The organism is Aeromonas sp. (assembly GCF_050633025.1).
Classification (GTDB): domain Bacteria; phylum Pseudomonadota; class Gammaproteobacteria; order Enterobacterales; family Aeromonadaceae; genus Aeromonas.
In genome coordinates, this window is record NZ_JBODRQ010000006.1 from 1 (window position 1) to 56,690 (window position 56,690).

Below are 56,690 nucleotides of genomic sequence, written 5' to 3' on the forward strand. Positions count from 1 at the left end.
GCCGGAAGGCACCCTGCTGCTGATCGACATGGATAATCTCAAGCAGCTCAATGACTGCTGTGGCCATTTGGCGGGTGATCAGGCCCTGCGCCTTATCGCAGATGGCATACGCCAGCATTTCGGTCAGGGGGGGATTGCCGCCCGCTTCGGAGGGGATGAGTTTGTACTGCTCACTACTCTGGCACCGACCACGCTGCAACAGGCTATGACTGGTCTGGCGACCATGCTGGCCAGCGCCTCCCCCCCTATCTCGTGCAGCATGGGGATGGCCCCTTATCGCGGCGACTTTGCCGCCGCGTTTGCCAGAGCCGATGCCGACATGTATCAACACAAGCGGCACCACAAAGAGCTGCGTGTGACACAGATGTCAACTATCGAAGAAAACATCAATCACTAGCTGTCCGGAAGAGTGGCTTTGCCAACACGAGTGCAGCAGTGCGGAAAAAAATGGGGCATGACTGGCATGCCCCGCCACCATTCAATGCTTATTTACAGCTGGCGGCCATTGCACAGGAAGATGAAGAGATCTTAGCCAATAAATCTCTGTTATCGGTATTTATCCATGACCACGGCCCGCGGGAGTATTGCACGGTTTTGTGAGCCGCTTCACGGCTAGCCGCCCCGGCTGCGGCTAGCGCAGCAGCAGACTGTTCATCAGGGCCCGCAGTTTGAGTGGTTTGACCGGTTTGCTGATGTAGCCATACCCCCGCTCGCGGATCTGCGCCTGCAGCTCGCTCTTGCGATCGGCACTGATGATGATGCCTCCCAGCTCGTCGCCACACTCTCGTTGCAGGGCAGCGAGCGCCTCCAACCCGGTCTTGCCGTCGTCGAGGTGATAATCGGAGAGCACCAGTCTCGGCACAAACCCTTGTGCCACCAGCGCCTCGGCTTCGGCCAGATCGACGGCGCAGCGCACCTCGCAGCCCCAACGGCCGAGCAGGGTGTTCATGGCGGTCAGAATGTCCCGCTCATTGTCGATGCAGAGCACGGCGACTCCTTCCAGCTGGCTGTCGCGCGCCACCGGCGCCGCCAGCTGATGGGCCGTGACCGGCCGGGTAGCCAGATTGAGGGTCACAGCAAAAACCGATCCCTTGCCCGGCCAGCTCTGCAATGTGAGCTGATGACCGAGCACCAGCGAGATGCCGCGGGCGATGGCGAGCCCCAGACCCAGCCCCTGCTCCTTGGCAGTGCGGGAGTGATCGAGGCGGGAGAACTCATCGAAGATAGCCTCCTGCTTGTCTTGCGGAATGCCGGGGCCGTTGTCCCACACCTCAATGCGGATCTTGCTGCCCGACCTGCGGCAGCCAAGCAGCACCCGACCTCCGGGGTTGTAGCGAAACGCATTGGTAAGAAAGTTCTGCAGCACCCGACGCAGCAGCCGCACATCGCTGTGTACCGCAAGCTTGCTCTCCACCACCGAGAAGTGGATCCCTCCCGCCTGCGCCAGCACGCCAAACTCCGCCTTGAGGTTGTCGAGCAGATCGCGCAGGGCAAAGTCGAGTTTCTTGGCCTTGAACTTGCCCGCTTCGAGCCGCGAGATATCGAGCAGATCGGTGATGAGATCCTCGGTCGCCCCCAGTGCATCGTCGATATGGCGGGCGATGCGGGCCTGCTCGCCAGCATCGGGCAACATTTCCAGCAGGGAGGAGGTAAACAGCTTGGCGGCATTAAGGGGCTGGGTCAGATCGTGGCTGACCGCAGCCAGAAAACGGCTCTTGGATTGATTGGCCCGCTCCACCTGCTGGTTGACCAGCAGAAGCTGACGGTTGAGCTCGGAGAGCTCGCAGGTACGCTCGGCGACCCGCGCCTCCAGATGTTCGTTGGCTTCGCGCAGCACCCGCTCCGCATCGCGAAACGGCGTGATGTCGGTAAAGGTCATGACGAAACCGCCGGCGGGCATGGGGTTGCCCTGCATCTCGATCACCCGTCCATCCGGGCGCTCCCGCGCCGAGATATGGGCGCTTCCCCGCTTCATAAAGGCGACCCGCCGTGCCACATGATCCTCGATATCGCCGGGGCCACAGAGCCCCTGCTGGGCGTTGTAGCGGATGATCTCTTCAATAGGGCGCCCAGCCTGAATAAGCCCGGGCGGATAGTGGAACAGCTCGATGTAACGGCGGTTCCAGGCCACCAGCCTAAGCTCCCTGTCCACCACCGAGATCCCCTGCCCGATATGCTCGATCGCCCCCTGCAGCAGGCCGCGGTTGAAGCGAAACACGTCGGAGGCCTCATCGACTATGGTGGCGATCTCCTCGAGCTGCATGTTGCGCCCCTGCAGGGCAGAGGCAAGCACCAACCGCGCCGAGGAGGTACCAAACATCCCCGCCAGCAGCCGCTCGGTGTGGGCAATCAGTTCGGCCGAAGCCTGCATCTGGGGCGCCAGGGTGCCGCCCCGCTCACCGGCGAAACGACCAAAGGCGCGTTTGACCCGGCTTGAACCGACGAAGCGGGCCGCCAGCATCTCCAGCTCCTTGACCGAGACCCGCGCCTGATAGAGGGCGGCGGTATCGCGGCTCGGCTTGCCGACAAAGTTGGCGGCCTGCAGCCGCTCGCTCACCGCAGGGCGCGACAGCAGGGAACCGGCCACATAGCCGAGCAGGTTGAAGAGCAGGCTCAGGAAGATGCACCAGGCCCCGAGACTCAGCTCGCGAAATGCGGGCCAGTCCGGCGGCGCAAGCAGCTCGGCCAAGGGCGAGCCCGCCAGCAGCCCGATCTCCACCAGCAGGGTCACAAACCAGAGGCTCACCCCGAGGCTCAACCCAAGATAGACCCCCTTGCGATTGCCGTGACGCCAGTAGAGACCGAGCAGCAGGGCCGGCGCAAACTGGGCCACCGCGCCAAAGGAGAGATAGCCGATGCGCGACAGACTGGTGAGATCGCCAAGCCAAAGGTAGAGCCCCCAGGCCGCCAGCAAGATCAGCAGGATGGCGCCACGACGCACCTGCAGCAGCAGCCGCACCAGCCGCTCGTCGCGCCCCTGCCGCCAGAAGCTGCGCAACAGCACCGGCAGCACCAGATCGTTGCTCACCATGATCGCCAGTGCGATGGTGCAGACGATCACCATGCCGGTGGCCGCCGAGGTGCCGCCGAGAAACGCCAGCATCGCCATGCCATCGAAACCGAGGGCCATCGGCAGACTGATCACATAGGTGTCGGAGGCCATGTCAGCCCCCACCCACTGTTTGCCCGCCAGTGCCAGCGGCCAGATAAAGAGCCCCATCACGAACAGGTAGAGCGGGAAGATCCAGCGCGCCCAGTGCAGATCCTGCCCCTGATTGTTCTCCACCACAGTCACATGAAACTGGCGCGGCAGGCAGATAACGGCGCACATCGCCAGCACCGTGTAGATGGCAAGCTCCAGCAGGTTGCCTGGGCTCACCGCCACCACCTGCGCAAAAAAGTCGCGGGTCACCTGTTCGTGAGCCTCGCCCGGTTGGCTCAGGATCAGCCAGAGGGCGAAGCCCCCCACCGCGATAAAAGCCAGCAATTTGACCACCGACTCGAAAGCGATGGCCACCACCATCCCCCTGTGGTGCTCGGTGGCATCGAGGTGGCGAGTACCGAACAGAATGCTGAACAGCGCCAGCAGCAGGGTGACCCCGAGCGCCAGCTCGCTGGTATTGCTGGTCGGGCTGATGCCGCCGCTGTTGACCATCAGCAGATCCAGCCCGGTGACGATGGCTTTGAGCTGCAACACCAGATAGGGGAGGATCCCCATGATGGCGATGAGGGCGATCACCATGGCGAGCCGCTGGGATTTGCCGTAACGGGCGGCGATAAAGTCGGCGATGGAGGTGATGTGCTCGCGCTTGGCCACCAGAATAAGGCGGGCCAGCAGCCGCCAGCCAAACAGAAAGACCAGCATGGGGCCAAGGTAGATGGGCACCGGCGACCAGGGGGATTCACTCGCCTGCCCCACGGTACCGAAGAAGGTCCAGGAGGTGCAGTAGACTGCCAGCGACAGGCTATAGAGCAGCGGTTGCCCCTTCATGCGATGCCGCTTGTGCTTGTCTGCCACGAAGGCGATCAGAAACAGCAGCCCCAGATAGGTGAGCGACAATCCGATCAGCAGCCATCCCTGGTGCATCGATAACTCCTTGTCCATATTGAGTTTTTGTATACAACCTCGCCAGTCTAGAGAGGCAGCAGCCAAAAGTCATGCATCAAGAGGCGCACTCCCTGCCCCCTTGAGCAGTTCAATCCCTGCTCACGCGGTAACGGTTGAGTGTCGCAGCCGCAGGAAGAACACCGGCAATACCACCAGTACCATCAGGAAGAAGATGCCGCCGCCGAGAGGCTCGAACAGCACGCCACAAATCGCCATCAGAGCCGCCACCGTCATGCCGAGGCCAAGGGCTGCATAGAGCGCCTGAGTCGGGATCAACTGCTCGGCAGGTAGCTGGCGAGTCATGAAACGCACTGCCCCGAGATGACTCATACCGAACGTCACCGAGTGGAGCAGCTGCCCCAGCACCAGTACCCACAGTTCGGTCGAAGCCCCCAGCAATACCCAGCGCACCACACAACCGATGGCTCCAGCGATAAAAAGACTCTGGGCGCCAAAGCGCTGCAAGAAACGCTTGTCAGCGGCGAACATACAGATCTCCGCTACCACCCCGAGCGCCCAGAGATAGCCGATGATGGTGCCGCTATATCCTTGCGCCTTCCAGTAGATAGCGCTGAAACCGTAATAGGCTGCATGGCTTCCCTGGAGTAACGCCGTCAGCAGCAGGAAACGGCGCACCGGCGCGCTGCGCAGAGTCGCCAGCAAGGATGCCTTGGCCCGCTCGCCCTGACTATCCTGTGGCACCGGATAGAGCGGCAACCAGCTGAGCAGCAGCATCAGCACCAGTCCCGCCACCATGGTGTGCAAAATCCACTCACTACCGAAATTGCCCACCAGCGCCCCCACCAAGGTCGAAGCGACGATAAAGGCAAACGAACCGCACAGCCGCACCTTGCCGTAATCGAGGTGAGCCTGCACCACCATGCGGGTCGCCAGCGCCTCACCCACCGGCATCAGGGTCGGATAGATAAAGTTCGCCAGCAGGGTCAAGCCCACCAGCCACCAAAGGTTATGACTGAGGTAGAAGCCGAGAAACGCCAGCAGACTGAGCAGGGAGAGCAATCGGGTAACTGGCAGCAGATGCCCTGCCCCCTTGATCTGCCCCATCACCATCAGGTTGCCGGCAAAGCGGATCGCCATCCCAGCCCCCAGCAAGAGACCAATCATCTCGGCGCTGACGCCCACCCCCTCCAGCCAGAGCGACCAGAACGGCAAGTAAGCGCCGTAGACAAAATAGAAGGCGCCGAAAAAGAGCGCTAACCAGGAGAACGCGGGCATAGATCCTCTGCAACCGGATGACGGGAGCAGAATGATAACCCATCCGCCCCCGCAGATCCCGATGGAAACCCCGCGAAGAAAACGAAAAAACTTCAATAAAATTGAACTATTACCGAAGAGGCGGGGTCTACCTGGTAACACCTCCTCCTGGTTAGTGTTGCAATCCTTCCACCCGCCCACGGCGGGTTTCTTTTTTACCGAAGGTGGTCAACGATGTGTGGCATCGAGCCAGGATGCTAACCGCAGGCGATGAAGAGGGGAGCACATATCACCGGATATATCTCCTGCGATTGATCACGGTGAGTGGAGACCCGATCTGGCATCTCCATTTTGCGACAGAGTCGAGAGTTTATTGCGGTCGGATCATTATGATCGAGTAAAGATTCAATAGCACCCCTATCAGTAGAGGAGACTGCATTATGCCATCGATCAAAACTCTGCTTTGTCCTGTCGACTTCTCTCAAATGTCCAAAGCGGTTCTCGACTATGCCGTCTTCATGGCACAAAGCCATGAAGCCCGGTTAAAGCTGGTTCACGTTGTCGATCAACTGCACGGTTTTGACAGCTATAAGATCCTGCACATGACGGCTGTTGAAATTACTCACGAAATGGAGCGTCAGGCCAGATCCCAGCTCAAAGAGCTGGTTGCAACACTGCCGATCCCTGCAACATTTGACATCCGTTTTGGCCGCGCGGCCGATGAAATCGTCATTCAGGCCAACCATGATGAAGCGGACCTCATCGTGATGGGGAGTCATGGCCGCTCCGGTATCACCCACCTGCTGGTGGGCAGCGTTGCGGAATCTGTTGTGCGTCATGCTCCCTGTCCGGTACTGGTCGTGCGCAAATAACATTGAGTGAAACGGTTATTTCAACAAGCGTTCTGCATTCAACAAGAGGGTCAGCGATTGCTGCCCCTCGTTTTTATCCGTGAGCGTAAATCACACTCCCCCCCTTGATGGTGTCTATGATGGCTCTGGCCTGCTCCTTCGGCAGCGCAGGGCAACCCCAGCTGCGGCCCAGCTTGTCAAACTTGCGCAAATGTTTGGGGCTCGCATAGTCAGCCCCATGCACTACGATGGCGCGCTTGCGGGCATTGCTGTTCAGGCCCGGAGTCAGACCATCCAGTCGCAATGAGTAACCATGCTTGCCAAGATAGGTTTCTGCAGTGCGATAGACGCCGAGGGAACTTTGCCGGGAGTTGAGCTGGTTGGAAAAGCGTTTTGCGGCCAGTTCACCTGAGTTGCGGCCATGACTGACCCAAGTGTGATAGAGCAGCTTGTGGCGTTTCATATCGATGACAAACAGCCTGCGCTGGGTGGATGGCTTGCTGTAATCGATGATGGTGAGGATCGCTTTGCGCTTGTGGCGCACGGTTTGATAACTGTTGAAAGCCTGACGAAAGGTCTGCTTATCCAGCTTGCCAGCCAGACCCAGCTGACGATAGAGGCTCTGATCCCAGCTGGCATCTGCCGTGCTGCTCCAGATGAGCGATATCAACAGCAGTGGCAACAGCAGCCACATCAGCCAGTGTTTGTATCGGGCGTATCCTTTCATCCGTGAATTACCTCGCTATTCCCGGCCGTTCAGGCGTTCGCAGATACTCCATTATCCGCTCAATAGTTATATGCAAGGTACTGAAAAGTCGCAATAAAAAACCGGCCGCAGAGCGGCCGGAAGTAATTCAAACAGTAGACATTGGTATCACAGGGTATAACTGACTTCCAATTACTTAGAAGTTGTACTGCAGAGCCACACCGACTACATCGTCGGTGTTCTGGCCCAGCTTGCTGGTAGAGTTACCAACGGAATCCAGCAGGTTGACCTTGTAGTCAACGTAGGCGTTGAAGTTGTCGGTGAAGTTGTACCAGGCACCAATAGATACGTACTCGGTCAGGGTGTCATCGAATTTGACATTGGTGTCATTCTTCACGTCAGTGCGCAGGTAAGCCAGAGAAGGCTTGAACTTGCCGATGGTGTACTGGGCTACCGCTTCGTAACCATCGTGCTTCTCGGCGTAGCCGTTCTTGACGAAGATGTGATCTTCACCGTGAGCATAGGTGGCAGCCAGGTAGAGGTCACCGACAGCATATTTGGCACCGAAGCCCATCAATTTGGCATCGCTGTCAGCGCCGAAAGAGGCGAATTTAACCTGGTCTGCAGTTTTGCCAGCCTGGTTATAAGCAGCAGACAGACCCAAGCCCATAGCGAAATCGTAGGATGCCGCTACGGCAAAACCTTCTTTGGAACCTTTCTTCCAAGAGGTCAGTGAACGATCTGAATTTTGGGCAGTATTGTTACCAGTGAACTGGGCACCCAGGGTCAGACCGTTGTAGGTGTACAGGTACTGGGCCAGACCGTTGGTACGGCCGGTACCGAATACTTCGGTGCCTTTGCCCAGGCCGTCACCGCCCCACTCGGGCAGTACGTCGGTGTAGTCGTTCACGATGCGGAACAGACCATCCTGACGACCGTAGCTGAATGCGCCGAAACGGTCGTGCTTGATGCCGGCATAGGCATAACGCAGTTCGTCGTTATCAGAACCGGAAGTCGGCAGGTTGTACTCGGCAAAGCCGAACGCCTTCATCTCGGGAGCAATCTTGGTCTCGCCGCGCATGTTTACACGGAAGTAGCTCTGGTCACCTTCGGAACCGTTGTCGTCAGTGCCGTAGTAAGTGCCTTGTGCGCGACCGCCGATATCCAGCTTGGTGTCGTTCTGGTTGTAAACGGTAGCCGCATGGGCGCCACTCGCCAGCAGCAGGCTGGAGATGGCAATAGTCAGTGCAGACTTCTTCATATGCTTTATTCCTCTGATGTAAACACTTGGACCTGTTCCGGTCTTTGTTAGTTTGATCGGGATTGAACCGATGAGGACCAAGGTAGAGCTGTTAACCTTGACTGGAGCTGAATCAGAGGTGAGTTATCTGGTGATGGCTTTTTGGCAGCCATTCGGCAGGTAATCAATGTCTTTTTTTTGTTAAAATTCAAAATATTAAAATCATAACAAGAAACGTGATAGTGGCAGTGTCTGCGAAAATCACTGCCACCTTGAACGTTATCAGAGCGGTTTTTGCCACAGGGTCAGCAGCAGATCCTGTTCCAGTTCATCGGGCCCCTGGTGAGTGAACGCGTGGCGCTGCTCACCGGTAGCTCGCCAGCCGAGGCGGCTGGTTTCCAGAATAAAATTGCGTAGTCCCTGATCAAGCGTCAGAGTAAATTGTGCACGTTGCTGCGCAATCTTGGTCAGGCCAGCGAGGGTGGGCCAGCTGAGCGGGTGCTCCATGCTGATCGGGTTGAGGCTGACCCTCAGTTGCCACTGATGGCGCGGGCCCGGCTGCAGATAGAGCAGATAGCCACCGGGCGCCAACCAGCTGACCAACTGCTCGGTCTTGACCTTGAGATCGTTGACCAGCAGCACCTGCACCGAGCCCGGCTGCAGCGGCGCACGCGCGGGATCGGCAATGACAAACTGACCGTCCGGCTGCGCTTTGTTGGCGGCAAAGATGGTGTTCTTGGCGATATCAATACCAGCAAACTGCCAGCCAGGCAGACGTTCTGCCAACGCGCGGCAGTAGTAGCCTTCACCACAGCCCAGATGGATCAGCTCTAGCGGGGCAAGGGGAGCGAGCAGGGAGGCCATGACCTCAACCAGCGGCCGTTGGTGGCCAGCTTCCAGGAAATGGTGCTTGGCGCGCATCAGGGCGCGGCTGTCACTGTCCTTGGGGTTCTTCTTACCGGGGATGAGATCCAGGTAACCTTCCGGTGCCGGATCGAAGTGATGCTTGTTGTCGCAATAGCGCCCCTTGGAGACTTCATGCAGATGAAGCGGGCTGCGACAACGGGGACATTGAAGGTGCATAGCGACTCTCTTGGCGAATGCTGAAACAATGAAGGACGTTCGGGATTATAGGGAAACGGATCAAAAAAGGCTGCCGTAGCAGCCTTTTTCATCCAACGGCCCCAGTCAGGCCTGCGGACTGATCATCAGCGAGTACCAAATACCACTATAGTCTTGCCGTGTGCAGAGATGAGCTCCTGCTCTTCCAGCATCTTGAGGATGCGGCCCACGGTTTCACGGGAGCAGCCAACGATCTGGCCGATCTCCTGACGGGTGATCTTGATCTGCATGCCATCCGGGTGGGTCATGGCATCCGGTTGTTTGGCCAGGTTGAGCAAGGTCTGGGCTATCCGGCCGGTCACATCCAGGAAGGCAAGGTTGCCCACTTTCTGGCTGGTGTGCTGCAGGCGCTTGGCCATCTGGCCAGAGAGACGCATCAGAATGTCCGGGTTGACCTGGATCAGCTGGCGGAACTTTTTGTAAGAGATTTCGGCGACTTCACAGGAGCCTTTGGCGCGAACCCAGGCGGTGCGCTCGGGATTCTCATTCTCTTCGAACATACCCATCTCGCCGAGGAAATCCCCCTGGTTGAGATAGGAGAGGATCATCTCTTTGCCCTCATCGTCCTTGATCAAAACGGCCACAGTGCCCTTGACGATGTAGTAGAGGGTCTCCGCTTTTTCACCCGCATGGATCAGGGTGCTCTTGGCGGGATACTTATGAATGTGGCAGTGCGACAAGAACCATTCCAGGGTGGGATCGCTTTGCGGTTTGCCAATGACCATGAGAATTCCTCTGTAGTGTCTTTTTATGGACTTGTGCGTCCGGGCAAGCTGCCAATCTTGCCATTCCTTGTATTGGTCGCAGTAGGATAAGAGCCTTTGTTTGTGCTGACAAGGCTTTGCGGACTTTTGACAGAACCCTTTAGTAATGCCTGCTGCGCCGCTTTGGTTATTCTAGGAAAGATAGAGGTCGGATATGTTGATTTTGATCTATTAACCTCCCAATCATCTTGTCCCTGTGGTTACCCGACCGGATGAGCAGATGCCGAAGCTATGATGGCTGGGGTATGCTAGGAACATCATGAGCACAGGCTTAACCAAAGAGGATGCTAGATGAAAGCCAAGGTCAGCTGGGTGGAAGGAATGAAGTTTGTGGGTGAGAGCGAATCCGGTCACAAGGTGATCCTGGATGGTGCCAACCCCGGTGAGGGGGCCAGCCCGATGGAGATGATCCTGCTGGCGGTCGGTGGCTGCAGCTCCATTGATGTCGTCTCCATTCTAGAGAAAGCGCGCCAACCGGTCACTGCGTGTCATGTCGATGTCAGTGGCGAACGGGTCGATAGCGTGCCCCGGGTTTTCGAGAAGATTAATTTGCACTTCGTGGTGACAGGCAAGGGATTGGCAGAGAAACAGGTGGCCAGAGCGGTCGATCTGTCGATGGAAAAATACTGTTCTGTTTCCCTGATGTTGGAAAAAGCGGTACAAATTACCCATAGTTATCAAATTGTTGAAGCTTGATAACTGACGATTGTTTCGTTGGTATCCTGACATACGGCCACGTAAGGCCACTGCACAAGGCCATGACATAAAGCCATTACATAAGGAAAGTGCAATGAAAAAATTGATCGCTCTGCTTCCCCTTTTTGGTCTGGCAGCGTGCAGCAGCCCGCAACCTACCCAGTATCAATACAGCCAATACCAGTGCGGCGAAGAGATGCTGGCCGTTACCTATGATGCTCAGGCTGACATGGTGCAGTTCCCCTATGCCGGGGTTTACCACAAGCTGGCGCGCGTTGAGTCTGAATCTGGCGCCAAATATTCTGACAGCGTCACCACCTTCTGGAATCAGGACAAACAGGCTCTCCTCACCCAGAAAGGGGTGACGCTGCTGACCTGTACGCTCAAATAAAGGCGCTACTTAGCCAGGGTGTACGGTGTCCCCCCAAACCGGGTCAGGGCCAGATTGGCTAAAGACCGAGAGACCACAAAAAACGGCTTGCCAAGAGGCAAGCCGTTTTTCCATCCATTATCACTAAACAGGCGTTAGTTGGTTGGGACGCTCTGCAGCAATTCGGCTGCGAGCTGCTGGCTAAGCGCCTGACGTTGGCTGTCTGCAATGCTCACGTCGCTGGTCAGCTGGATGATGCTGCTCCAGACCGCTTTCTGGGTTTTGCGATCGAGCAGCACGATGGCCAGCGACCCTTTGCGCTGGTTGGCCGAGGCATATACCCCGGGCGTCATGCCAAGACGTGCGAAAATCTCGCCGTCACTCATATCCTTGCCGCCCGCGACGCCGATGGCGACCCAGAGATCCGCCTCGTCGAGCGGCGCACTCTGCCACCCCTTGCCATTGAGCTCCCGGCTTACCGCCTGCTGCATCGGCTCCAGCCACCCTTCCGCCAACTCACCGGCAAATTGATACTGTTCGGCCAGGGCGTAGCGCGGGGTTGCACCATAGGTCCAGTTGCCCATCGGGCGAACCAGCATGGTGCCGGACTCCAGCGTGGGGGCCGCCGGCCCGCTGCTGCAACCGCCAAGCAGGGCGAGCAGTGCCACAGAGAGATAAGCAAGCCGCATCGTGAACTCCTTTGAATCAGGTTATTTTGCCGGTTTCGATCAATTGCTGGATAAGCGGGCGCAGGATCAGCTCCATCGCAAAGCCCATTTTGCCACCCGGCACCACTATGGTGTTCATCCGCGACATGAATGAGCCATCGATCATCGACAGCAGGTAGGGGAAATCCACCTGCTTGATGCCGCGAAACCGGATCACCAGCATACTCTCGTCCAGGCTCGGGATCACCTTGGCACTGAAAGGGTTGGAGGTATCCACCGTCGGTACTCGCTGGAAGTTGATGTGGGTGCGGGAAAACTGGGGGGTGATGAAGTTGATGTAGTCATCCATGGAGCGAACGATGGAGTCGGTCACCGCCTCACGGGAGTGGCCTCGCTCCGAGGTGTCGCGAATGAGTTTCTGGATCCACTCCAGATTGACGATGGGCACTACGCCTATCAGAAAGTCCACGTGGCGAGCCACATTGTGATCTTCGGTGACCACGCCGCCGTGCAACCCCTCATAGAAGAGCAGGTCGGTATCGTTCGGCAGATGCTGCCAGGGGGTGAAGGTGCCGGGCATCTGGTTGAAGGGCACCGCTTCATCAAAGCTGTGCAGATAGCGGCGGTACTGTCCGGTGCCATCCTGGCCATAGCCCTGAAAGAAACTCTCCAGCAAGCCGAAGTCATTGGCCTCGGGGCCGAAATAGCTGATATGGCGTCCCTGTTCACGCGCCTTGCGGATTGCTACATCCATTTCCGGCCGGGTGTAGCGGTGAAAACTGTCACCTTCCACCACAGCCGCGGTATATCCCAGTTGATGGAACATGGAGCGAAAGGCGTTGGTGGAGGTGGAGGTGCCGGCACCGGACGAACCGGTAACGGCAATAATGGGGTGCTTGGCCGACATGGGATTCTCTCTTCCTTGGAAATGCCGTTATAAGATCCGGATGTGGGTTTGATCAAGACGGTTCACTGAAGCGGTCTTTCACCACGATATTCACCGATTCGTGCAGTTCGCTATAAACGATGACTGCCTTGTCTTGCTGTAATTGTGCTCTCACTGCGTCCACTTTATCGCCAAGCGGTACGTCCTGCTCCCCATACTCGGTTCCTTCCTGCAACACAAAGTGTTCGATCAGGTTGGTCAGGGTCTCGCCATCCAGTTCTTGCCAGGGAATGATCATTTAAAGGTCTCACAGCAAAAGAGGTACTCGTCACGCTATTGTTGTGTTGAATCCTGCGAATGCAATCACTTTTTACCTTCCCACCGGCGTTCGAGAGATGGCGGCAGAAACGCCGCGTTAACTCGTTACACTATGTCAGGCGACGTAGCCGTAAATGGCCATAAAGTGACAAACGCTGCCACCCAGCACAAAGAGATGCCAGATGGCGTGGTTATAGGGGATCTGCTTGGCCACATAGAAGATGACCCCGAGGCTGTAGATAAGGCCGCCAAGCCCGAGCAGCAGCAGCCCCTCACCGGCCAGATGAATGTAGAGCTGGTAGATGACCACCAATGACAACCAGCCCAGCATCAGATAGGTAAAGAGCGACAACTTCTTGAAGGTGTTGATAAATACCAGCTTGAACACCACGCCAGCCAGCGCCAGGGCCCAGATCACCACCATCAAGCCCTTCGCCAGCGGCGTGTCGAGCGCCACCAGCAGGAAGGGAGTGTAAGTACCGGCGATCAGCAGATAGATGGCGCAGTGATCAAACACCTTGCACCAACGTCTGGCCCGCCCTGACCCCATGCTGTGATAGAGGGTCGAGGCGAGATAGAGCAGCACCAGACTGCCGCCATAAAGGCTGTAGCTCACCAGCGCTTGCGTGCCCTGCCCCCATCCCTTGATGAGCAACAGCACCAGCCCGACAATCCCCAGCAACAATCCCGCACCGTGACTCAGCCGGTTTGCCAGCTCCTCCCGGGGGGAGTAATCCATCACACCACTCATAACATCGACTCCACAATAACTGTGGCTCACTCTACCCAGCGCCATTTCGGAGTACAAGTGTTCGCTTAAAAAATGGAGTGGCTGTCACCCGCCCCCCTTTGGTGTATGCTCTGCCGCCGATGCCCGAGACAAGCGGCATAGACACCTACCCCGGTGACCTGGTCTGGAGAACCTGATGAAGTTGACTGAGCTGTTTGCACAAGCGGATCCCGCCTTTGGCGAGGCGATGAGCACCTTGCTGGAGAGCTTCCACCACTCCGACGACAGTCAGGCCCCCTACCAGCGCGACCTGTTCACCCACCAGCTCGACCAGTCCCGCATGCCCGCCAGCGGCAGCTCGACCGAGGCCTATCTCGCCCGGCTGGCTACTCTGGTACCCGGCGCCTCGCACCTCACCTCGCCACGCTACATGGGCCATATGACGGCGCCCCTGCCGGCCTATACCGCCGAGCTCTCCCGTCTGGTGGTGATGCTCAACCAGAATCCGATGAAGATGGAGTCCTCCCGCCTGCTCAGCTTTCTGGAGCGGGAGGTGCTGGCCAAGCTGCACCGCCTTATCTATGGCATGGACGATGCCTTCTACGGCGAACAGATGCATGCCAAGGATGCCGCCCTCGGCGTCATGACCAGCGGCGGGACCATCGCCAACGTCACGGCGCTGTGGCTGGCCCGCAACCGCGCCTGCGGCGACAACCTGTTTGCCCTCTATGAGCAGGGCTATCGCGGCGCTGTCATTCTCGGTTCACGCCTGATGCACTACTCCTTCGACAAGGGGATGGACCTGCTGGGGCTGGGCGCCCGCAGCGTCTGGCGCCTCGAGACCGACGAGCAGAACCGGCTCAGTCTGGCTGCGCTGGAACAGGCGCTACTCCAGTGCAAAGAGCAGAAATTGAAAGTGCTGGCGCTGGTCGGCGTAGCCGGTAGTACCGACTTTGGCTCCATCGACCCCCTGCCGGAACTGGCGGCCATCGCCGAGCGCGAGCAGATCCACTTCCACGTGGATGCCGCCTGGGGTGGCCCAACCCTCTTCTCTCCCCGCTATCAAAACCTGCTGGCCGGGATCGAGCGGGCCGATACCGTCACTCTGGATGGTCACAAACAGCTGCTGGTGCCGCTCGGTACCGGCATGCTGCTCTGCCGCCAACCGGACCTGATGATGACGGTCAAGCGGGAGGCCCCCTACGCCATTCGTGCCACCTCGTTCGATCAGGGTCGCTTTACCCTGGAGGGCACCCGCCCGGCCAACGCCCTCTATCTGGATGCCGCCTTCCAGCTGTTCGGCCAGCAAGGCTATGCCGAGCTTATCGAGGCCAACTACGACCGTGCCCGGCTGATGGCAGAGCTCATCGAAAGCGACCCCGCCTTCGAGCTGATGTCGGCTCCGGTGATGAACCTGCTCTCCTACCGCTGCATCCCGCCCCACCTGCAGGGCAAGGTGCTGGATGAAGCGGCCAATGCACAGATCAACGACTTCAACGTGGCACTGCAAAAAGCCCAGCGGGCCGAGGGGCACAGCTTTGTCTCCCGCACCCAAAGGGCGGTGGTACGCTACGGCACCCAACCGCTCACCCTGCTGCGCGCCGTGCTGCTCAACCCTCTGATTGAAGAGCGCCATATCCGCGACCTGCTGGCCGATCAGCAGCGACTGGGGATCTCCATTGCACGCCAACTGTTTGGCGACAGCGCGGAACCGGCGTAAAAATGAGCGGTCTTATTCATTTGCCGTTGTCCGCCATGCAGGTAGACTGGGCGAAATTTGCAGGCCATCTTTGAGGACTAGGCGCCAACAATGAAGCAATTTATTGAATTTATTCCACTTATCGTTTTCTTCGCGGTCTACAAGTTCTACGACATCTACATGGCGACCGGCGCACTGGTGGTGGTCACCGGTCTGCAGCTCGCCTATAGCTGGATCCGCTATCGCAAAGTCGAGAAGATGCAGCTGTTCACCTTCCTGCTGGTCGGCTTCTTCGGCGGCCTCACCGTCTTCTTCCACGATGACACCTTCATCAAGTGGAAAGTGACTGTCATCAACGTGCTGTTCGCACTGGGTCTGCTCATCAGCCGCTACGGCTTTGGCAAGAATCTGATCAAACAGATGTTGGCCAAGGAGCTGCAGGCCCCCGATGCAGTCTGGGACAAGGTCAATCTCGGCTGGGTCGGCTTCTTTACCGTCTGTGGCCTGCTCAACCTCTATGTGGCATTCAACCTGCCGCAGGAGATGTGGGTCAACTTCAAGGTGTTCGGCCTACTGGGGATGACGCTGGTCTTTACCCTGCTAAGCGGCGTCTATCTCTACCGCCACATTCCGGCTGAACACAAAGAACAGCTGAAAAAATAACCATCATCAGAAAAGGATTGTCTCATGTGGTATCTCATCTACTCCGAAGATGTCCCCGATAGCCTGCCGCTGCGCAAGCAAGTTCGCCCTGCCCATCTGGCTCGCCTGCAAGCGTTGCAGGATGAGGGTCGGCTGCTGACTGCCGGCCCCAACCCGGCCATCGATGCCGAGGATCCGGCCGATGCCGGCTTTACCGGCAGCACTGTCATCGCCGAGTTTGCCTCGCTGGCTGACGCCAAAGCTTGGGCCGATGCCGATCCCTATGTGGCAGCCGGCGTCTATGCCAAGGTCACCATCAAGCCGTTCAAAAAGGTCTTCTGACCGCAAAGCAAATCGCGAAATAAAAAAAGGCCGGACTGGAAGTTCATTCCAGTCCGGCCTTTTTGCATCCCGATATCTCGTCTATGCCTTGGCGACAAACCAGGGATTGAGGATATCGGGCTTGTTGTAGGCAAGGGGTGAGCCATCGAGCTGGGTGACGCTGCCACCCGCCCCCTCCAGCACAGCCTGCGCCGCACCGGTATCCCACTCGCAGGTGGGGGCGAGGCGCGGATAGAGCTCGGCGCCCCCCTCGGCGATGATGCAGAACTTGAGCGAACTGCCCATGGAGACCAGCTCGATCTCGCCAAAAGGAGCCAAGAAATCGAGGGTCTCCTGCGACAGGTGGTTGCGACTGCCCACCACTCGCCACGCCTCTCCTTCACGATGAGGCCGGGTCTGGATGGACTCGCGTTTGCCATCGGCGATGCGCCATGCCCCCGCGCCCTTGCCGCCATACCAGAGCGTGTCCAGCACCGGCGCATAGACCAATCCCCAGCGCGGAGCCCCCTCTTCGATCAACGCGATATTGACGGTGAACTCGCCGTTGCGGGAGACAAACTCCTTGGTGCCATCGAGGGGATCCACCAGCCAGTAGCGGGACCAGCCGTGGCGCGCTGCCATCACCTCAGACCCAGACTCCTCCGACAATACGGGAATATCCGGAGTCAGCCGCGCCAACTCCTGCACAATCACCTCATGAGCCCCCTTGTCGGCCGCGGTCAGCGGACTCTCGTCGCTCTTGTACTCCACCGCGAAGGGCTGGCTGTAGATGGCCATGATGGCCGCTCCCGCCGCGCGGGCGACAGGTTCAAGTTCGGTGATATCGGGGTGGTACAGGGGGTGATCCATAACATTCTCGTCCAGCTCACAGGGTCAACCAGTCTAACCCTTTTGACATCAACTGCTTATAGCCGATTGTGCTGGGTTATTACGGCGCGGGAATCGCCATCGTTTGAACAGGGCCAAAAACAACAAAGGACGCCGTGGCGTCCCTTGTTATTTTGGCGACCATTATCAGGCCGCCGCTCCATCCAGCGGATCAGATCCCCTGACGGGCTTCCTGCATCAGCAGGCGCATGTCGCTCACGGCTTTGGCCAGACCATCGAAGGCGGCGCGGCCGATGATGGCGTGGCCGATGTTGAGCTCATAGAGCTCGGGGATGGCGGCGATGGCCTTGACGTTGTGGTAGTGCAGGCCGTGGCCGGCATTGACCTTGAGCCCCTTGCCAGCGGCATAGGAGGCGCCGGCGGCGATGCGCTTGAACTCGGCGTTGCGTTCGGCATCCGTGGTGGCATCGGCGTAACGGCCGGTGTGGATCTCGATAAAGGGGGCGCCACTCTCGGCAGCCGCATCGATCTGGATGGGATCGGCGTCGATAAAGAGGGATACCTGGGCACCCACAGCAGAGAGGCGGGCAACGGCGTCAGTCACCTTGTCCAGCTGACCGGCCACGTCCAGACCGCCCTCGGTGGTCACCTCGGTGCGCTTCTCCGGCACCAGACAGATGAAATGAGGCTTGATGCGGCAGGCGATACCGATCATCTCTTCGGTCACCGCCATCTCCAGGTTCATTCTGGTCTGGATAGTCTGGCGCAGGATCTCCACATCGCGGTCGGTGATGTGGCGGCGATCTTCACGCAGATGTACTGTGATGCCATCGGCCCCGGCCTGTTCGGCTACGAAGGCGGCCTGTACCGGATCCGGATACTGGGTGCCACGGGCGTTGCGCAGGGTGGCGATATGGTCGATGTTCACACCCAGATAGATTTCACTCATTGAGAACTCCTTGAAAGGCTTCATCTGTTGACTGCGCGGCTACCGCGCGGATATCCGTATATCAGCTTGTAGGTTCGATTAGCGCAGCGTAATCGGACGCAGGTAACATGCTTACCGTGTCGGGTAACGCCGCAGAGCAGTTAACCCAAGCTATTCCGGCGTTTTAAAAACAGCTCCCGGCTCTTTAGCTGGCGCTTGCCCAGATAGGGTTGCAGTGCCAATCGGCTGAAACGTTTGGCCGCCTGCAGCAAGGGAGGGGTATCGAAACGTCCCTCGGCAAAGGCGAGCAGGTGGGCACCGAGAAACAGGGTACGGGGATCCGGCGCCCGCTCGCAAGCAACAAAGCCCAACTCACGCTCGAAGCCATAGAGCAAGGTTGGCTCGATGGGCGACTCGTCGTCCGCCGTGTATTCGAAATCGACCGCATAACCGAGCGCCTGCAACAGCAGGAACTCGAAGCGACGCAGCGGCAGCTCCGGCGTCTCGCCATCAGCCAGCGCCATGATGGCACGGGCATAGGCATCGAACACTTCGGGGAAGGGGGTGTGCGCTTCCAGCAGGTAGTAGACCAGCTCGTTGAGATAGAGGCCGTAGAAGAGGCGATCGCCGCCAAGACGCAGAGAGTGGTCAGGGCATTCGACCTGGGTGAGGTTCTTGAGATCGCCCTTGCCGCGCCAGGCGATGGTGAGCAGGGTAAAGGGTTGCAGCAGCCCCTTGAGAGAGGAGCGTGGCCCGCGAGAACCGCGAGCCACCAGGGTAAAGCGGCCACTATCCTGGGTAAAGACCTCGACCAGCTGGCTGGTCTCACGATAGGGCCGGCTATGGATGACGAAAGCCGGGGTCAGCAATCAGTCGTCGCCATACCCGAGGCTGCGCAGGGCGCGCTCATCATCAGCCCAGCCCGACTTGACCTTGACCCACAGCTCCAGGTGCACCTTGTTCTGGAACAACCGTTCCATATCGAGGCGCGCTTCGGTGCCTATAGTCTTGATCTTCTCCCCCTTGTTGCCGATGACCATCTTCTTCTGACCATCGCGCTCAACCAGAATGAGGCCGTGGATGTGGTAGAGGCCGCTCTCTTCCACCTTGAAGCGCTCGATCTCTACCGTCACCGAGTAGGGCAGCTCCTCACCGGTGAAGCGCATCAGCTTCTCGCGGATGATTTCGGAGGCCATAAAGCGGGAGGAGCGGTCGGTCACGTAATCTTCCGGGAAGAAGTGAACGTTCTCCGGCAACAACGGCTTGGCCCACTCGCGGATCTTCTCCACGTTGGTGCCCTTCTGGGCACTGATGGGCAGGATATGGGCGAAGTTCATCTGCTGGCCCAGCCACTCGAGGTGCGGCAGCAGATCTTCTTTCTCTTTGACGTTGTCGATCTTGTTGACCGCCAGCACCACAGGGCACTTGAGATGGCGCAGCTTGCCCAGCACCATTTCGTCATCTTTGGTCCAGTGGGTACCATCGACCATGAACACCACCATGGCCACATCACCCAGCGAACTGGTGGCGGCACGGTTCATCAGGCGGTTGATGGCCCGTTTCTCTTCAATGTGCAGACCCGGGGTATCTACATAGATGGTCTGGTAGTTCTCCTCGGTGTCGATCCCCAAAATACGGTGACGGGTGGTCTGGGGCTTCTTCGAGGTGATGCTGACCTTCTGGCCAAGCAGCTTGTTGAGCAGGGTGGACTTGCCCACATTCGGGCGGCCCACGATGGCGACAAAGCCGCAATAAGTGGTATCTGTCATGCCAGTGTTTCCAATGCCTGTTGTGTCAAAAGACCGCGCCTTTTCAAATCGGTAGTATCTGTCATGACAGTTTTTCCAAAGCTTGCTGCGCCGCGGCCTGTTCGGCCTTGCGACGGCTGGTGCCGACCCCGACGAGGGGACCATCCAGACCTTCCACATCACACTGGACGGTGAACTCCTGGTTGTGTGCCTCGCCCTTGACGTTGGTCACAGTGTAGGTCGGCAGGGATTTGCGGCTTCCCTGCAAAATTTCTTGCAGACGGGTCTTGGGATCTTTCTGCTCGATGCCCGGCTTGATCTCTTCCAGGCGGCTGGCATACCAGCTCAGCAGCAGTGTCCGCACCGTCTCAAGATTGGTATCCAGATAGACGGCACCGATCACCGCCTCGACCGTATCGGCCAGAATGGATTCACGGCGAAAACCGCCGCTCTTGAGTTCGCCGGGACCGAGGATCAAGTGATCCCCGAGGTCGAACTCCCGGCCCAGTTCGGCCAGGGTCTTCTCGCGCACCAGGGTGGCGCGCATCCGGCTGAGATCCCCTTCCGCCGCTTGCGGGAAGCGGTGGAACAGATCGTCGGCAATCACCAGACTCAAAATCGAATCACCCAGAAATTCCAGTCGTTCATTGTGACGGGAGCCGGCGCTGCGGTGAGTCAGCGCCCGGGTCAGTAGTTCCAGATCCGCAAAGACATGCCCGAGACGGGACTGCAGTCTGTTCATCTTGATATTCATTTACTTGATTCCGCCAATGCGGTTGAAGCGCACACCTGTCGGTACCCAACTTGGCAGCAGGGAGCCTTCTTCGCGCTCGAATTCAAAACTTATCCAGATAGCGACCGCCTTGCCAACCAGGTTCTGCTCGGGCACAAAGCCCCAGAAACGGCTGTCGGTACTGTTGTCGCGGTTGTCGCCCATCACGAAATATTGCCCTTCCGGTACGACCCACTCGTCGGGATAAGTGCCGGGCTGGCGATAGTAACGGCCAACCATGTCGGGCATCAGCGGATTGCGCAGGGTCTCGTGGGAGACATCGCCCAGCTGCTCGGTATAGCGGTCAAGGGGGATCCCCATCTGGGTAAATTCGCCTCTTTGTTCAAACTTGACGTCGAGCTTCTTGAAGCCCGGGCACGTTTTCCCTTCCTGCTCATCGCCGCTCTTTTCCACACAACGTGGCCGGATCATCAGCTCCTTGTTGCGGTAGATAACCCGATCACCCGGCATGCCGACAACCCGCTTGATGTAGTCAACGCGCGGTTCAAGGGGATACTTGAACACCACCACGTCGCCACGCTTGGGCTCGCCAGTCTCGAGGAACTTGGTGTTGGTCACCGGGTCCCGCAGACCATAGGCAAATTTTTCCACCAGGATGAAGTCGCCCACCAGCAGGGTGGGCATCATGGAACCTGACGGGATCTGGAACGGTTCAAAAATGAACGAACGCAGGATCAGCACAAAGGTGATGACCGGGAAGACCCCGGCGGTCTGTTCGATCCAGACCGGCACGGGGGCGACCTTGGCCAGAGTCTTCTCATCCAGGTGGGCACCGCCATGGGCTCGAGCCACGGCAATCTTGGCGGCGCGCTGCTTGGACCAAATCATCTTGTCCAGACACCAGATAACACCGGTGATCGCGCAGACCACCACCAGGATCAGGGAAAACGTGCTTGCCATCTATTAATCCTTTCCGACGTGGAGAATCGCGAGGAAGGCTTCCTGCGGCACGTCGACACGGCCGAGAGACTTCATCCGCTTCTTACCTTCTTTCTGCTTGTTCAGCAGTTTCTTCTTACGACTCACGTCACCACCGTAACACTTGGCGGTTACGTCTTTACGCAGTGCCTTGACGGTGCTGCGCGCGATGATCTGGTTGCCGATGGCCGCCTGAATGGCGATATCGAACATCTGGCGCGGGATCAGCTCACGCATCTTCTCCACCACCTGACGACCGCGATACTGGGCGTTCTCTTTGTGGGTGATGATGGCCAGGGCATCGACCCGTTCACCGTTGATCATGATGTCCAGACGGACCATGTCTGAGGTTTCGAAACGCTTGAAGCCGTAGTCCAGCGAGGCGTAACCGCGACTGGTGGATTTCAGGCGGTCGAAGAAGTCGAGCACCACTTCCGCCATCGGGATTTCATAGGTCAGTGCCACCTGCTTGCCGTGATAGACCATGTTGGTCTGCACGCCACGCTTCTCGATACAGAGGGTGATCACGTTGCCCATGTACTCCTGCGGCAGCAGGATATGACACTCGGCGATCGGCTCGCGCATCTCCTTGATGCTGGTGATGGCGGGCATCTGGGCCGGGCTGTCGATGTGGATAGTGGAACCGTCGGTCAGCTCGATCTCGTACACTACGGTCGGCGCCGTGGTGATCAGATCCAGATCGTACTCACGCTCCAGACGCTCCTGAATAATCTCCATGTGCAGCATGCCGAGGAAGCCGCAACGGAAACCGAAGCCCAGCGCAGTGGAACTCTCCGGTTCGAAGAACAGGGAGGCATCGTTCAGGGAGAGCTTGTCGAGGGCGTCACGGAACGACTCGTAGTCATCGCTGGAGATGGGGAACAGACCCGCATAAACCTGCGGCTTCACCTTCTTGAAGCCAGCCAGCGCCTTGTCGGCACCATTCTTGGCCTGAGTCAGGGTATCGCCCACCGGCGCGCCGTGGATGTCCTTGATACCGCAGACAACCCAACCTACCTCGCCACAGCCCAGCCCCTGGGTATCCACCTGCTTGGGCGTGAAGATACCGATACGATCGACACCCCACACCTGACCGGTGCTCATCACCTTGATCTTGTCGTTCTTCTTCAGGGAACCGTTCTTGATCCGCACCAAAGAGACAACGCCCAGATAGGAGTCGAACCAGGAGTCGATGATCAGCGCCTGCAGCGGGGCATCCGGGTCACCTTCCGGTGCCGGGATCTTGGCCACGATCTCTTCCAGCACCAGGTCAACACCCAGGCCGGTCTTGGCGGAGCAGCGCACCGCATCGACCGCGTCGATACCGACGATGTCTTCAATCTCCTCGGCAACCCGCTCGGGTTCTGCGGCTGGCAAGTCAATCTTGTTCAGCACCGGCACCACTTCCAGATCCATCTCCATGGCGGTGTAGCAGTTGGCCAGAGTCTGTGCCTCAACCCCCTGGCCGGCATCTACCACCAGCAGCGCCCCTTCACAGGCCGCCAAAGAGCGGGAGACCTCGTAGGAGAAATCCACGTGGCCCGGGGTGTCGATAAAGTTCAGCTGGTAGGTGTTACCGTCTTGTGCCTGGTAGTTCAGGGTCACACTCTGTGCTTTGATGGTGATGCCGCGCTCGCGCTCCAGATCCATGGAGTCAAGCACCTGAGCCTGCATCTCGCGGTCGGACAAGCCACCGCAAGTCTGGATCAGACGGTCCGACAGGGTCGATTTACCGTGGTCGATGTGCGCAATAATCGAAAAGTTACGAATGTGTTTCATCGAGCAAGAGTCACTCAAAATTGGTTTAAGGTCGGTTATGGAGGCGCGATTTTACTGGATAACCCGGCTGACGGCCATTCTTTAGTCGCCAACGCCAGTGAAATAGCGCCTGTTCAGTCAAAGGAGAATGCGGACAGGGACGACCACGCCGAGCATCTGCGGGCCGTAGCGCCCCTGATCCAGGCGGTTGGAAAAGTAACGAACCAGTAAAAAGCCCAGCACGCCCCCCAGCAGGCAGCAGAGAATGGTAATCCCCTCCCCGCCCGAGAGCAGCGGCGCCAGCCAGAGCTGCCCCAGCAAGGCGCCGGCCAACAGGCAGAAAAGCGGCAGCATATAGACCAGCGCCGCCCCGCGCAGCAGACTCTCTTGCGGGATACCGAGCCTCACTTGCTGGCCAACCCGCACCTCGGCGGTCAGCCTGACTCGCAAGCGGGGAGCTTTCAGGGGAAACGCCTTGGCCACGGTGCCGGTACCGCAGTTGGATTGCTGCTGACAACCACTGCAGGCGGAGCGACGCTCGCACTCCACCCAGGCATGATCACCCTCAATGGCCACCACGGTCGCCAGCTCTTCACTCATCTCATTCACGGCAACACCTCGTGCTCATGCAATGGCAGGATCTGAACACGACTTGCAGTCTGCGACAAGCAGGGTACCACTGTCAGCCCAGAGCACGGACTCACTGCACGGCCTCGTTGCGGGCCAGCGGCTGCACCGACTCGGCAATGCGCTTGGCGGTCTCGGCAGGCACCTCACCGACCACGGTGATCTCGACCCCCACCTCGTTGACATAGCTCACCAGCGAGGTCGCCCCCTGGCGGATCAGCTGCTGGCGCACCGCCTGCTTGGGATCGACCCGGGAGACATAGACCGAGAGATCCACCAGCCCGTCGGAGAGCATCATGTAATCCACCGGCATACTGGTGGTCACCAGCTGGTGCCGATCTTGCGACAGCACCTTGAAGCCATCGGGCAACCAGGTGATCTGCCAGTTCAACTGCTGTTGCGGCGCCGGATAGGCATCCTCCAGCGCCAGCGCCGGTGGCTGCTTGCTGTTAGCCAGGGTCACCAGCCAGGGAGCTGGCTTGTTCTGCAGCTCCAAATCGACCCCGAGCACCTGCTCCACCAGATTACCTTCCCGCTCGACCATGTCGATCCGCAGCAGCAAGTAGCTCTGCTCATCGATCCAGAGCACGAAACCATATTTGTCGGCCTCTTTAGGCACCAGCCTCACCACCTGTGCCACCACACCGGCGACCCGGCTGCGACCTGCTAGCACAGGATCATAGCTCTCCAGCACCTGCGCCAGCGGCATCTTCACCAGGGTCGACCAGATACCGGGGAAGCGGGCATCCTTCAGGGTGTAGGGATCGTGGCTGTTTTCAAAGAAGGTGTATTCGTTCTGACGCTGCAGATACTCGATCGCCTTGCCATCGAGGTAACTGAGATGGGCCACTTCCTTGCCGTTTATCACGGCATGGCTGATACGGATCGGTTCAAGACGCCCCTGACGGGCTTTGACCATGGACAACTCGAAATTCTGTTGCTGCACGGCACTCTGCATCTGCTGCAACAAGGCCTCGGCCGACTTGTCGTCGGCCGAGGCCTTGGCACTGATCAGCAGGAGAGAGGCCAGCAAAATACGGCTGGACTGGCGCACGTTGGTATCCCTGACAACTCGTTATTGTTGGATCTGTCTGTCTTGCAACAGGCGCTGCTGCAACTGGTGGTCACGCAGGAAGGCGTTGATCCGCTCCCGCTGCTCCTGCATCTGCTGTTCGGTCAGCCCCTGCTGACGGGCACGGGCGCCATCCTGTTGCGGATAGTGAACACTCACAGGTGCAGCACTGCCACCGATTGGAATGGTATTGAGCACCGGATTGGCCGGAACGCCATCCTGCCCCTGATACTGCTGCACCCCGAAGATAACGGCAGCGGCCACAGATGCCGCAATGGCATATTGACCCAACTGCTGACCGACACGGCGGAACAATGGAACCACATTGGAGTCGGTCTTGACCGGTGCAACGGCAGGTTGCAGCACGGGAGCCGTCTCGACCGGCTTGGGTGCCAGTATGGTGGGCTCATCCTCCAGCGCAGCCATAATGCTGTCACTGAGATCCAGTTGCAGATTGACCGGCAGGTCGCCCCGCATGGCATCGCCAATCAGGTGGTAACGACCCCAGGTATCTTGCAAGTCAGAGTCCAGCCCCAGCTCGTTAAGTACCTCTGCGTCACTCAGCTCACCATCCATCAAGGCAGAGATTTGCTCTTTATTTGCCATAAGTTAACCCGTCTTTCCCCAGTTAATTCTCGATCAGAGGTTGCAGCATTTTGTCGATTGCACTCCTCGCCCGGAAGATACGGGATCTGACCGTACCCACAGGACTATCCATGATTTCTGCAATCTCTTCGTAGCTCAGCCCCTCCATTTCGCGAAGGGTGATCGCTGTCCTCAGGTCTTCCGGCAATGCCTCTATGGCTGCAAACACGGTGCGTTTGATCTCGTCAGTCAGCGCCAGGTTTTCCGGGGTTGAGACCTCATGCAATGCCTCACCACCGCCATAAGAGTCCGCTTCGTCCGCCTCCACATCACTGCTGGGCGGTCTGCGCCCCTGGGAGGTCAGATAATTCTTCGCCGTATTCACGGCAATCCGGTACAACCAAGTATAAAAGGCACTCTCGCCACGGAATGTCGGCAATGCCCGGTAGGCTTTAATAAAGGCCTCTTGCGCCACATCGGGCACGTCACCGGAATTGCTGACATACCTGGCAACCAGGTTGACCACCTTGTGCTGGTATTTCTTTACCAACAGGTTGAAAGCTGCTTTATCGCCGCGCTGGACCCGTTCAACCAGCTGTTCGTCCAGTAGATTCTGGTCGCTCATCAGAGCCGTAAAACCCCCATCAGGTTATCGTTCTTCTTTTCCGGCCCTTCCTAAGCGCACAAGTTCAGACAGGAAAAATCAGAGAAAGTTCGCTTCAATTGAAAAAAATGTGATGCAGGCTGCATCCTCGCCCTCGCTTGGGCTACCATGGTGCCAGTTCTTAATCCAGGCCAATGATACTTATGAAAGCAAGTGTTGAATACCTTTGCGATGTGCTGATCATTGGCAGCGGTGCCGCTGGTTTGTCCCTCGCTTTGCGATTGGCAGACCACGCCAAAGTCCTGGTTCTGAGCAAGGGGCCCATCAGTGAAGGGGCCACTTTCTATGCGCAAGGAGGCATCGCTGCCGTGTTCGACGAGACCGACAGCATCGAATCCCACGTGAGCGATACGCTCAACGCCGGGGCCGGGTTGTGTGACCCGGCCGTGGTGGAATTCACCGCTCGCCACGCCCGCGAGTCCATCCAGTGGCTCATCCAGCAGGGGGTCCCCTTCGATCAGGAGGAGAATGCCGACGGCGAGTCCCAGTACCACCTCACCCGGGAAGGGGGCCACAGCCATCGCCGCATCTTCCATGCGGCCGACGCCACCGGCAAGGCGGTGCAACTAACCCTGATCGATCAGGTTCGTGCCCACCCCAATATCCAGCTGATGGAGCGCTTCAACGCGGTCGACCTCATCACCACCCGCAAGCTCAACCTGCCGGGCAACAAGGTGCTGGGCGCCTACGTCTGGAACCGCAACGCCGAGCAGGTCGAGGTGATCCGCGCCCGTTTCGTGGCACTGGCGACCGGCGGCGCCTCCAAGGTCTACCAGTACACCTCCAACCCGGATGTGAGCTCTGGCGATGGCATCGCCATGGCATGGCGGGCCGGTTGCCGGGTGGCGAACCTGGAGTTCAACCAGTTCCACCCCACCAGCCTGTTCCACCCCGATGATCCCAACTTCCTGCTGACCGAAGCGCTGCGTGGCGAGGGGGCCTATCTGCGCCGCCCGGACGGCAGCCGCTTTATGCCGGAGTTCGACGAGCGGGCCGAGCTGGCGCCACGGGATATCGTCGCCCGCGCCATCGATCACGAGATGAAGCGACTGGGGGCGGATTGCATGTATCTGGACATCAGCCACAAACCGGCCGATTTCATCATCAAGCACTTCCCGACCATTTATGAGCGCTGCCTCGCGGTTGGCATCGACATCACCAAGGAGCCGATGCCCATAGTGCCGGCCGCCCACTACACCTGTGGCGGCGTGATGATCGACAACAACGGCCAGACCGATATTCCCGGCCTCTACGCCATCGGTGAAGTGACCTACACAGGTCTGCACGGTGCCAACCGCATGGCCTCCAACTCTCTGCTCGAATGCGTGGTCTATGCCCATCAGGCGGGGGCCGATATTCTGGCCAAGCTGCCAATGAGCGTGGAGCCGCCGCGCCTGCCGGTGTGGGACGAGAGCAAGGTAGAAGATTCCGACGAACTGGTGGTGATCCAGCACAACTGGCACGAGCTGCGGTTGATGATGTGGGACTACGTGGGGATAGTGCGTACCAACAAACGCCTGGCCCGCGCCAAGCGCCGTATCGACCTGCTCAAGCAGGAGGTGCAGGAGTACTACGCCAACTTCCGCGTCTCCAACAACCTGCTGGAGCTGCGCAACCTGCTGCAGGTGGCCGAGCTTATCGTCAACTGCGCCCTGCAGCGCAAGGAGTCCCGCGGCCTGCACTACAACCTGGATCATCCGGATATGCTGCCGGACTCCAAACCGACCGTGCTGACTCCTGAGCGGGATTAATTCCCCTTCCTGCGAAGCATTGCAGCAATCAGTGACCCTGCCTCGGCGGGGTCACTTGTTTTCAACCGTTTTTCAGCCACAAAAAGAGTGCCGCCAGCCACATGACCGTCACTCACCACGATACATCAGCAAGCGGTCATCACTGGAAACAGGTGTCAGCGCCGGGACGGCAGAAAGTGGATGGCTCGCGCCAGCAGGCGGTAATGTTCGGGAGGAAGGGCGTCGGAGAAGAGCAACAATTGCCGTGGCGACACGGCTCCACTATCTTGCGGATCGGGACAAAGAGCCAGCCTGAGCACACCGGGCAGAATGCGGCTTTTCTTGTCGAGCTGATAGCGGCGACCTTGCCACTGCAACCACTGGCCATCCCAGACAAGCTCGAACGGGGCCTCGGCGAACGCGCGCCAGCTCAGCCAGAGCGCCACCAGCCAGACGGGCAGCAACAGCGCCCACTGCCAACCGGCGATCAGGCCCGCCACCGGCCAGAGCAGCAACAGAAAGAGGGCCACCAGCAAACATTGCTGATGGCGGGAGGGGTGAACCGTCATGATCACCCGCTCCACGGTATTACCCCTGGCGGTCGTGGCGCGCCTGATTGCGCTCCAGGATCATCGGGATCATGGCGGCAAATGCGGGATCGGCAGGGACACCATGACCCATGCACCATTTGAACAGATCCGGATCATCGCTCGCCAGCAGGCGGATAAAGGTCTGCTGATCGGCTTCGCTCAGGGAGTCGAACTCGTGTTCGAAAAAGGGCATAAAGATCACATCCAGCTCGAGCATACCGCGACGGCAGGCCCACTTCAGGCGGGATTTTTCAACTGGGCTCAACATGGCTCTCTCCTTACAAAGACCGGGGGATGGTACCAGCTGGATTTTCCGGCTGACAAACATTAGTTACGTCTTTACCATGCAGCTCACATACTTTCTCTCTGGAATACCATCGTGAGCCTGCAACCACCTGTTTTTCCTGCCGAGCCGACCCGCTTCCCCCTGACCAAGCTGGCCATCACCCGTATCAGCGGCCAGGATCGCGTCAAGTATCTGCAAGGTCAGGTCACCTGTGATGTCAACGCCCTGCAACCGGGGCAACAGACCCCGGGTGGCCACTGTGATCCCAAGGGCAAGCTGTGGAGCAATTTCCGCCTGCTCTGCCTCGACGACAGTCTGCTGCTGCTGACCAGCCCTTCAGTGCTGGAACGTCAGTTGCCGGAGCTGAAGAAATTTGCCGTCTTCTCCAGGGTCGAGATCGCCGCCGATGAGCGTCACGCTACCGGGATCGCCGGTACGGGCAGCGATGAATGGATCGCCGCGCAGTTTGGCCTTGAGCAGAGCGGTCTCATCGACGGCGGCATAGCGGTGAAGATTGAGCAGGATCGCTGGCTGCTGGTAAGCAATCAGCAAGCCGACGCCCTGCCGCAAGGTGACGAGTCACTCTGGTGGGGGCTCGAGATCAAGGCGGGCCTGCCACACATGGAAGCTGTACATCAGGGGGAGTTTATCCCGCAGATGCTTAACCTGCAGGCACTGGACGGCATCAGCTTCAACAAGGGCTGCTACATGGGGCAAGAGACGGTGGCCCGCGCCAAGTATCGCGGCGCCAACAACCGCGCCCTGTTCCTGCTGGCGGGGACTACCGGCGAGCCGGTCGCCAGCGGCGATACCCTGGAGCTGCAACTGGGTGACAACTGGCGCCGCAGCGGCATGGTGCTCAACGCCTGGCAACAGGCCGGGCAGGTGTGGCTCACCGCCGTACTGCCGAAAGATACCGAGGCTGACGCCCAATTCCGCCTCAAGCAGGACGAAGGCTCCGGCCTCACCCTGCAACCCCTGCCTTACGCCCTGACCGAGTAAGGTCGGCTAGCGAGGCACCCGCGCCAGCAGGGCCTCCTTCAGCCAGCGCCCCGCCTGCCCTAGCGGGCGGGCGCGATGCCACTGCAGTTCCAGCGCCAGCGCGTGGCTGGCGATAAAGTCCGGCTCCAGCACCACCACCTCGCCCCGCTTCAGCGGCTGATGCAGCAGAAATTCCGGGATGGCGGACCAGCCAAGACCACGCTTGACCAGCTCCAGCACCCCGAGATCCCCCTCAACCCACCACACCTGAGCCGAGATGCGAAAACGCTGACGCTCGCTCCCTTCCCGTCGGCCGGTCACCATCAGCTGGCGTGCCCCTTGCAGATCGACCTCCCGCAGAGGCTGCTTGCGGGCCAGCGGATGATCCGGTGACACCACCAGGGGCATGGTCACCTCCCCCAGCGAACGGGCGACGATCTCCCGCTGGGGATGCACCTTCTGATAACTGATGCCGAGCTGGGCCCGGCCGGTCACCAGCATCTCGGTCACATCCTCCATCAGCGGGAAGAGCAGCTCCAGCTCAACGATCGGATAGCGAGTGGCAAACTCCTCCAGCAGGGTGCCGAGCCAGGGAAGGTGGGAGTCATCATCGATGGCCAGGGTGAGGCGCGTCTCCACAACTGCCGCCAGCTCCCCGGCAATGGATTGCAACCGTTCACTCTGCTCCAGCAAGATCCCCGCCTCCTGCACCATGCGGGCCCCCGCCTCCGTCAGCTGCGGATAGCGGCCGCTGCGGTCAAACAGGGTGAGTGCCAGATCGATCTCCAGATTGGCGATGGCGCTGCTCACTACCGACTGCGCCTTGCCCAGCTTGCGGGCGGCGGCGGAAAAAGAGCCGGTTTCGGCGGCCGCCAGCAAGATCCTCAGTTGTTCCAGTGATGGCGTCATCCTATGGCCCTCCAACAAGCCCCTTGTCATCTATCTATTTTAGCGATGGATACCAACATGAATCTATCGCGAAAGTTCTATAGATTAATCGGCAATTCGTGAATGAACCTGATTGAGAGAGTGACTTATGCGTACCCGTAACGATCGACTGCGCCATGCTATCGGCTTTGAATTGATCGGCCTGTTTATCGCCGCCCCGTTGGCCAGCTGGGTTACCGGTGTCGGGCTCAACCATATGGGCCCGCTGGCACTGTTCTTCTCGGTACTAGCCACCGTCTGGAACTACATCTACAACATCGGGGTCGACAAGCTGCTGCTCAAATATCAGGGCCATACCCACAAGACCCTGTGGCAACGGGTGCTGCATACCTTCGGCTTTGAGGGCGGTCTGCTGATCGTCGCGCTGCCGGTCATGTCCTGGTGGCTGAGCGTCAGCCTGCTGGAGGCGCTGGTGCTGGATCTGGGCTTCGTCGTCTTCTATCTGATCTATGCCTTCGTCTACAACTGGGGCTATGACAAGGTGTTCCCCATCCCCCGCGAAGTACCGCACGGCATGCCACAAGAGGCGCGCTAAGGCACGAATCCGTTGGATTGGAACCGAGAAGTGAAGGCAACAAGGGAAGCCCACAGAAGAAACGACACGGCCCCATCATGGCAGACATGATGGGGCCGCAAGAGGGGTCAGCGCTGGCAGGCCGGCTGATTCAGATGTAAGGATTCAGGCCTGCCCGTCGCTCAGGCTTGGGCCTTGCTCTCTTCGCCGCTCGCGTCGGCAGCGGCAGCCTCTTCAGGCTGGGCCTGAGCGGCCTGCAGCGCTTCCAGCTCGCTCTGATAATCGCTCAGGATTTGCTGGGCAACCGCCATATCTCCCTTGTGTTTGCGCTCGAACAGATGGTGCTGCACCACGCCGTTGAGATACTCCACCGTGACGGGCCGCTCCAGGGTGGCCATCAGCTCCTCTTTCTCCAGCTCGGCATTGATGTCATCGGCGGTCGTGCGCAGCAGCCCGGCCAATTGAACCAACATGCGGCGCTCACCTTCGCGCAGCAGGCTCAACATGCGGTTTCTCTGCTGCTCATTCTGTTGGGTCATACATTTCCTTACGTCAATTGGGAACAAGCCCGCTCATTCTGCCCTCTCCCCATGACAGCGTCTATCTCATGCCCCCCACAAATTTTTGGCGCTGGCTCACAAATGGCTACAGATGCTATTTGAAGCGGCTCTGGGGTATAGTAGCCGCTGATTTTCGGGCGCTTTTTCACCTTCATCCGCGGAAAGGGATGACACGGCAGAGGCGCCTGCCCGGTTTACCCCAACGAGGTGAAGATCCGCTTTATGACCGACGCTATTGTGGTGCTCTGCACCTGCCCAGATCAAACCAGTGCCGACCTTCTCTGCGAACAGCTGCTGAACCAGCGGTTGGCCGCCTGCATCAATCAGCTGCCGGGTGTCACCTCCGTCTACCGCTGGCAGGGCAAGGTGGAACGGGCGACCGAGATCCAGCTCATCATCAAATCCCGCCAGCCGCTCTTTGCCGAACTGCAGAGGTGCATTCTGGCCCATCACCCCTATGAGGTGCCCGAGCTGCTGGCCCTGCCGGTGAGTGCTGGACTACCCGCCTATCTGGACTGGCTCAATGGAGAGACCTTATGACGTTCACCCGCTTGCTCTCTCCCCTGTTGCTGCTCTGTGCCCTGCTGATGACAGCGGTGGGCAGCGCCCCTGCCCACGCCAGCGGCGCCGATCTGCTCAGCTCGCTGGGCATTGAGGCCAATGCCAAACCCAAATTTTTGCAGGTCGATGAGGCCTTTCAGATCGAGAGCGAACAGCGTGGCGATCAGCTGCTGCTGACCCTCAACATCGCCGACGACTACTACCTCTATCGCCACAGCCTGCGCTTCAAGGGGAACAACCTCACCTTCAGCGAGCCAGCTCTGCCGGAAGGCACCGAGCACGAGGATGACTTCTTCGGCAAAACCCGGGTTTACTACCAGCAGGTGAGCATCGCGGTGCCGCTCAAAGATGTGGGCGATGGCGCCACCCTGCGGGTGCGCTATCAGGGCTGTACCGACGGCCTCTGCTATCCGCCGACCGACAAGCTGATCGATGTGGCCCCGCTGATCACAGCAACCACAGCGTCCACTGCTGAAACGGCACAAAGCGTCGCACCGGTTAGCCAGCAGGATCAGCTGGCGGCCGCCCTCGGCAATCAGGGTTTCTGGCTCAGCATCATCGCCTTCTTCGCGCTGGGGCTGGGGCTCGCCTTCACCCCCTGCGTCTTCCCCATGTACCCCATTCTGACCGGTATCATCGCCGGTGCCGGCCATCGCCTCTCAACCGGCCGCGCCTTCCTGCTCTCCCTGGTCTATGTGCAGGGGATGGCGGTCACCTACACCCTGCTGGGGCTGGTAGTGGCCTCGGCGGGCTTGAAATTCCAGGCGGCGCTACAGCACCCCTATGTGCTGATCGGCCTCTCGCTGATGTTCGTGCTGCTGGCTCTCTCCATGTTCGGGCTCTACACCCTGCAGTTGCCGAGCAGCTTGCAAACCCGACTCTCCGGCCTCTCCAACCGCCAACAGGGCGGCTCGGTGGCCGGGGTCGCCATCATGGGGATGATCTCCGGGCTGGTCTGCTCCCCCTGCACCACGGCACCGCTCTCGGGGGCGCTGATCTACGTGGCCCAGAGCGGCGATCTCTGGCTCGGCGGCGCGGCGCTCTATGCGCTCTCACTGGGAATGGGGCTACCGCTGCTGCTGCTCGGCACCTCGGGGGGCAAGTTGCTGCCCAAGGCGGGCGCCTGGATGGATGTGATCAAGCAACTGTTTGGCTTCGCCCTGCTGGCGGTGCCCATCCTGCTGCTGTCACGACTCTGGAACGATCAAGTTACTACCCTCGCCTGGCTCGGCTGGGGGCTGCTGCTGTGCGGCTATCTCTATCACCACAACCAGCACCAGCCCCACTCGGTGGCCAAAAGCGTGCGCGGCTTCGTGCTGTTGCTGGCGATGATCAGCGCCGTGGTAGTGGGCAAGGATCTGCTGCAACCGGCCCCCCCTGCTGCCGTCACGGCGGATGCCGGTCAAACGGCACCGCAGTTTATCCGCATCAAGACGCTGGATGATCTCAAGGTGCAGCTGGCCGCCGCCCGCGGCAAACCGGTGCTGCTCGACCTCTACGCCGACTGGTGCGTCGCCTGCAAGGAGTTCGAACACAAGACCTTCAGCGATCCCGCGGTGAGGGAGCGCTTCGGCCAGATGGTGCTGCTGCAGGCGGATGTCACTGCCAACGACGATGCCGATATCGAGCTGCTCAACAGCCTCAATGTGCTGGGACTGCCGACCCTCATCTTCTTCGACCGCGAGGGCAAGGAGCTGACAGGCCAGCGGGTCACCGGTTTTATGGGGCCTGCCGAGTTTCTGGGCAAGCTTGATCAGCTACGCTGACCAGCGGCGCCCCTGTCGACAGGCAGGGGCCGCCTCATACGTTACGCACTGATTTTTCTGGCGATCCCTTGTATATGACCGGCAGCATGGCAGAATTTGCCCTTCGATTGTCTCGCCCGTCCGGAGTTTTGATGAAAAAGTGGTTCATCCCCCTGCTAGCCCTCTGGCTTTATGGCTGCAGTGCAGGGCCCGGGGAAGAGGATATCCGCCAGCAGGTCACCGCCAAACTACTGGCCGAGACAGATGCCAACCTGTTCGAGATCAGCGACTTCACAATCCTCGGCAAGGAGGAGCGGATGGAGGGGGTCTATCTGGTCAAGGTGAGCTACCAGCTCCACTTCAAACAGGGGCTCGATCAGCTGCAGGTGCTGCACGACGAGGATCTGGTCTACGACCGGGTTGGCCCCTTCCAGCAGGAGATGGGGCTGATGGAGCTCGAGCGCAAATATGGCGAGTTCGAGGCGGGCCAGGTGCTGCCACAAGAGGCAGAGGTGTGGATGATGAAGGACGAACAGGGGTGGCGGCTGGCGGAACCGGCGCAATAAAGGGCAACAAGCCCCCTCATGTCTCTGCAACGGCGGGACTGCCGTTGCCAACCAGCTCAAACCTGGGTATCAACCCGATACCCTTTTCGCTCTGCAGGTTCGTTCGGCAGCTTGCTGGCCAACCCTGACAGCACCTCCTTGAGGGTGACCCCGCTCTCTGCCGCACCGCTGCTCTCCAGCAGCTTGGTCAGCTGGCTCTGCAAGGGGTTGACCGCTTCACGCTCGGCTCCTTGCTCGCTCTCTTTGTCCTGTCCGCCCTGCTGATCCAGCGTCTCCAGCAGGCGCTCCAGGTCCCGCTTGAGCGGATTTTCGCTGCTGTCGTCGATGGCGAGTTTGCGCTGTTCCTGCTCTTGCCGCTGTTGTTGCTGCAATGCCAGCTGTTGCTCCTGCTGCTGTTGCAGGGAGCCCATCATGGTGTTGATGAACGCTTCCAGCGAATCCCTGATTGAAGCACTGCTCCCGCCGCTGCTCTCCCCTTGCGGTGACAGCCCCAGTTCGTCCAGCACAGCGCCAAGGTCGCGCACCATACGGCTGTCACTGCCCGTTGATGGTGAAGTTGCAGCCCGATCCTGTGCCTGCACAGCGGGAGAACCCTGCCGTTGCGCCAGCGGGCTGAGCCCACCTGACGCGACTACATTTATCTCCATCCTGGATCTCCTTTCACCGTCCTCGGCCCTTTTTAGGCAAATATTCCGGCAATCTGTCAAATCCTTGTTCCTTGGCAGATAACCGCTCTCACACCTAAAAGATAGCGCCAATCGGACGAACTTGGCGCGAATGCATCTTTTGGTCTATCGGGCGGAACGATAGTGCTAACCCGCTATAAACAAGGGCTGGCAAGGGGGCTTCGTTCAGCCATCACTGCACAGACTGACAATCGGAGTCAGAAGATATCCTTCATCCGGTGCCACAGCATACCCAGTGCCAGCAGCGGAGAGCGCAGAGCCGGGCCACCCGGGAAGGTGATGTGGGGCACATTGGCAAAGAGATCGAAACCCCGGCTCTCGCCGCGGATCGCCTCGGCCACCAGCTTGCCCGCCATATGGGTGGCATTGAGGCCGTGACCCGAATAGGCCTGGGCGTAGAGCACGTTTGGGTATTCCTTCAAGCGGCCAATCTGCGGCAGCCGGTTGGCGCCAATCCCGATCATCCCGCCCCACTGAAACTCGATGGCGGTGCCAGCCAACTCGGGGAAGACCCGCAGCATCTTGGGCAACATAAAGGCCTTGATATCGCGGGGATCCCGGCCCGAGTAGTTGCAGGCCCCGCCAAACAGCAGGCGACCATCGGCGGAGAGGCGGTAGTAGTCGAGGGCAACATTCTGGTCGCACACCGCCATGTTTTGCGGCAACAAGCGCTGGCGCAAGCGGCGATCCAGCACCTCGGTAGCGAGAATGTAGGAACCGGCCGGCAGCACCCGTCCTCCCAGCTCCGGATTGAGGTCATTGAGGTAGGCGTTGCAGCCGATCACCAGATAATCGGCGGTGACCCGGCCATGAGCCGTGGTCACCTCCACCTGCTTGCCGTAATCGATATGGGTCACACGGGAGTGTTCAAACAGGGAAACCCCAAGGCTGGCTGCGGCGCGCGCCTCGCCGAGCGCCAGATTGAGGGGATGGAGATGGCCGGAACCCATGTCGATGAGGCCGCCGATATAGCGATCCGACCCCACCACGCTATGGATATCTTCGCGCGGCACCAGTTTGAGTTCGTGCTCATAGCCCAGACTCGCCAGATGGTCGAGATCCTCCTCGAAACCTGCCAGATGGCGCTGACGGGTGGCCAGATCGCAGTAACCCCAGGTGAGGTCACACTCGATATTGAAACGCTCGACCCGCTCGCGCACCAGCTGCACCGCCTCCAGCCCCATCAGGTCGAGTTCGCGCACCCCCTCCTCACCAATCCAGCGGGCGAACTGGCTGGTATCGTGGCCGATCCCGCGAATAAGCTGGCCGCCGTTACGCCCGGAGGCGCCCCAGCCGATGCGGTTAGCCTCCAACAGCACCACCTTATAACCTGCATCAGCCAAGTTGATGGCGGTATTGAGGCCGGTAAAACCGCCGCCGATGATGCAGACATCTGCTTTCAGCTCGGCCTCGAGTTCTGGCCACTGCTGTGGATCGTTGCGGGTCGCGGCGTAGTAGGAGGCCGCGTGCTCCTGATATCCGATGTGCTTTCCTGCCTGCATGTTCAGCATCCTGCCTTGTTGCAAATTGTTTAATAAAATAAGCAAATTTGTTTCGATAATACCCAGCTAAAGCACGGCAAACCAGCAGCACCGGATCACAGAAATGCAAAAGGCGCCCCGAAGGGCGCCTTTTCATGCAATCAAGGTGCTGTAACGAATTACAGTACGTCGATGGCGTTCAGGTCGGAGAAAGCCTGTTCCAGACGCTTGATCATGGAAGTCTGACCTTCACGCAGCCATACGCGCGGGTCGTAGTACTTCTTGTTCGGCTTGTCGGCGCCTTCCGGGTTGCCCAGCTGGCCTTGCAGGTAAGCTTCGTTCTTCTTGTAGAAGTTCAGCAGACCTTCCCAGGTTGCCCACTGGGTGTCGGTGTCGATGTTCATCTTCACTACGCCGTAGGAGATGGACTCGCGGATCTCTTCCAGAGTGGAACCTGAACCACCGTGGAATACGAAGTCCAGAGACTTGGCAGGGATGCCAAACTTCTCGGAAACGTACTTCTGGGAAGCGTCCAGGATGGACGGGGTCAGTTTGACGTTACCCGGCTTGTATACACCGTGTACGTTGCCGAAGGAGGCAGCGATGGTGAAACGCGGGCTGATCTTGGACAGACGCTCGTAAGCGTAAGCAACATCTTCCGGCTGGGTGTACAGAGCGGACTGATCCATGTGGCTGTTGTCGACGCCGTCTTCTTCGCCACCGGTGCAACCCAGTTCCAGCTCCAGAGTCATGTTCATCTTGGCCATGCGGGTCAGGTACTCGCAGCAGATGTCGATGTTCTCTTCCAGAGACTCTTCGGACAGATCCAGCATGTGGGAGGAGAACAGCGGCTTGCCGGTTTCAGCAAAGTGCTTCTCACCCGCTTCCAGCAGACCGTCGATCCACGGCAGCAGCTTCTTGGCAGCGTGGTCGGTGTGCAGGATTACTGGCACGCCGTAAGCTTCGGCAACAGCGTGAACGTGCTTGGCACCAGAGATGGCACCCAGGATGGCAGCTTTCTGACCTTCCAGCTTCAGACCCTTACCGGCGGTGAACACGGCACCACCGTTGGAGAACTGAACGATAACCGGCGCTTTAACCTTGGCGGCAGCTTCCAGTACGGCGTTCACGGAGTCGGTACCAACGCAGTTTACGGCCGGCAGAGCAAAGCCGTTCTCTTTGGCGATAGCGAACACTTTCTGAACGTCATCACCAGTGATCACGCCGGGTTTTACGAAGTCGAAAATTTTCTTAGACATGTTTAATCGTCCTGTCTCGTATGCCGTTAATAAAAAATGGGGGGTTCATCATGAACCGGCACAGCGGGCACATGATAAACGAAACGGGAGGCTTTTGCCCCCCGTTCCGGGTCAATTAGGCTTTGGCGCGCTGTTCCAGAATCGCAACAGCCGGCAGAACCTTGCCTTCTACGAACTCCAGGAAGGCGCCGCCGCCGGTGGAGATGTAGGAGACTTTGTCAGCGATGCCGAACTTGTCGATGGCAGCCAGGGTGTCACCACCGCCAGCGATGGAGAAGGCCGGAGAAGCAGCGATGGCTTCAGCGATAACCTTGGTGCCTTCAGCGAACTGGTCGAACTCGAATACACCAACCGGGCCGTTCCACAGGATGGTCTTGGCGTTCATGATGATGTCAGCCAGGGCCTTGGCAGAATCCGGGCCGATGTCGAAGATCATGTCGCCGTCGGTCACATCGCTAACAGACTTGATGGTAGCCGGAGTGGACTCGGAGAACTCGGCACCTACAACCACGTCGGTGGTCACAGGAATGTTGGTCTCGGCAGCCAGTTTCTTGGCGGTATCGATCAGATCGTGCTCGCACAGGGACTTGCCGACGTTGTGACCGGCAGCAGCGATGAAGGTGTTGGCGATGCCACCACCGACAACCAGCTGGTCAGCGATCTTGGAGAGGGATTCCAGAACGGTCAGCTTGGTGGAGACCTTGGAGCCGCCAACGATGGCAACCATCGGGCGCTCGGGCTTCAGCATGGCTTTGCCCAGCGCTTCCAGTTCACCCGCCAGCAGCGGACCGGCACAAGCGACCGGAGCGAACTGAGCCACACCGTAGGTGGAGCCTTCGGCGCGGTGAGCGGTACCGAACGCATCCATTACAAAGACGTCACACAGGGCGGCGTATTTTTTGGCCAGCTCTTCGGTGTTCTTCTTCTCGCCTTTGTTGAAACGGCAGTTTTCCAGCACAACCAGCTCACCGGCAGCGACTTCTACGCCATCCAGGTAATCCTTGGCCAGGGTCACCTTGCAGGACAGAGCGTCTTTCAGATAGTTGACAACCGGAGCCAGGGAGAATTCTTCGTTGTATTCACCCTCGGTCGGACGACCCAGGTGGGAGGTGATCATCAGCTTGGCGCCCTTTTCCAGAGCCAGCTTGATGGTCGGCAGAGTCGCAACGATACGTGCATCGGAGGTGACCTTGCCGTCTTTTACCGGTACGTTCAGGTCAGCACGGATCAGAACGCGTTTGCCCGCCAGATCCAGGTCAGTCATCTTGATAACAGACATATTCAGTCCTCTATATTTTCCAGGTAATGTTAAAAACAGTAACCTTGTCCCCGGGGCAGGCTCAGCCTGCAACCATCATGGCCCGGGTGGTATCCAGCATCCGGTTTGCGAAGCCCCATTCGTTATCGCACCACATCAACATCTTGACGAGGTTGGCATCGCTCACTCGGGTCTGGGTACCATCAATGATGCATGAGTGCGCATCATGATTGAAGTCTACGGAGACCAGCGGTTCTTCCGTGTAATCCAGAATACCGTGTAATGTACCTCTGGATGCCCGTTGCAGGGCTTGATTTACGTCAGTAACTGTCACTTTTTTACGAACAGTAATACTGAGATCCATCGCTGTTACATTGATGGTCGGCACCCGCACCGCGATCGCCTCGAACTTGCCGGCGAAGTGGGGCAGGATACGCTCCAGCCCCTTTGCCAGCTTGGTGTCCACCGGAATGATGGACTGACTGGCAGCGCGGGTTCGGCGCAAGTCACTGTGGTAGGCATCGATGACTTGCTGATCATGCATGGCCGAATGAATTGTCGTAATAGTACCACAATTTATCTCGAATTCTCGATGCAATGTTTCAATCACCGGCACCACGCAGTTGGTGGTACAGGAGGCGTTGGAGACGATCAGCTCCGCTCCGGTGAGGGTATGATGGTTGACCCCGTAGACCACGGTGGCATCCACATCCGCATCCGCCGGGTGGGAGAAGAGCACCTTGCCCGCCCCCGCCGCCAGATGCAGCTCGGCATCGGCCCGCGAGCCAAATACCCCGGTGCAATCGAGCACCACATCCACCCCCAGCGCCCGCCAAGGCAGCTTTGACGGATCCCGCTCGGCAAACAGGGATATGAGATCCTCCCCCACCAGCATGCTGTTGCCCGCCAGTTGCACCGGATGGTGGAAGCGACCGTGACTGGTATCGAAGCGGGTCAGGTGCACCATGGCCTCGGGTGCCGCCAGCTCGTTGATGGCGACGATCTTGATGGTCTTGTCGCGCCCGCTCTCGTAGAGGGCTCGCAGTACATTGCGGCCGATCCGTCCGTAACCGTTGATGGCAATCTTGATCATCTGGCAGCCAGTTCCTTACCACAAATTTGCTAGCGCATGGGCTAGAGAAAAGAGCAGCCGACCGGCTGCCCGAGAGCCCCAGCTACGACAGCAGGGCATCCTTGAATTCACCGCGGGCCAGCAGTGCGGCCCCGAACACCCCGGCACTGTCGCCAAGGGCAGGAGCAATAATGGGGGCACTGAAGCGGGGATTAAAGAGGAAGGGCAAAATAGTCTGCCGCCCGGCGCAGTAAAGGCTCTGTACATTGCCCACCCCGCCGCCGATGACGATCACATCCGGGTCGAGAATGTTGACCACGTTGGCCAGCGCCTGACCAAACAGCAGATGCAGCCTGTCGATGGTGAGCTTGGCCACATGATCGTGGGCGGTGGCAGCCGCGATTTGCGCCAGCGAGAGGCGACGTTTGGCCTTGGCCTCGTACCACGCCTCCAGCGCCGGGCCGCTGATCAGGGTCTCGACGCAGCCGCGCTTACCGCAATAACACTCGGGACCATCGGGAGAGAGCACATTGTGGCCCCACTCACCGGCGATGCCGTGGTGGCCGTTGAGGATCTGACCGTTGATGACGATGCCGGAGCCTACTCCGGTGCCCATGATGATGCCGAACACCACTTTTGCATCGGGATGGTGCTGACGCACTGCACCGAGATGGGTTTCTGCCAGCGCGAAGCAGTTGGCATCGTTGGCGATCAGCACCGGCACGCCCAGTTTGCGCTCCAGATCATCCTTGAACGGCTTGCCGTTGAGCTCGGTGGTATTGCAGTTCTTCATCAGGCCGGTCTGCGGATCCCGCGCCCCCGGCGTGCCCATGCCGATGACGGCCGGCCGCTGACCAATCTTCTCGGCGCACTCTGCCACCAGCTTGGCGATCTGGCCGATCATGTGCTCATAACCGCCCGCCCGCTCGGTGGGGATGCGGTGGCGCAGCAGCACCTCGTCGCCATCCAGCACCACGCATTCACACTTGGTACCGCCAAGATCGATACCCCAATCCAGTGACTTGCTGATCATCTTGCCTCCTGCTCGGGCGCCACGCGCTCGTGTCGCGGCGCCTATTTCAATGTAAAACGGGGCCTTGCGGCCCCGGATATCAAACACACTCTTCTTCTCTCGCCCCGACCTTAGCGACCGTGGTACTGGGCGGAGAGCTCGTGTACCGCGTTGACGAACACGCCGGCGTGTTCCGGGTTCACATCCTGATGGATGCCGTGTCCCAGGTTGAAGACGTGGCCATTGCCGTGACCGAAACCAGCCAGAATGGAGGCGACCTCTTCACGGATGCGAGCCGGGGTAGCGTAGAGCATGGAGGGATCCATGTTTCCCTGCAGCGCCACCTTGTCACCGACCCGACGCTTGGCGTCGGCAATGTGGGTGGTCCAGTCCAGACCCAGCGCATCGCAACCGGTGGCGGCGATCTGCTCCAGCCACTGACCGCCGTTCTTGGTAAACAGGGTGACCGGCACACGGCGACCGTCGTGCTCGCGGATCAGGCCATCGACAATCTTGTGCATGTACTGCAGGGAGAAGTCGCGGTAATCGCGCGGGGTGAGCACGCCGCCCCAGGTATCGAACACCATGACAGCCTGGGCGCCCGCCTTGATCTGGGCGTTGAGATAGGCAATCACGCTGTCGGCCAGCTTGTCGAGCAGCAGGTGCAGGGTTTGCGGCTCGGCATACATCATCTGCTTGATCTTGGTGAACGCCTTGGAGCTGCCCCCCTCCACCATGTAGGTGGCCAGGGTCCATGGGCTGCCGGAGAAGCCGATGAGCGGCACTTCGCCCTTCAGCTCGCGGCGGATGGTGCGCACCGCATTCATCACATAGCCCAGCTCATCTTCCGGATCCGGAATGGGCAGCGCCTGCACGTCGGCCATGGAGGTGATCGGACGCTCGAAGCGCGGGCCTTCCCCCTGCTCGAAGTAGAGACCCAGCCCCATGGCATCGGGCACGGTCAGGATGTCGGAGAAGAGAATGGCGGCATCGAGCGGGTAGCGGCGCAGCGGCTGCAGGGTGACTTCACAGGCCAGCTCGGCATTGCGGCACAGGGACATGAAATCCCCCGCCTGGGCGCGAGTCGCCTTGTATTCCGGCAGATAACGGCCAGCCTGGCGCATCATCCATACCGGGGTCATGTCTACATCCTGACGCAGCAAAGCGCGCAGGTATCGATCGTTCTTCAGCTCTTTCATCCCAGTTCCTGAATTCATATCACGCATAAAATGGCGGTCATAATACCACTTTGCCCAGTCAAGCGGACTGCCCAAAACGTGGCAAATGGGTGATCGGTTGCAAAGATGTGAAGGGGCGCAAACCAGAGCGCCCCGTTTTTAAAAAGAAGTGCAAAAAGGTTGGCGAAAAGATAAGCGCCGTTACCCCTCGCCAGCCAGTGACAACTCGATCAAGCGCCGGGCAATGGTGCCGTGGGGTGGCAAGCGCGGCAGCCGGTCGGCGGCAAAGAACGCGGCGGCCACCAGTTCGTCATCCTGCACCTTGATCTCGCCGCTCTCGTAGTCGGCGGTAAAGCCCATCATCAGGCTGTGGGGGAAGGGCCAGGGCTGGCTCGCCACATAGCGTACATTGCGCACCCGGATGCCGCTCTCCTCGAACACCTCCCGCGCCACGCACTGCTCGAGGTTCTCTCCCGCCTCCACAAAGCCGGCCAGCACGGTATACATGGGATCGTCCGCCTGATAGTGACGGCGATGGGCTGCCAAGAGGATCTCCGGCCCCTTGCGCACCGCCACTATGATGCAGGGGGAAATGCGTGGATAGACGCTGTGCCCCTGCTGGCACACCTGCGCCCACTCCCCCGCCTTCGGGGTCATGGGGGCGCCGCACTCGCCGCAGAAACGGTGGGTACGGCGGAAGGTGGCGAGCTGCCAGGCACGGCCCGCGAGGCGAAAGCCCTCTTCATCCCCCGCCACCATCAACTGGCGCAAGGGGATCATAAGATACGTATCGGCCTCCTCACCCAGATCCAGCAGATAGCAGGGCAGCCCCTGCCACTCGTCAAAACGCTCGAAAGGGGCGTCAGCCAGCTCAGCCGGCAGACACGCTTTACTGCCCTGTGGCACCTCTCCCTGCTGATCGAGCTGTACCAGATGATCGCCCCCCAGCACGAACCAGCGGGCTTGTTCGGTTAATGACATCAGATAAACACTCTCACTTAAGTCCAATTACACAAAGTCCAGTTAAACAGAACCCAAGCCACGGCTGGCCGAGCAAGGGGTAAACGCCGCGCGAATGGCTCCCATCTTACGACCAGCGCGGGTCGCTGACGACCCCGCCGTGGCCGATTGTCCCATTCGTAAAAAACGGATGGCGCAAATTAAAGGGGCCGCCCGAAGGCGGCCCGCTGTGATTCGGCATCCCGTATCCGGCCTCTATCGACGCGGATCAGGCATCGCCCATCGCCAGCAAGGAGGCGTTGCCGCCCACCGCAGTGGTGTTGATGGTGCGGGTCTTCTCGGTGACAAACCGCCCGAGATAGTGAGGGCCACCCGCCTTGGGGCCGGTGCCGGAGAGCCCCTGCCCGCCGAATGGCTGCACCCCGACCATTGCGCCGATCTGGTTGCGGTTGATGTAGACGTTACCCACGTTGATACGGCTTGCCAGCTCTTCTGCATGGGATTCGTTACGGCTGTGGATCCCGAGCGTCAGGCCGTAGCCGGTGCCATTGATGTCGCTGATCACCTTGTCCAGATCCCGGGTGGCGTAGCGCACCACGTGGAGGATAGGGCCGAACTGCTCCTTCACCAGCTCGCGGATGGAGCCAATTTCCAGCGCGGTCGGCTGGACAAAGTGCCCTTCCATGGTCGCGGCAGGCATCGGCGCCTGCGCAATCAGGCGAGCGCGGAGCACCATGTAGGCGAGGTGAGCATCGAGACCGGCCTTGGCATCGGCGTCGATCACCGGGCCGACATCGGTGTTGTGCTCGGCCGGGTTGCCCACTTTGAGCTCCTGCATGGCACCGGTGAGGATCTCCAGCACCCGCTCGGCTATCTCCTCCTGCAGGTAGAGCACCCGCAGGGCCGAGCAACGCTGACCGGCGCTCTGGAAGGCGGCGCTCACCACATCGCGCACCACCTGCTCCGGCAGGGCGGTGGAGTCGACGATCATGGCGTTCTGGCCGCCGGTCTCGGCGATGAGTGGCAGGATGGCGCCATCGCGCTGGGCCAGGGTCATGTTGATCAGCTTGGCGGTCTCGGTGGAGCCGGTGAAACATACGCCGCCAATGCGCGGATCGGCTGTCAACTTGGCACCCACGGTGGCGCCGTCACCGGGCAGCAATTGCAGTACGTCGCCCGGAATACCGGCCTGATGGGCCAGAGTCACCGCTAGATGGGCGATAAGGCCGGTCTGCTCCGCCGGTTTGGCGATAACTGTGTTGCCGGTGGCCAGCGCAGCAGCAATTTGGCCGAGGAAGATCGCCAGCGGGAAGTTCCACGGGCTGATGCAGACAAAGACACCGCGCCCCTGCAGGAACAGCTCGTTCTGCTCGCCGGTGTAACCGGGCAGCAGGGTCGCCTGCCCCATCAGGCTGCGCGCCTGCACCGCGTAGTAGCGGCAGAAATCGACCGCCTCACGCACCTCGTCGATGCCATCTTGCAGCAGCTTGCCCGCCTCGCGGGTACAGAGGGAGACAAACTGCTCGCGGTTCGCTTCCAGCAGATCCGCCAGCTTCTCCAGCGCGGCGGCCCGCTCGCTCACCGGGGTTTCGCGCCAACGCGGGAAGGCTGCGTGGGCCGATGCCAAGGCCTGCTCCACTGCCTGCTCGTCGGCCCAGTGGATCTTGCCGACGGTGAGGCTCACATCCTGCGGGCTCAGCACGGTGCGCGCCTCACTGCGCTTGAGGGTCTCGCCATCGACGATGGGGCCCGCCAGCCACTGCTTGCTCTCCAGCTCTTTCAAGCGGGCGAAGAAGGGGCGCTGGATGGAGAGGATGTTCATATTGACGCCGCTGGAGTTCTTGCGGTCGGTGAACAGGTTCACCGGCTGCGGAATGCGGTCGTTGGCAAAGCCGGAGTAGCGCTTGAGGGTGCGCAGCGGATGCTCGGCCAGCGAGTCCACCGGGGTGTTGGGGTCCACCAGCTTGTGAACGAAGGAGGTGTTGGCCCCGTTCTCCAGCAGGCGGCGCACCAGATAGGGCAGCAAGTCCTTGTGGGCGCCGACCGGCGCGTAGATGCGGCAGTGCAGACCGGGATTGTCACTCAGCACGGCGTTGTGCAGCTCCTCGCCCATGCCGTGCAGACGCTGGAATTCAAACTGGCGATCACCGGCCATCTCCAGAATGCTGACCACGGTATTGGCATTGTGGGTGGCAAACTGGGGAGCGATAAAGCCGCGAGTCGGCTCGCTCAGCAGGTAGCGGGCACAGGCGAGGTAGGAGATATCGGTGCCCGCCTTGCGGGTAAAGAGCGGATAGCCGGGCAGGCCCGCCTGCTGGGCATATTTCAGTTCGCTGTCCCAGTAGGCGCCTTTTACCAGTCGCACCGGAATGAGGTCCCCCTGCTCGCGGGCCAGCGCGGTGAGCCAGCAGAGTACCGGCAGCGCGCGCTTGGAGTAGGCCTGCACCACCATGCCGAGCTTGCCCCAGCCACGGTTGGCGTCGGAGCGGTAGAGCTGCTCGAACAGATCCAGCGACAGCTCGAGTCTGTCCATCTCCTCGGCATCGATGCTGATGGCCACATCCTTGTCGCGGGCCAGCCGTACCAGTCCCACCAGCCGCTCGCACATCTCGCCGAGCACCCGTTCGCGGTTGGCCACGTCATAGCGCGGATGGAGTGCCGAGAGCTTGATGGAGATGGAGGGGGCCGGGCCGCCGTCGCTGATCCGCTCGTTGCCGACCGCCTCGATGGCGTTGCGGTAATCGGTCAGATACTTGTCGGCATCCTGCATGGTCAGCGCCGATTCGCCCAGCATGTCGTAGGTGTGGGTGTAGCCCAGCTCGCGAGATTTGCGGCTCGCCTTGAGCGCCTCTTTCATGTCGCGCCCCAGCACGAACTGCTTGCCCATGATCTTCATGGCGGCGTACATGGCGGAGCGCACCACCGGCTCCCCCAGCTTGTTGACCATGCGCCCCAGCAGGTTGGCCGGGTTGCCGTCGAGCTTTTTGTCGAGCTTGATGATCTTGCCGGTCAGCATCAGCCCCCAGGTGGAGGCGTTGACCAGGGTGGAATCGCTCTTGCGGAAATGGGATGACCAGTTGGCGCCGGAGAGCTTGTCCTTGATCAGGGCGTCGGCGGTCTCGGCATCGGGAATGCGCAGCAGCGCCTCGGCCAGACACATCAGGATGATCCCCTCCTGGGTATCCAGGCTGTACTCCTGCAGGAAGGCGTCGATACCGTCACCGGAGCCGCTCTCCTTGCGCACCTTGGTCACCAGGGTACGGGCACGCTGGGTCACCTGCTCCAGCGAGGCGCCATCCCCCGGTAGCATGGCCAACAGTTCGGCCAGATAGGCATTTTCATCCACCACGTAGTTCTGGGTGATGGCTTCGCGCAGGGCGGCCAGATCAGAGGGGATATAGTCAGCGGCAAGCACTTGAGTAGCTTTGAACATAGGGGCCTTCCTGTACGCCCGAGGGCTGATATCGACAAAGGCGGACGCGCCGCCGAAACGCCGATAATGTATACAATATTGCGCCTTGTATGAAATAAATTTGTTGCCACTCTTTAACAAGGATCGCGAATTTACCCAAAAAAGGCTTGTTTTAAGCCTCTCCTCCAGCAAGCATCAGGTCATCTGGTTTTATTTTGTATACGATCTTGTATCGCTGGCCCTGTCGCAAACTATCATGCATCCCTCTCATTCCGGATGTCGCCCAAGCAGCCCCGCACCATGCGCCCCCAATAAAGCAGGGTCGCCATGGCGACCCTGCTTATCCCTCCATACAACCAGATGTTGTCAGTTCATCCAGCGATCGCCACGGTTGCGACGACGGGGCAGCATCGGCAGCAGGATGCCGAGCAGGAGCCCTGCGCCGACCATGGCACCACCACGGATAAACCAGTCCATCTGCATGTCGTGCTCCTGGTTGTCGTAGCTCTGGGTCAGGGCGTCGTTCTGCTCCTTGAGGCTGATCATCTCCTCACCCTGTGAGGCCAGCTGGGCCTTGAGGGCGGCGATCTCCTTGCTCTGGGTCGCGATCTGACCATCCTTCTCGGTGAAGCGTCTCTCGTTGTCACCGTTGAGGTTCTGCAGGCGATCTTTAAGCTCATCGCGCTCTTTTTCCACTTGGGGCAGACGCTCGCGCAAGCTGATCTGGTTCTGCAGCTCGCTGTTCTTGATCCACCCCTCGCGACCACGACCGTCCACCACCTGGGTGTAACCGGCCTCGCTGTTCACCGCCTTCACCTCCAGCGGTTCACCAGCCTTGACGCTACCAAGGATCCGGAACTGGGTACCCGGGCCATTGTGGATATAGGTAAAAATGTTGTCTGAAACATAACGGGTATCGGCCAGTGCCTGTTGGGCACACAAGCAGATCAAAATCCCGAGAAGGGCGCGCATGGTCGATCGGTTCTCTTTTTCAGGTTTGGACAAGAGGTTGAATGTTAAGCCGCCAGCAGGTTAAAGGACAAGCAAAGAAAAAGCACCTCCCCCGCTCAGCCACAACCGATAGCTGGGAGCTGGCTCGCAACTTGCGCTCCGGTGCGACAACCTTACTTCTTCTTGAGCTCGCGCACTTCGTCTCGCAGTGCCCGCAACTCGCGCAACAGCTCCTCTTGCTGGCTGTTGTAGTGATGGCGCCACTTGTCAGTTTCGCTCTCTTTGCTTGGCTGCAAGAACACACTGGCCATAAAGCCGCTGGTGGCACCAAACAGGCCAACCCCGAACAGGATCAACAGGCTGGCGACAAAACGCCCTTCCTCGGTTTTGGGCACCAGATCGCCATAGCCCACGGTCGACAGGGTCACCAGCGTCCACCAGAAAGCGTCGTAAGGTGTCTGGATCTGGCTACCCGGTTCACCGGCTTCAATCCAGTACATCATCCCGGAGCCCAGGCCAAGCAACAGCACGAACAGAAACAGGATGCCCGAGAGGGTGGTCTCGTTGCGCTCACGACGGAACATGGCCCAGAGATCCGGGTGCTCCTTGAACAACTGATAGACCCGCCACAGCTGGAGCAGACGAGCCCAGCGCAGCTGCTCCACCATCGGCAGACTACCCGGCAGATAGATCCAGTTGGCCATGAAAAATGCCTTGCGATCGGGCGCCCGCAGCCAGCCATAGCCGAAGTGGGCGAGGAAGAAGTAACAGATCAGGCTGTCGATGTCATAGAAAAACTGCAGGGTCTGCGGCGTGAGGGTCTCCTGGCCCCACCAGCGGGCCGTCACCAGCAGGACCGAGACTATCGACAGAAATGCCATCAGCAGATCCATCGCCCGCAGATGAGTTAAGTGATGTCGCATACATTTTCCAACTTTAAGCACAGTGCAAATTAATAAAAGAGAAGATAATGCCGATAGTCCTGATGGCAAAGGAAAAAACGGCTTTTTAAAGGAGAATGACAATGCAGCTGAACCTGCTGGAGAAGCAGATGAGCAACATCCGGTTGGTACCCAAAGTGGTGCTGCTGATGGTGTTCAGTACCCTCCTGCTACTGACAAAACTCTGGTTTGACGCCAACAATCTGGAAGCCACCCTGCTCAGCGAAGGGCTCGAGCCCGCCAAGGCGGATGCGATCTCCAATCGCCTGCTGTGGAGCGGCCTGATGGAGACCACCATCATGGGGCTGCTGTTCGTGATCTTGCTGATGACCGGCTCTCGTCTGATGGTCAAACAGGTGCACTATCTAGTGGATCTGCTGGAGCGTTTCGCCAAGCGGGACCTCAGCCACAAGGTGCTGCTCAAGTCTCGGGACGAGTTCGGTGACATCGCCAAGGCGGTCTCCCACTCTCAGGAGAACCTCAAAGAGGTGTTTGGCAACCAGCGTGCCGCCTGCAAGGAACTCAACGACATCGCCTCCCAGGTGACCCTCTGCATGGAGGAAGCTAACGAGGCCATCGGCGAAGAGTTCGCCCAGATCGAACAGCTCGCCAGCGCCATGAGCCAGATGGTCGGCGCCATTCGTGAAGTGGCCGCTCATGCGGATCAGGCCTCTCACGCCACCGTCGAAACCAGCCAGCTGGCGGAGGAGGGGAGCCGCTGCGTCGCCGATACCGTCAGCACCATCGATACCCTCTCCGGCAACATCCAGCGCTCCGCCACCGTGGTCAATCAGGTGGAGCAGGGGGTCGAGCGCATTGGCTCTGTGGTCGACACCATTCGCGGTATCTCGGAGCAGACCAACCTGCTGGCACTGAACGCGGCCATCGAAGCGGCTCGCGCCGGTGAAGCAGGTCGTGGCTTTGCCGTGGTGGCCTCCGAAGTGCGCGAACTGGCCAACCGGGCTCAGGCTGCCACCGTCGAAATTCAGAAGATGATCGAGCAGCTGCAAGGCAATGCCCGTCAGGCTGGCGAGCTGATGGCCCAGAGCGTGCAGCAGGCCGACAAGGGGGTTGCCCAGGTGACCCAGGCGGGCGATCAGCTCGCCACCATAGTGGAGCGGGTACAGGGCGTGGCCGACATGAACCGCCACATCGCCGCCGCTTCCGATCAGCAGAGCTCGGTGGCCGAGGAGATGCGCGGCAATCTGGAGCAGGTCAAGCAGATCGCCGAAGGCTCCGTGGTGGTGCTGCGCGAGCTTCAAGAGGCCTCCGAGCTGGTCGAGCAGCACAGCAAGGATCTCGACAGCCAGATCCACTCCTTCAAGCTGGGGTAATGACCATGATAAGAGAGAAAGGCCCTGCGGGGCCTTTCTTCATATCCCCACAAGCAACCCATTTTCCTTTCTGGATCATGCTTCTCGCCCCTGCGCTGTGACGCGGGGGCCTGACAGTGCTAGATTGGCAGCCAGCTTTTTATCCGGCAGTTTTGTTAACCACAAGGACGGCAACCGTGGCCCAGCACTCTCCCTCTTTCTCCGCCTTCTCCCCCCTGCTGCAGGAGCTGGCCCAGCGCCAATGGCAGCGACTGGTCGAGCTAGCCCCCGACTATGGCTCGCTGCCCGAGCCCGTTCGCCAGACCCTGCTGACCCTGCTCGGCCTCTCCGATTTTGTCGCCGACTCTCTCTTCAAACAGCCGGAGTTGCTGACCAAACTGCTCGCCTCCGGGGATCTCGAACTGGTCGAACGCTGGCCCGCCTACCAGAGTGACCTCACAGCCCTGCTCGCCGAGGTAAGCGATGAAGAGGCCCTCAAGCGTATCCTGCGCCAGTTCCGCCGCAGCCGCATGCTGGTGATCGCCTGGCGCGAGCTGCTGGGCCACGCCGAAGTAGAAGAGAGCTTTATCCATCTCACCAAACTGGCGGATGCCCTCATCTGCTCTGCCCGCGACTGGCTCTACGCCAAACAGTGCGGCGAGCTGGGCACCCCCATGGATGGCAATGGCAATCCGCAGCCCCTGCTTATTCTCGGCATGGGCAAGCTGGGCGGTGGCGAGCTCAACTTCTCCTCAGATATCGACCTTATCTTCACCTTCCCCGAGAACGGCTACACGGTCGGCGGGCGGCGCGAGCTCGCCAACCAGCAGTTCTTTATCAAGCTGGGCCAGCGCATCATCAACGCCCTCCACCAGCCCACCCAGGATGGTCAGGTGTTCCGGGTCGATATGCGCTTACGCCCCTTTGGCGATGCGGGGCCGCTCGCCATCTCATTCGCCGCCATGGAGGATTACTACCAGCACCACGGCCGCAACTGGGAGCGCTACGCCATGGTCAAGGCGCGGGTGCTGGGCCCCCAATGCGAGCACGCGGTGGAGCTGGCCGAGATGCTGCGCCCCTTCGTGTTTCGCCGCTATATCGACTTTGGCGTTATCGACGGCCTGCGCCAGATGAAGGCGATGATCGCCGCCGAGGTGCGCCGCAAGGGGCTGGAGGGCAACATCAAGCTGGGGGCTGGCGGCATTCGCGAGGTGGAGTTCATCGCCCAGGCGCTGCAACTTATTCGCGGCGGGCGCGAGCCGGCGCTGCGGGTGCGCCACCTGCCCGAAGCGCTGGCCGCCATCGCCGGGTGCGGAGCCCTCGAATCCGCCCATTGCGATCGCCTGCTGGATGCCTATTGCTTCCTGCGCCGGGTCGAAAACATCTTGCAGGAGATCGGCGATCAGCAGACCCAGACCCTGCCCACCGAGGAGCGGGATCGCCAGCGGCTGATCGCTGCTCTGGGTTTTGCTGACTGGGGCGCCTTTATGGCTCATCTGGATGAGGAGATGGCCGCCGTCCATCAGGAGTTCGCCGCCGTGGTGGGGGAAGAGAAAGAGGCCCCCGCCCATCTGGAGCAGCTCTGGCTCGATCTCTGGCGCACCGAGCTCGACGCCGCCGAGCTGGAAAAACTGCTGACCGCGCAGGGGGTTGCCGAGCCCGCCCCGCTCTGCACCGCCCTGCTGCGTTTCAAGGAGGAGTACAAGCGCCGTCAGGTAGGCCCGCAGGGGCGCATCGCGCTGGACTGGCTGATGCCGGAGCTGCTGCGACTGGTGGTGGCTAGCGAGCAACCCGCCCGCCTGTTCGAGCGGGTGTGCGAACTGCTGGCCCGCATCTTCACCCGCAGCGCCTATCTGCAGCTGCTGGCGGAAAACCCGGGCGCCCTGCGCCAGCTGGTGCGGCTGTGCGACGCCAGCCATCTGGTGAGCGAGCAGCTGTCCCGCTACCCCATTTTGCTGGACGAGCTGCTCGATCCCCAGCACCTCTACCACCCCACCCCGCTCGATCAGTACAAGCCCCAGCTGCGCCAGTTCCTGCTGCGCATCCCCGAAGAGGACGTGGAGCAGCAGATGGAGGCGCTGCGTCAGTTCAAGCAGGTGCAGCTGCTGCGCATCGTGGCGGCCGACATTGCCGGCGCCCTGCCGCTGATGAAGGTGAGCGATCACCTCACCTGGCTGGCGGAGGCGATCACCGAAGAGGTGGTCAATCAGGCCTGGGCCCAGATGAGCGAGCGCTACGGGGTGCCACCCGAGGTGGCGGTGAACAGCCAGCGCGGCTTTGCGGTGGTGGCCTATGGCAAGCTGGGTGGCATCGAGCTAGGCTACGGCTCGGATCTCGATCTGGTGTTCCTGCACGGCGGCGACCCCAACAGCTACACAGATGGTCGCAAGCCCATCGACAGCCGCCAGTTCTACCTGCGTCTGGCACAGCGGATCCTGCACCTGTTCAGCACCCGCACCCCGTCCGGCATCCTCTACGAGATCGACATGCGGCTACGCCCCTCCGGCGACGCCGGCCTGCTGGTCTCGTCGCTGTCGGCCTACGAGCAGTACCAGCAAAACGAGGCGTGGACCTGGGAGCATCAGGCGCTGGTGCGGGCTCGCCCCATCTATGGCGATGACGCCATCGTTGCCGAGTTTGCCCGCATCCGCCGCGATGTGCTGGCCAAGGAGCGAGATCTGCCGACTCTGGCCCGCGAGGTGCGCGAGATGCGCCACAAGATGCGGGATCACCTGCTCAAGGCCGGTGCCGGCGAGTTCGACCTCAAGCAGTCCCCCGGCGGCATGGTGGATATCGAGTTTATCGCCCAGTATCTGGTGCTGGCCCACGCCTGCGGCGAGCCCGATGCCCTCACCCGCTGGTCCGATAACGTGCGCATCTTCGACGAGTGCGTGATGGCGGGGGTGCTGACCCTGGAGCAGGCGGAGGGGCTGAAGCAGGCCTATCTGGAGATCCGCAACCTCGGCCATCGCCTCAACCTTTCGGAGATCTCCCGCAAGGTGAGCGACGACCAGTTACTGACCGAACGAGGCCATGTGCTGGCGGTCTGGCACACGCTGCTGGGGGAGTAAATCCCGCTAGCGGCAATGTAAAAGGGCCCGCCTGAAGCAATTCAGGCGGGCCCTTCCCTATAGACTGCCAGGCCAATGCCTAGTCCGATACGACACGCACAGAACGGTCTCCTCAATAAGAAAGTGCCCGCTCGGCACGGGCTTTGCACGGCAATAAAGCGAAAGGCTGGGGGCTATTAAAACAACCCCTTGAGCAGCTGGTCAGCCACCCCTTTGACGGCTTCATTGTCGGCCTTGTCACCCAGCAGCTTCTTGAGGCCGCGTTCGGCCTCCTTGCGTGCCTTATCCTCCAGCAGCTTGTTGTTGCTGAGCAGTGCCTTCACATCAAGCTGGTAGCTGGGGGCTTGCCAGTGACCGCCGATCCGCACCGGAATGGTGATCTCTTTGAGCTCATCCACATCCTTGCCCCCCTGCCCCTTGCTGCTCTCGACGATGGAGGTGAGGAACAGGAAGTCGAGGCTCTCCGGCACCAGCGCCGTCTGCCCCTCCCCCTTGACCCGCAAGGCCGGGGCAAAGAGCTGGATGTCGTTGCTGCGGGCGACGCCAGCGGCAATCTGGAAGCTGGCGGTCAGGGCGCTGAAGTCGGTCTTGCGCGCCTCCTTCACCTGCTCGGCCCCCTTGCCGGTGAGGGTGGCCCGCGCCTCGCGGATCATCTCCGGCAGGTTGATGCCATGCAGGGCACCGTCGCTCAGTTTCAAGGTAACCTTGCCCTGCATCCCGTTGCGCAGTGCCAACTCAGAGAGACCACGCCCCTGCACCTGCACATCGAGATCGCCCTTGCCCTCCAGCAGATCGCTCTGGGCCAGAGTCTGCAGCAAGGGACGAATGTTCACCCCGGCCACCTGCTTGTGCACCTTGTAGGTGGCGGGCTGCTGGCGTGCGTCAAGTACCCCGTTCGCGTTTATCTGACCGCCTGCCACGGTCGCGCTGAACTGTTTGAGCGTCAGCAGTCCCTTGGCCAGAGCCACCTGCAGATCGACTGCGCCGAGATCCAGTCCTTTCAGACGCAGGCTGCCGAGTTGCAGTCGACCATCCAGATCCATCCCTTTGAGCGCCCCCAGATCCGGTTCGACCGTGGAGAGAGCTTCGCTCTTGCCGGTTGCCGCTTTATTGCCACTTGCAGCGGTGTTGGCAACACCGGTCGCCGGTTTATCCTCTTTCGCCTGCGCAGGTGTGGTCGGTACCGATTTGGCGAGCCATTTGTCGAGATCCAGCTTCTCACCCTTGAGATCGAAAGTGATTGCAGGAACAGCACCAAGCTGCACGGTTCCATCACCACTCAGCAGCGCCTCATCGGCACTCATCACCAGCTTGCTCAGGGTAATCAACTCCTTGTCGAGCTCGGCACGGGCAAACCCGGCCAGTTTCAGCTTCATCTGCGGGCGCGGCAGCGCATCACCTTCCAGCGCAGCCGTCAGCAGCACATCGGAGAGCTCGGCCAGCTTCATCTCTTTATCGAGCCGTCCCTTGAGTGTTCCTTCCAGCGAGCCAGCCAATGAAGCTTGCTGCCCCTCACCCTTGGTCCCCTTCAGCGCCAACGTGAGGTTGCTCCACTCACCAAGGGCCAGTCGGTCTCCCTTGATGGAGAAACTGTCGAGTCGCAGGGACGGGTCACTCAGGCTGCCACTGAGGCTCAAGTCTTTCAGTTCACTGGCCATCACCTCCTGCGCCAGCTTGATCTGGGTCTGCCCTTTAACATCGAAAGCGAGCTTGTCGGCACTCCCCTTGGCGGCCAGCGTCACGGGTACCCACTGACCAGTGGCCAGCTGCCCCATATCGAGATCGAGGCGATCCAGTCGCAGCGAGGTGCCGCTGCGATCATCCTGTACCAGCGCACTGGCCTGGGAGAGCGCGACACTCTGCAAGCTGATCTGCCAAGGCTTGCTATCAGCGGTTGGCGCAGGGGTTGCGGGGACGACCGGTTCGCTTGCATCAGCAGTAGCATCTTTGATCAGTCCGCTCAGATTGGAGCTGCCATCCGCCTTGGTCTGGATAAAGAGATGGGCGCCACTCAGGGTCACCTTGCCAATCTCCAGACGATGGGAGAGCAGCGGCAACAGGGCCACCGAGGCCTCGCCCTGTTCGAAACGAACCAGATCCGGCTCGGCAAAACCGGCCGGATTGCGCAGAGCCACCTTCTCCAGCGAGAGGCCGAGACTCGGCCAGAAACGCCAGTCAAGCTCCCCCGCCATCACCAGTTCACGCCCAGTGCTCTTGCGCACCTGTTCAGCCAGTTGGGGCTTGAATTGATTGGGGTCGATAAGGCTTATCAGCGTCACTATGGCCAGCAAGGCCGCCACGGCGATGCCGAGCAAGATGAGAACTATCTTCTTCACGATATGCTCCTTGAATCCGGATCCACTGCTGACTATACCACTCACCGTCTGACGAATGGCGTCTGCGGGACAAAAGCGGACAAGGATGAGACAGGGATGGTCGCTGCCAATCCCCATCGTCATCAACAGGGATCAGGCTTGCAAAGGGGATTGCTGCAACCGCGCCATCGCGGTGCGCGTCGACTCGAAAGCAAAGCGGGACAAGGGGATATCGCTGAGCTTCAGCCACTGACAGGCGGCCACATCATCAGCCGGCTGGATGACCGGTTTTTCACTCAGCACAATGGCAAAGAAGGTGTCACAGGTGTGATAGGTGATGCCATCGTAGGGATAGATATTGGGGAATGAACCGAGATAGGTAAAAGGTTGAGCGCTGACATCGAGTCCCAGCTCCTCCTGCAACTCGCGCACCAGAGCCGCCTCCAGTGACTCGCCGGGATCGACAAATCCTCCTGGCAGATCCAGCAACCCCTTGCCCGGATTGCCGGCCCTCACCGCAACCAGCACCTCATCCTGCCAGCAAAGCGCCACCATCACCGCCGTCGCCACATTCTGGAAAAAATGAAAACCGCAGCCACAGCGAAACTCTTTGGGGCTGACGCTCTGCAGGGTTTGACCGCCGCATTTTGGACAAAACATGGGCTATCTCCGACGAAATGAGGCACCATTTTACGCCGTTGTGGCCATTTTTTATGATTAGAAACGACGGGAAGATAGGCTGTTTAGGGGAATAAAGCAGGTCAATTATCAGATAACTTTCTAATTTTCAGGCAATAAAAAACCCCGCTCATTGAGCGGGGTTTCTTGTATTGGGTGCCTGGCAGTGTCCTACTCTCGCATGGCGAATGCCACACTACCATCGGCGCTACCGCGTTTCACTTCTGAGTTCGGCATGGGATCAGGTGGTTCCACGGCGCTATGGCCGCCAGGCAAATTCTTCAATCTGAGAAAGCTGACGTGAGTAGTGATGTTGCGCTTGGCTTGTCACTATCACTGAATTT

53 protein-coding genes and 1 rRNA gene are annotated in these 56,690 nt (G+C 59.8%); 15 read left to right on the plus strand and 39 right to left on the minus strand.

The annotated features are described in order from the left end of the window. Positions 1–397, plus strand: a 397-nt coding sequence (locus ACRAUW_RS01505) for a GGDEF domain-containing protein (RefSeq protein WP_431360886.1), incomplete at its 5' end; no start/stop codon positions are given. A 234-nt stretch (positions 398–631) separates the two neighbouring features. Here the strand turns inward: ACRAUW_RS01505 and ACRAUW_RS01510 are convergent. Together ACRAUW_RS01510 and ACRAUW_RS01515 are read right to left on the minus strand one after the other, a co-directional pair. Next, positions 632–4,087, minus strand: coding sequence for a hybrid sensor histidine kinase/response regulator (locus ACRAUW_RS01510; RefSeq protein ID WP_431360887.1), 3,456 nt, complete (start codon positions 4,085–4,087; stop codon positions 632–634). A gap of 120 nt (positions 4,088–4,207) precedes the next feature. Beyond that, positions 4,208–5,344, minus strand: a complete 1,137-nt coding sequence (locus tag ACRAUW_RS01515; protein ID WP_431360888.1) for a 3-phenylpropionate MFS transporter — start codon at positions 5,342–5,344, stop codon at positions 4,208–4,210. Between the two features lie 419 nt (positions 5,345–5,763). Between ACRAUW_RS01515 and ACRAUW_RS01520 the strand changes: the two genes are divergently transcribed. Next, the gene (locus ACRAUW_RS01520; protein ID WP_431360889.1) at positions 5,764–6,195 is read left to right on the plus strand and encodes a universal stress protein; all 432 of its coding nucleotides are present in this window, start codon (positions 5,764–5,766) and stop codon (positions 6,193–6,195) included. Positions 6,196–6,268: 73 nt separating this feature from the next. Here the strand turns inward: ACRAUW_RS01520 and ACRAUW_RS01525 are convergent, their stop codons facing one another. The 4 genes from ACRAUW_RS01525 to crp all read right to left on the minus strand — a co-directional run bounded on the left by ACRAUW_RS01525 (position 6,269) and on the right by crp (position 9,967). After that, positions 6,269–6,901, minus strand: coding sequence for a murein L,D-transpeptidase catalytic domain family protein (locus ACRAUW_RS01525; RefSeq protein WP_431360890.1), 633 nt, complete (start codon positions 6,899–6,901; stop codon positions 6,269–6,271). A gap of 175 nt (positions 6,902–7,076) precedes the next feature. Then, positions 7,077–8,141: a porin gene (locus ACRAUW_RS01530; RefSeq protein ID WP_431360891.1), complete on the minus strand. Its 1,065-nt coding sequence runs from the start codon at positions 8,139–8,141 to the stop codon at positions 7,077–7,079. A 261-nt stretch (positions 8,142–8,402) separates the two neighbouring features. After that, complete coding sequence (locus tag ACRAUW_RS01535; RefSeq protein WP_431360892.1) at positions 8,403–9,203, minus strand: putative RNA methyltransferase; 801 nt, start codon at positions 9,201–9,203, stop codon at positions 8,403–8,405. Positions 9,204–9,328: 125 nt separating this feature from the next. Further along, the gene (gene crp, locus ACRAUW_RS01540; RefSeq protein WP_431360893.1) at positions 9,329–9,967 is read right to left on the minus strand and encodes a cAMP-activated global transcriptional regulator CRP; all 639 of its coding nucleotides are present in this window, start codon (positions 9,965–9,967) and stop codon (positions 9,329–9,331) included. A gap of 330 nt (positions 9,968–10,297) precedes the next feature. Between crp and ACRAUW_RS01545 the strand changes: the two genes are divergently transcribed. Next, positions 10,298–10,702, plus strand: coding sequence for an OsmC family protein (locus ACRAUW_RS01545; RefSeq protein WP_431360894.1), 405 nt, complete (start codon positions 10,298–10,300; stop codon positions 10,700–10,702). Positions 10,703–10,796: 94 nt separating this feature from the next. Next, on the plus strand, positions 10,797–11,093 hold the full coding sequence (locus ACRAUW_RS01550) for an MliC family protein (protein ID WP_431360895.1): 297 nt from the start codon (positions 10,797–10,799) through the stop codon (positions 11,091–11,093). A 134-nt stretch (positions 11,094–11,227) separates the two neighbouring features. Here ACRAUW_RS01550 and ACRAUW_RS01555 read toward each other — a convergent pair whose 3' ends face one another. The 4 genes from ACRAUW_RS01555 to trhA all read right to left on the minus strand — a co-directional run bounded on the left by ACRAUW_RS01555 (position 11,228) and on the right by trhA (position 13,695). Further along, complete coding sequence (locus tag ACRAUW_RS01555) at positions 11,228–11,761, minus strand: DUF4136 domain-containing protein (protein WP_431360896.1); 534 nt, start codon at positions 11,759–11,761, stop codon at positions 11,228–11,230. A gap of 16 nt (positions 11,762–11,777) precedes the next feature. Next, positions 11,778–12,647, minus strand: a complete 870-nt coding sequence (locus ACRAUW_RS01560) for a phosphoribulokinase (protein WP_431360897.1) — start codon at positions 12,645–12,647, stop codon at positions 11,778–11,780. 52 nt (positions 12,648–12,699) lie between these two features. Further along, the gene (locus tag ACRAUW_RS01565; protein ID WP_431360898.1) at positions 12,700–12,924 is read right to left on the minus strand and encodes a YheU family protein; all 225 of its coding nucleotides are present in this window, start codon (positions 12,922–12,924) and stop codon (positions 12,700–12,702) included. Positions 12,925–13,059: 135 nt separating this feature from the next. Next, positions 13,060–13,695 carry a PAQR family membrane homeostasis protein TrhA gene (gene trhA, locus ACRAUW_RS01570; protein ID WP_431360899.1) on the minus strand — a complete coding sequence of 212 codons (636 nt, stop codon included), beginning with the start codon at positions 13,693–13,695 and terminating at the stop codon, positions 13,060–13,062. Between the two features lie 175 nt (positions 13,696–13,870). Here trhA and ACRAUW_RS01575 point away from each other — a divergent pair, with 175 nt between their 5' ends. From ACRAUW_RS01575 to ACRAUW_RS01585, 3 genes are all read left to right on the plus strand, one after another. Continuing rightward, positions 13,871–15,394 (plus strand): aminotransferase class V-fold PLP-dependent enzyme, encoded by a 1,524-nt coding sequence (locus ACRAUW_RS01575; protein WP_431360900.1) that lies wholly within the window; start codon positions 13,871–13,873, stop codon positions 15,392–15,394. A 90-nt stretch (positions 15,395–15,484) separates the two neighbouring features. Next, positions 15,485–16,036 carry a septation protein A gene (locus ACRAUW_RS01580; RefSeq protein WP_236358406.1) on the plus strand — a complete coding sequence of 184 codons (552 nt, stop codon included), beginning with the start codon at positions 15,485–15,487 and terminating at the stop codon, positions 16,034–16,036. A gap of 24 nt (positions 16,037–16,060) precedes the next feature. Further along, on the plus strand, positions 16,061–16,357 hold the full coding sequence (locus ACRAUW_RS01585; protein WP_124928644.1) for a YciI family protein: 297 nt from the start codon (positions 16,061–16,063) through the stop codon (positions 16,355–16,357). Between the two features lie 81 nt (positions 16,358–16,438). On the opposite strand, the gene cysQ is transcribed toward ACRAUW_RS01585, so the two are convergent. The 11 genes from cysQ to rpoE form a co-directional block, all read right to left on the minus strand. Then, positions 16,439–17,206 carry a 3'(2'),5'-bisphosphate nucleotidase CysQ gene (cysQ, locus tag ACRAUW_RS01590; protein WP_431360901.1) on the minus strand — a complete coding sequence of 256 codons (768 nt, stop codon included), beginning with the start codon at positions 17,204–17,206 and terminating at the stop codon, positions 16,439–16,441. 190 nt (positions 17,207–17,396) lie between these two features. Further along, on the minus strand, positions 17,397–18,134 hold the full coding sequence (pdxJ, locus tag ACRAUW_RS01595; protein ID WP_431360902.1) for a pyridoxine 5'-phosphate synthase: 738 nt from the start codon (positions 18,132–18,134) through the stop codon (positions 17,397–17,399). A 140-nt stretch (positions 18,135–18,274) separates the two neighbouring features. Beyond that, a complete protein-coding gene (gene recO, locus ACRAUW_RS01600) occupies positions 18,275–18,982 on the minus strand; it encodes a DNA repair protein RecO (protein WP_431360903.1) in 708 nt (235 codons plus the stop codon). After that, on the minus strand, positions 18,983–19,882 hold the full coding sequence (era, locus tag ACRAUW_RS01605; protein ID WP_431360904.1) for a GTPase Era: 900 nt from the start codon (positions 19,880–19,882) through the stop codon (positions 18,983–18,985). A gap of 61 nt (positions 19,883–19,943) precedes the next feature. Continuing rightward, positions 19,944–20,615 carry a ribonuclease III gene (rnc, locus tag ACRAUW_RS01610; RefSeq protein ID WP_005335394.1) on the minus strand — a complete coding sequence of 224 codons (672 nt, stop codon included), beginning with the start codon at positions 20,613–20,615 and terminating at the stop codon, positions 19,944–19,946. Further along, complete coding sequence (gene lepB / locus ACRAUW_RS01615; protein WP_431360905.1) at positions 20,616–21,554, minus strand: signal peptidase I; 939 nt, start codon at positions 21,552–21,554, stop codon at positions 20,616–20,618. It abuts the gene before it with no gap. Positions 21,555–21,557: 3 nt separating this feature from the next. Beyond that, a complete protein-coding gene (lepA, locus tag ACRAUW_RS01620) occupies positions 21,558–23,351 on the minus strand; it encodes a translation elongation factor 4 (protein ID WP_115522000.1) in 1,794 nt (597 codons plus the stop codon). A 117-nt stretch (positions 23,352–23,468) separates the two neighbouring features. Next, a complete protein-coding gene (locus ACRAUW_RS01625) occupies positions 23,469–23,930 on the minus strand; it encodes a SoxR reducing system RseC family protein (RefSeq protein WP_431360929.1) in 462 nt (153 codons plus the stop codon). A 100-nt stretch (positions 23,931–24,030) separates the two neighbouring features. Continuing rightward, the gene (locus ACRAUW_RS01630; RefSeq protein WP_431360906.1) at positions 24,031–25,011 is read right to left on the minus strand and encodes a MucB/RseB C-terminal domain-containing protein; all 981 of its coding nucleotides are present in this window, start codon (positions 25,009–25,011) and stop codon (positions 24,031–24,033) included. Between the two features lie 21 nt (positions 25,012–25,032). Next, on the minus strand, positions 25,033–25,635 hold the full coding sequence (locus tag ACRAUW_RS01635; protein ID WP_431360907.1) for an RseA family anti-sigma factor: 603 nt from the start codon (positions 25,633–25,635) through the stop codon (positions 25,033–25,035). Between the two features lie 22 nt (positions 25,636–25,657). After that, positions 25,658–26,239, minus strand: a complete 582-nt coding sequence (gene rpoE, locus ACRAUW_RS01640; protein WP_431360908.1) for an RNA polymerase sigma factor RpoE — start codon at positions 26,237–26,239, stop codon at positions 25,658–25,660. 182 nt (positions 26,240–26,421) lie between these two features. On the opposite strand from rpoE, the gene nadB reads away from it, so the two are divergent. Then, positions 26,422–28,029, plus strand: coding sequence for an L-aspartate oxidase (gene nadB, locus ACRAUW_RS01645; RefSeq protein ID WP_005335413.1), 1,608 nt, complete (start codon positions 26,422–26,424; stop codon positions 28,027–28,029). Between the two features lie 155 nt (positions 28,030–28,184). Here nadB and ACRAUW_RS01650 read toward each other — a convergent pair whose 3' ends face one another. Both ACRAUW_RS01650 and ACRAUW_RS01655 read right to left on the minus strand, forming a co-directional pair. After that, positions 28,185–28,577 (minus strand): protein YgfX, encoded by a 393-nt coding sequence (locus tag ACRAUW_RS01650; RefSeq protein ID WP_431360909.1) that lies wholly within the window; start codon positions 28,575–28,577, stop codon positions 28,185–28,187. Between the two features lie 19 nt (positions 28,578–28,596). Then, positions 28,597–28,866 carry an FAD assembly factor SdhE gene (locus tag ACRAUW_RS01655; protein ID WP_005335417.1) on the minus strand — a complete coding sequence of 90 codons (270 nt, stop codon included), beginning with the start codon at positions 28,864–28,866 and terminating at the stop codon, positions 28,597–28,599. 111 nt (positions 28,867–28,977) lie between these two features. On the opposite strand from ACRAUW_RS01655, the gene ygfZ reads away from it, so the two are divergent. Then, the gene (ygfZ, locus tag ACRAUW_RS01660) at positions 28,978–29,886 is read left to right on the plus strand and encodes a tRNA-modifying protein YgfZ (RefSeq protein WP_431360910.1); all 909 of its coding nucleotides are present in this window, start codon (positions 28,978–28,980) and stop codon (positions 29,884–29,886) included. A gap of 6 nt (positions 29,887–29,892) precedes the next feature. Here the strand turns inward: ygfZ and ACRAUW_RS01665 are convergent, their stop codons facing one another. Further along, positions 29,893–30,774 (minus strand): LysR family transcriptional regulator, encoded by an 882-nt coding sequence (locus ACRAUW_RS01665; RefSeq protein WP_431360911.1) that lies wholly within the window; start codon positions 30,772–30,774, stop codon positions 29,893–29,895. A 127-nt stretch (positions 30,775–30,901) separates the two neighbouring features. Between ACRAUW_RS01665 and ACRAUW_RS01670 the strand changes: the two genes are divergently transcribed. Then, positions 30,902–31,348, plus strand: coding sequence for a PACE efflux transporter (locus tag ACRAUW_RS01670; RefSeq protein WP_431360912.1), 447 nt, complete (start codon positions 30,902–30,904; stop codon positions 31,346–31,348). Positions 31,349–31,509: 161 nt separating this feature from the next. Here the strand turns inward: ACRAUW_RS01670 and ACRAUW_RS01675 are convergent, their stop codons facing one another. Then, complete coding sequence (locus ACRAUW_RS01675; protein ID WP_431360913.1) at positions 31,510–31,866, minus strand: hypothetical protein; 357 nt, start codon at positions 31,864–31,866, stop codon at positions 31,510–31,512. Positions 31,867–32,109: 243 nt separating this feature from the next. Here ACRAUW_RS01675 and cutA point away from each other — a divergent pair, with 243 nt between their 5' ends. The 3 genes from cutA to ACRAUW_RS01690 all read left to right on the plus strand — a co-directional run bounded on the left by cutA (position 32,110) and on the right by ACRAUW_RS01690 (position 34,759). Next, a complete protein-coding gene (gene cutA / locus ACRAUW_RS01680) occupies positions 32,110–32,427 on the plus strand; it encodes a divalent-cation tolerance protein CutA (protein ID WP_431360914.1) in 318 nt (105 codons plus the stop codon). Next, entirely contained in the window at positions 32,424–34,214 is a 1,791-nt protein-coding gene (locus ACRAUW_RS01685; RefSeq protein WP_431360915.1) for a protein-disulfide reductase DsbD, read from the plus strand. The genes cutA and ACRAUW_RS01685 overlap by 4 nt, the downstream gene beginning before the upstream one ends. 131 nt (positions 34,215–34,345) lie before the next feature. Continuing rightward, entirely contained in the window at positions 34,346–34,759 is a 414-nt protein-coding gene (locus ACRAUW_RS01690; RefSeq protein WP_108614226.1) for a hypothetical protein, read from the plus strand. 56 nt (positions 34,760–34,815) lie between these two features. On the opposite strand, the gene ACRAUW_RS01695 is transcribed toward ACRAUW_RS01690, so the two are convergent. The 11 genes from ACRAUW_RS01695 to ACRAUW_RS01745 form a co-directional block, all read right to left on the minus strand. Next, entirely contained in the window at positions 34,816–35,406 is a 591-nt protein-coding gene (locus ACRAUW_RS01695) for a hypothetical protein (RefSeq protein WP_431360916.1), read from the minus strand. A 236-nt stretch (positions 35,407–35,642) separates the two neighbouring features. Further along, positions 35,643–36,947, minus strand: a complete 1,305-nt coding sequence (locus ACRAUW_RS01700) for an NAD(P)/FAD-dependent oxidoreductase (protein ID WP_431360917.1) — start codon at positions 36,945–36,947, stop codon at positions 35,643–35,645. A gap of 158 nt (positions 36,948–37,105) precedes the next feature. Next, positions 37,106–38,185 carry a class II fructose-bisphosphate aldolase gene (fbaA, locus tag ACRAUW_RS01705; protein WP_185228353.1) on the minus strand — a complete coding sequence of 360 codons (1,080 nt, stop codon included), beginning with the start codon at positions 38,183–38,185 and terminating at the stop codon, positions 37,106–37,108. Positions 38,186–38,300: 115 nt separating this feature from the next. After that, positions 38,301–39,464 carry a phosphoglycerate kinase gene (locus tag ACRAUW_RS01710; protein ID WP_040098661.1) on the minus strand — a complete coding sequence of 388 codons (1,164 nt, stop codon included), beginning with the start codon at positions 39,462–39,464 and terminating at the stop codon, positions 38,301–38,303. Positions 39,465–39,525: 61 nt separating this feature from the next. Then, positions 39,526–40,536 (minus strand): erythrose-4-phosphate dehydrogenase, encoded by a 1,011-nt coding sequence (gene epd / locus ACRAUW_RS01715; RefSeq protein ID WP_431360918.1) that lies wholly within the window; start codon positions 40,534–40,536, stop codon positions 39,526–39,528. An 82-nt stretch (positions 40,537–40,618) separates the two neighbouring features. Next, positions 40,619–41,548 (minus strand): ROK family protein, encoded by a 930-nt coding sequence (locus tag ACRAUW_RS01720; RefSeq protein WP_431360919.1) that lies wholly within the window; start codon positions 41,546–41,548, stop codon positions 40,619–40,621. Positions 41,549–41,658: 110 nt separating this feature from the next. Further along, complete coding sequence (gene hemE / locus ACRAUW_RS01725; RefSeq protein ID WP_431360920.1) at positions 41,659–42,726, minus strand: uroporphyrinogen decarboxylase; 1,068 nt, start codon at positions 42,724–42,726, stop codon at positions 41,659–41,661. A 180-nt stretch (positions 42,727–42,906) separates the two neighbouring features. Next, the gene (gene nudC, locus ACRAUW_RS01730) at positions 42,907–43,686 is read right to left on the minus strand and encodes an NAD(+) diphosphatase (protein ID WP_431360921.1); all 780 of its coding nucleotides are present in this window, start codon (positions 43,684–43,686) and stop codon (positions 42,907–42,909) included. Positions 43,687–43,933: 247 nt separating this feature from the next. Further along, positions 43,934–47,098 carry a bifunctional proline dehydrogenase/L-glutamate gamma-semialdehyde dehydrogenase PutA gene (gene putA, locus ACRAUW_RS01735; RefSeq protein ID WP_431360922.1) on the minus strand — a complete coding sequence of 1,055 codons (3,165 nt, stop codon included), beginning with the start codon at positions 47,096–47,098 and terminating at the stop codon, positions 43,934–43,936. Positions 47,099–47,443: 345 nt separating this feature from the next. Next, entirely contained in the window at positions 47,444–48,049 is a 606-nt protein-coding gene (locus ACRAUW_RS01740; protein WP_431360923.1) for a TIGR04211 family SH3 domain-containing protein, read from the minus strand. Between the two features lie 152 nt (positions 48,050–48,201). Beyond that, positions 48,202–48,951: a potassium channel family protein gene (locus ACRAUW_RS01745; RefSeq protein WP_431360924.1), complete on the minus strand. Its 750-nt coding sequence runs from the start codon at positions 48,949–48,951 to the stop codon at positions 48,202–48,204. A gap of 101 nt (positions 48,952–49,052) precedes the next feature. Between ACRAUW_RS01745 and ACRAUW_RS01750 the strand changes: the two genes are divergently transcribed. Continuing rightward, the gene (locus tag ACRAUW_RS01750) at positions 49,053–50,303 is read left to right on the plus strand and encodes a methyl-accepting chemotaxis protein (RefSeq protein WP_431360925.1); all 1,251 of its coding nucleotides are present in this window, start codon (positions 49,053–49,055) and stop codon (positions 50,301–50,303) included. Between the two features lie 176 nt (positions 50,304–50,479). Further along, the gene (glnE, locus tag ACRAUW_RS01755) at positions 50,480–53,353 is read left to right on the plus strand and encodes a bifunctional [glutamate--ammonia ligase]-adenylyl-L-tyrosine phosphorylase/[glutamate--ammonia-ligase] adenylyltransferase (RefSeq protein ID WP_431360926.1); all 2,874 of its coding nucleotides are present in this window, start codon (positions 50,480–50,482) and stop codon (positions 53,351–53,353) included. Positions 53,354–53,529: 176 nt separating this feature from the next. Here glnE and ACRAUW_RS01760 read toward each other — a convergent pair whose 3' ends face one another. From ACRAUW_RS01760 to rrf, 3 genes are all read right to left on the minus strand, one after another. Beyond that, positions 53,530–55,689, minus strand: a complete 2,160-nt coding sequence (locus ACRAUW_RS01760) for an AsmA family protein (RefSeq protein ID WP_431360927.1) — start codon at positions 55,687–55,689, stop codon at positions 53,530–53,532. 132 nt (positions 55,690–55,821) lie between these two features. After that, positions 55,822–56,328 carry an NUDIX domain-containing protein gene (locus ACRAUW_RS01765; protein ID WP_431360928.1) on the minus strand — a complete coding sequence of 169 codons (507 nt, stop codon included), beginning with the start codon at positions 56,326–56,328 and terminating at the stop codon, positions 55,822–55,824. A 176-nt stretch (positions 56,329–56,504) separates the two neighbouring features. After that, positions 56,505–56,619: ribosomal RNA gene (gene rrf, locus ACRAUW_RS01770) — 5S ribosomal RNA — on the minus strand. Between the last annotated feature and the right edge of the window lie 71 nt (positions 56,620–56,690).

What these genes read in the sequence shown, in the direction of transcription:
- ACRAUW_RS01510 (WP_431360887.1), bottom strand. Translation starts at nt 4,087, where the DNA reads ATGCACCAGGGATGGCTGCTGATCGGATTGTCGCTCACCTATCTGGGG.
- ACRAUW_RS01515 (WP_431360888.1), bottom strand. Translation starts at nt 5,344, where the DNA reads ATGCCCGCGTTCTCCTGGTTAGCGCTCTTTTTCGGCGCCTTCTATTTT.
- ACRAUW_RS01520 (WP_431360889.1), top strand. Translation starts at nt 5,764, where the DNA reads ATGCCATCGATCAAAACTCTGCTTTGTCCTGTCGACTTCTCTCAAATG.
- ACRAUW_RS01525 (WP_431360890.1), bottom strand. Translation starts at nt 6,901, where the DNA reads ATGAAAGGATACGCCCGATACAAACACTGGCTGATGTGGCTGCTGTTG.
- ACRAUW_RS01530 (WP_431360891.1), bottom strand. Translation starts at nt 8,141, where the DNA reads ATGAAGAAGTCTGCACTGACTATTGCCATCTCCAGCCTGCTGCTGGCG.
- ACRAUW_RS01535 (WP_431360892.1), bottom strand. Translation starts at nt 9,203, where the DNA reads ATGCACCTTCAATGTCCCCGTTGTCGCAGCCCGCTTCATCTGCATGAA.
- crp (WP_431360893.1), bottom strand. Translation starts at nt 9,967, where the DNA reads ATGGTCATTGGCAAACCGCAAAGCGATCCCACCCTGGAATGGTTCTTG.
- ACRAUW_RS01545 (WP_431360894.1), top strand. Translation starts at nt 10,298, where the DNA reads ATGAAAGCCAAGGTCAGCTGGGTGGAAGGAATGAAGTTTGTGGGTGAG.
- ACRAUW_RS01550 (WP_431360895.1), top strand. Translation starts at nt 10,797, where the DNA reads ATGAAAAAATTGATCGCTCTGCTTCCCCTTTTTGGTCTGGCAGCGTGC.
- ACRAUW_RS01555 (WP_431360896.1), bottom strand. Translation starts at nt 11,761, where the DNA reads ATGCGGCTTGCTTATCTCTCTGTGGCACTGCTCGCCCTGCTTGGCGGT.
- ACRAUW_RS01560 (WP_431360897.1), bottom strand. Translation starts at nt 12,647, where the DNA reads ATGTCGGCCAAGCACCCCATTATTGCCGTTACCGGTTCGTCCGGTGCC.
- ACRAUW_RS01565 (WP_431360898.1), bottom strand. Translation starts at nt 12,924, where the DNA reads ATGATCATTCCCTGGCAAGAACTGGATGGCGAGACCCTGACCAACCTG.
- trhA (WP_431360899.1), bottom strand. Translation starts at nt 13,695, where the DNA reads ATGAGTGGTGTGATGGATTACTCCCCCCGGGAGGAGCTGGCAAACCGG.
- ACRAUW_RS01575 (WP_431360900.1), top strand. Translation starts at nt 13,871, where the DNA reads ATGAAGTTGACTGAGCTGTTTGCACAAGCGGATCCCGCCTTTGGCGAG.
- ACRAUW_RS01580 (WP_236358406.1), top strand. Translation starts at nt 15,485, where the DNA reads ATGAAGCAATTTATTGAATTTATTCCACTTATCGTTTTCTTCGCGGTC.
- ACRAUW_RS01585 (WP_124928644.1), top strand. Translation starts at nt 16,061, where the DNA reads ATGTGGTATCTCATCTACTCCGAAGATGTCCCCGATAGCCTGCCGCTG.
- cysQ (WP_431360901.1), bottom strand. Translation starts at nt 17,206, where the DNA reads ATGGATCACCCCCTGTACCACCCCGATATCACCGAACTTGAACCTGTC.
- pdxJ (WP_431360902.1), bottom strand. Translation starts at nt 18,134, where the DNA reads ATGAGTGAAATCTATCTGGGTGTGAACATCGACCATATCGCCACCCTG.
- era (WP_431360904.1), bottom strand. Translation starts at nt 19,882, where the DNA reads ATGACAGATACCACTTATTGCGGCTTTGTCGCCATCGTGGGCCGCCCG.
- rnc (WP_005335394.1), bottom strand. Translation starts at nt 20,615, where the DNA reads ATGAATATCAAGATGAACAGACTGCAGTCCCGTCTCGGGCATGTCTTT.
- lepB (WP_431360905.1), bottom strand. Translation starts at nt 21,554, where the DNA reads ATGGCAAGCACGTTTTCCCTGATCCTGGTGGTGGTCTGCGCGATCACC.
- lepA (WP_115522000.1), bottom strand. Translation starts at nt 23,351, where the DNA reads ATGAAACACATTCGTAACTTTTCGATTATTGCGCACATCGACCACGGT.
- ACRAUW_RS01625 (WP_431360929.1), bottom strand. Translation starts at nt 23,930, where the DNA reads ATGAGTGAAGAGCTGGCGACCGTGGTGGCCATTGAGGGTGATCATGCC.
- ACRAUW_RS01635 (WP_431360907.1), bottom strand. Translation starts at nt 25,635, where the DNA reads ATGGCAAATAAAGAGCAAATCTCTGCCTTGATGGATGGTGAGCTGAGT.
- rpoE (WP_431360908.1), bottom strand. Translation starts at nt 26,239, where the DNA reads ATGAGCGACCAGAATCTACTGGACGAACAGCTGGTTGAACGGGTCCAG.
- nadB (WP_005335413.1), top strand. Translation starts at nt 26,422, where the DNA reads ATGAAAGCAAGTGTTGAATACCTTTGCGATGTGCTGATCATTGGCAGC.
- ACRAUW_RS01650 (WP_431360909.1), bottom strand. Translation starts at nt 28,577, where the DNA reads ATGACGGTTCACCCCTCCCGCCATCAGCAATGTTTGCTGGTGGCCCTC.
- ACRAUW_RS01655 (WP_005335417.1), bottom strand. Translation starts at nt 28,866, where the DNA reads ATGTTGAGCCCAGTTGAAAAATCCCGCCTGAAGTGGGCCTGCCGTCGC.
- ACRAUW_RS01665 (WP_431360911.1), bottom strand. Translation starts at nt 30,774, where the DNA reads ATGACGCCATCACTGGAACAACTGAGGATCTTGCTGGCGGCCGCCGAA.
- ACRAUW_RS01670 (WP_431360912.1), top strand. Translation starts at nt 30,902, where the DNA reads ATGCGTACCCGTAACGATCGACTGCGCCATGCTATCGGCTTTGAATTG.
- ACRAUW_RS01675 (WP_431360913.1), bottom strand. Translation starts at nt 31,866, where the DNA reads ATGACCCAACAGAATGAGCAGCAGAGAAACCGCATGTTGAGCCTGCTG.
- cutA (WP_431360914.1), top strand. Translation starts at nt 32,110, where the DNA reads ATGACCGACGCTATTGTGGTGCTCTGCACCTGCCCAGATCAAACCAGT.
- ACRAUW_RS01685 (WP_431360915.1), top strand. Translation starts at nt 32,424, where the DNA reads ATGACGTTCACCCGCTTGCTCTCTCCCCTGTTGCTGCTCTGTGCCCTG.
- ACRAUW_RS01690 (WP_108614226.1), top strand. Translation starts at nt 34,346, where the DNA reads ATGAAAAAGTGGTTCATCCCCCTGCTAGCCCTCTGGCTTTATGGCTGC.
- ACRAUW_RS01695 (WP_431360916.1), bottom strand. Translation starts at nt 35,406, where the DNA reads ATGGAGATAAATGTAGTCGCGTCAGGTGGGCTCAGCCCGCTGGCGCAA.
- ACRAUW_RS01700 (WP_431360917.1), bottom strand. Translation starts at nt 36,947, where the DNA reads ATGCAGGCAGGAAAGCACATCGGATATCAGGAGCACGCGGCCTCCTAC.
- fbaA (WP_185228353.1), bottom strand. Translation starts at nt 38,185, where the DNA reads ATGTCTAAGAAAATTTTCGACTTCGTAAAACCCGGCGTGATCACTGGT.
- ACRAUW_RS01710 (WP_040098661.1), bottom strand. Translation starts at nt 39,464, where the DNA reads ATGTCTGTTATCAAGATGACTGACCTGGATCTGGCGGGCAAACGCGTT.
- epd (WP_431360918.1), bottom strand. Translation starts at nt 40,536, where the DNA reads ATGATCAAGATTGCCATCAACGGTTACGGACGGATCGGCCGCAATGTA.
- ACRAUW_RS01720 (WP_431360919.1), bottom strand. Translation starts at nt 41,548, where the DNA reads ATGATCAGCAAGTCACTGGATTGGGGTATCGATCTTGGCGGTACCAAG.
- hemE (WP_431360920.1), bottom strand. Translation starts at nt 42,726, where the DNA reads ATGAAAGAGCTGAAGAACGATCGATACCTGCGCGCTTTGCTGCGTCAG.
- nudC (WP_431360921.1), bottom strand. Translation starts at nt 43,686, where the DNA reads ATGTCATTAACCGAACAAGCCCGCTGGTTCGTGCTGGGGGGCGATCAT.
- putA (WP_431360922.1), bottom strand. Translation starts at nt 47,098, where the DNA reads ATGTTCAAAGCTACTCAAGTGCTTGCCGCTGACTATATCCCCTCTGAT.
- ACRAUW_RS01740 (WP_431360923.1), bottom strand. Translation starts at nt 48,049, where the DNA reads ATGCGCGCCCTTCTCGGGATTTTGATCTGCTTGTGTGCCCAACAGGCA.
- ACRAUW_RS01745 (WP_431360924.1), bottom strand. Translation starts at nt 48,951, where the DNA reads ATGCGACATCACTTAACTCATCTGCGGGCGATGGATCTGCTGATGGCA.
- ACRAUW_RS01750 (WP_431360925.1), top strand. Translation starts at nt 49,053, where the DNA reads ATGCAGCTGAACCTGCTGGAGAAGCAGATGAGCAACATCCGGTTGGTA.
- ACRAUW_RS01765 (WP_431360928.1), bottom strand. Translation starts at nt 56,328, where the DNA reads ATGTTTTGTCCAAAATGCGGCGGTCAAACCCTGCAGAGCGTCAGCCCC.